Origin of the sequence: Stenotrophomonas oahuensis, assembly GCF_031834595.1 — a bacterium.
Lineage (GTDB): Bacteria > Pseudomonadota > Gammaproteobacteria > Xanthomonadales > Xanthomonadaceae > Stenotrophomonas > Stenotrophomonas oahuensis.
Window position 1 is genome coordinate 2,669,094 of record NZ_CP115541.1, and the last position, 55,734, is coordinate 2,724,827.

General features: G+C 65.6%; 50 protein-coding genes, 12 tRNA genes and 1 other RNA gene (1 of these 63 cut by a window edge). 41 read left to right on the forward strand and 22 right to left on the reverse strand.

All coding sequences use genetic code 11. From position 1 onward, the window contains the following. The first annotated feature begins 138 nt into the window (after positions 1-138). Positions 139-1,392: a zinc-dependent metalloprotease gene (locus PDM29_RS11775; protein ID WP_311190327.1), complete on the forward strand. Its 1,254-nt coding sequence runs from the start codon at positions 139-141 to the stop codon at positions 1,390-1,392. Positions 1,393-1,542: 150 nt separating this feature from the next. Here the strand turns inward: PDM29_RS11775 and lpxH are convergent, their stop codons facing one another. The 9 genes from lpxH to PDM29_RS20995 form a co-directional block, all read right to left on the reverse strand. Further along, positions 1,543-2,283, reverse strand: coding sequence for a UDP-2,3-diacylglucosamine diphosphatase (gene lpxH / locus PDM29_RS11780; RefSeq protein WP_311190328.1), 741 nt, complete (start codon positions 2,281-2,283; stop codon positions 1,543-1,545). 93 nt (positions 2,284-2,376) lie between these two features. Beyond that, positions 2,377-2,916 (reverse strand): phosphatase PAP2 family protein, encoded by a 540-nt coding sequence (locus PDM29_RS11785; RefSeq protein WP_311190329.1) that lies wholly within the window; start codon positions 2,914-2,916, stop codon positions 2,377-2,379. Next, the gene (locus tag PDM29_RS11790) at positions 2,897-4,033 is read right to left on the reverse strand and encodes a glycosyltransferase family 4 protein (RefSeq protein ID WP_311190330.1); all 1,137 of its coding nucleotides are present in this window, start codon (positions 4,031-4,033) and stop codon (positions 2,897-2,899) included. Before PDM29_RS11790 ends, PDM29_RS11785 begins: the two co-directional genes overlap by 20 nt. A gap of 369 nt (positions 4,034-4,402) precedes the next feature. Next, entirely contained in the window at positions 4,403-7,324 is a 2,922-nt protein-coding gene (locus PDM29_RS11795; RefSeq protein WP_311190331.1) for a TonB-dependent receptor domain-containing protein, read from the reverse strand. Positions 7,325-7,724: 400 nt separating this feature from the next. Further along, entirely contained in the window at positions 7,725-9,251 is a 1,527-nt protein-coding gene (gene ppx, locus PDM29_RS11800) for an exopolyphosphatase (RefSeq protein ID WP_311190332.1), read from the reverse strand. Positions 9,252-9,417: 166 nt separating this feature from the next. Then, positions 9,418-11,502 (reverse strand): polyphosphate kinase 1, encoded by a 2,085-nt coding sequence (ppk1, locus tag PDM29_RS11805; RefSeq protein ID WP_311190333.1) that lies wholly within the window; start codon positions 11,500-11,502, stop codon positions 9,418-9,420. Continuing rightward, complete coding sequence (gene phoR / locus PDM29_RS11810) at positions 11,499-12,836, reverse strand: phosphate regulon sensor histidine kinase PhoR (RefSeq protein ID WP_311190334.1); 1,338 nt, start codon at positions 12,834-12,836, stop codon at positions 11,499-11,501. Before phoR ends, ppk1 begins: the two co-directional genes overlap by 4 nt. A gap of 5 nt (positions 12,837-12,841) precedes the next feature. After that, entirely contained in the window at positions 12,842-13,531 is a 690-nt protein-coding gene (phoB, locus tag PDM29_RS11815) for a phosphate regulon transcriptional regulator PhoB (protein ID WP_311190335.1), read from the reverse strand. Between the two features lie 167 nt (positions 13,532-13,698). Further along, positions 13,699-15,339: a M48 family metalloprotease gene (locus tag PDM29_RS20995; protein ID WP_343237510.1), complete on the reverse strand. Its 1,641-nt coding sequence runs from the start codon at positions 15,337-15,339 to the stop codon at positions 13,699-13,701. Between the two features lie 155 nt (positions 15,340-15,494). Here PDM29_RS20995 and grxC point away from each other — a divergent pair, with 155 nt between their 5' ends. The 3 genes from grxC to PDM29_RS11840 all read left to right on the forward strand — a co-directional run bounded on the left by grxC (position 15,495) and on the right by PDM29_RS11840 (position 17,348). Further along, entirely contained in the window at positions 15,495-15,791 is a 297-nt protein-coding gene (gene grxC / locus PDM29_RS11830) for a glutaredoxin 3 (RefSeq protein ID WP_311190336.1), read from the forward strand. Then, complete coding sequence (locus PDM29_RS11835; RefSeq protein WP_311190337.1) at positions 15,788-16,180, forward strand: carboxymuconolactone decarboxylase family protein; 393 nt, start codon at positions 15,788-15,790, stop codon at positions 16,178-16,180. The genes grxC and PDM29_RS11835 overlap by 4 nt, the downstream gene beginning before the upstream one ends. Before the next feature lie 160 nt (positions 16,181-16,340). Continuing rightward, positions 16,341-17,348 (forward strand): isocitrate dehydrogenase, encoded by a 1,008-nt coding sequence (locus tag PDM29_RS11840; RefSeq protein WP_311190338.1) that lies wholly within the window; start codon positions 16,341-16,343, stop codon positions 17,346-17,348. Positions 17,349-17,470: 122 nt separating this feature from the next. Here the strand turns inward: PDM29_RS11840 and PDM29_RS11845 are convergent, their stop codons facing one another. Continuing rightward, positions 17,471-18,229, reverse strand: a complete 759-nt coding sequence (locus tag PDM29_RS11845; RefSeq protein WP_311190339.1) for a Bax inhibitor-1/YccA family protein — start codon at positions 18,227-18,229, stop codon at positions 17,471-17,473. A gap of 196 nt (positions 18,230-18,425) precedes the next feature. Here PDM29_RS11845 and PDM29_RS11850 point away from each other — a divergent pair. The 17 genes from PDM29_RS11850 to PDM29_RS11930 all read left to right on the forward strand — a co-directional run bounded on the left by PDM29_RS11850 (position 18,426) and on the right by PDM29_RS11930 (position 29,872). Beyond that, a tRNA-Pro gene (locus tag PDM29_RS11850) sits at positions 18,426-18,502 on the forward strand. Between the two features lie 41 nt (positions 18,503-18,543). Next, a tRNA-Arg gene (locus tag PDM29_RS11855) sits at positions 18,544-18,620 on the forward strand. A gap of 44 nt (positions 18,621-18,664) precedes the next feature. Next, a tRNA-His gene (locus PDM29_RS11860) sits at positions 18,665-18,741 on the forward strand. 83 nt (positions 18,742-18,824) lie between these two features. Beyond that, a tRNA-Lys gene (locus PDM29_RS11865) sits at positions 18,825-18,900 on the forward strand. Between the two features lie 271 nt (positions 18,901-19,171). Beyond that, positions 19,172-19,247, forward strand: a tRNA-Lys gene (locus PDM29_RS11870). A gap of 623 nt (positions 19,248-19,870) precedes the next feature. After that, a complete protein-coding gene (locus PDM29_RS11875; protein ID WP_311190340.1) occupies positions 19,871-20,242 on the forward strand; it encodes a hypothetical protein in 372 nt (123 codons plus the stop codon). 222 nt (positions 20,243-20,464) lie between these two features. Then, positions 20,465-20,549 (forward strand) — tRNA-Leu (locus PDM29_RS11880). Between the two features lie 231 nt (positions 20,550-20,780). Then, positions 20,781-22,076, forward strand: a complete 1,296-nt coding sequence (tig, locus tag PDM29_RS11885; protein ID WP_311190341.1) for a trigger factor — start codon at positions 20,781-20,783, stop codon at positions 22,074-22,076. 69 nt (positions 22,077-22,145) lie between these two features. Beyond that, positions 22,146-22,772: an ATP-dependent Clp endopeptidase proteolytic subunit ClpP gene (gene clpP / locus PDM29_RS11890; protein ID WP_282295106.1), complete on the forward strand. Its 627-nt coding sequence runs from the start codon at positions 22,146-22,148 to the stop codon at positions 22,770-22,772. A 126-nt stretch (positions 22,773-22,898) separates the two neighbouring features. After that, positions 22,899-24,188 (forward strand): ATP-dependent Clp protease ATP-binding subunit ClpX, encoded by a 1,290-nt coding sequence (clpX, locus tag PDM29_RS11895; RefSeq protein ID WP_259209997.1) that lies wholly within the window; start codon positions 22,899-22,901, stop codon positions 24,186-24,188. A 141-nt stretch (positions 24,189-24,329) separates the two neighbouring features. Next, positions 24,330-26,783, forward strand: coding sequence for an endopeptidase La (gene lon, locus PDM29_RS11900; protein ID WP_311190342.1), 2,454 nt, complete (start codon positions 24,330-24,332; stop codon positions 26,781-26,783). A gap of 204 nt (positions 26,784-26,987) precedes the next feature. Beyond that, positions 26,988-27,260: an HU family DNA-binding protein gene (locus PDM29_RS11905; protein WP_311190343.1), complete on the forward strand. Its 273-nt coding sequence runs from the start codon at positions 26,988-26,990 to the stop codon at positions 27,258-27,260. An 11-nt stretch (positions 27,261-27,271) separates the two neighbouring features. Further along, positions 27,272-27,346: transfer RNA gene (locus PDM29_RS11910), tRNA-Val, on the forward strand. A 31-nt stretch (positions 27,347-27,377) separates the two neighbouring features. Further along, a tRNA-Asp gene (locus PDM29_RS11915) sits at positions 27,378-27,454 on the forward strand. Positions 27,455-27,536: 82 nt separating this feature from the next. Continuing rightward, a tRNA-Asp gene (locus PDM29_RS11920) sits at positions 27,537-27,613 on the forward strand. 88 nt (positions 27,614-27,701) lie between these two features. Beyond that, positions 27,702-27,778, forward strand: a tRNA-Asp gene (locus PDM29_RS11925). Between the two features lie 120 nt (positions 27,779-27,898). After that, positions 27,899-29,872: a peptidyl-prolyl cis-trans isomerase gene (locus PDM29_RS11930; RefSeq protein WP_311190344.1), complete on the forward strand. Its 1,974-nt coding sequence runs from the start codon at positions 27,899-27,901 to the stop codon at positions 29,870-29,872. A 198-nt stretch (positions 29,873-30,070) separates the two neighbouring features. On the opposite strand, the gene PDM29_RS11935 is transcribed toward PDM29_RS11930, so the two are convergent. Both PDM29_RS11935 and gloB read right to left on the reverse strand, forming a co-directional pair. Then, a complete protein-coding gene (locus PDM29_RS11935) occupies positions 30,071-31,276 on the reverse strand; it encodes a lytic transglycosylase domain-containing protein (RefSeq protein WP_311190345.1) in 1,206 nt (401 codons plus the stop codon). Beyond that, positions 31,273-32,040, reverse strand: coding sequence for a hydroxyacylglutathione hydrolase (gene gloB / locus PDM29_RS11940; protein ID WP_311190346.1), 768 nt, complete (start codon positions 32,038-32,040; stop codon positions 31,273-31,275). The genes PDM29_RS11935 and gloB overlap by 4 nt, the downstream gene beginning before the upstream one ends. Before the next feature lie 11 nt (positions 32,041-32,051). Here gloB and PDM29_RS11945 point away from each other — a divergent pair, with 11 nt between their 5' ends. From PDM29_RS11945 to dnaQ, 3 genes are read left to right on the forward strand one after another with little or no spacing between them, the layout of a single operon-like run. Continuing rightward, positions 32,052-32,696: a methyltransferase domain-containing protein gene (locus PDM29_RS11945; protein ID WP_311190347.1), complete on the forward strand. Its 645-nt coding sequence runs from the start codon at positions 32,052-32,054 to the stop codon at positions 32,694-32,696. A gap of 11 nt (positions 32,697-32,707) precedes the next feature. Next, a complete protein-coding gene (gene rnhA, locus PDM29_RS11950; RefSeq protein WP_282295113.1) occupies positions 32,708-33,160 on the forward strand; it encodes a ribonuclease HI in 453 nt (150 codons plus the stop codon). A 4-nt stretch (positions 33,161-33,164) separates the two neighbouring features. Further along, the gene (dnaQ, locus tag PDM29_RS11955; protein WP_311190348.1) at positions 33,165-33,890 is read left to right on the forward strand and encodes a DNA polymerase III subunit epsilon; all 726 of its coding nucleotides are present in this window, start codon (positions 33,165-33,167) and stop codon (positions 33,888-33,890) included. Between the two features lie 72 nt (positions 33,891-33,962). Here the strand turns inward: dnaQ and PDM29_RS11960 are convergent, their stop codons facing one another. After that, positions 33,963-34,667 (reverse strand): PP2C family protein-serine/threonine phosphatase, encoded by a 705-nt coding sequence (locus tag PDM29_RS11960; RefSeq protein ID WP_311190349.1) that lies wholly within the window; start codon positions 34,665-34,667, stop codon positions 33,963-33,965. A gap of 170 nt (positions 34,668-34,837) precedes the next feature. On the opposite strand from PDM29_RS11960, the gene PDM29_RS11965 reads away from it, so the two are divergent. Next, positions 34,838-34,928: transfer RNA gene (locus PDM29_RS11965), tRNA-Ser, on the forward strand. A 206-nt stretch (positions 34,929-35,134) separates the two neighbouring features. Next, positions 35,135-35,527 (forward strand): DUF6165 family protein, encoded by a 393-nt coding sequence (locus tag PDM29_RS11970; protein WP_311190350.1) that lies wholly within the window; start codon positions 35,135-35,137, stop codon positions 35,525-35,527. Positions 35,528-35,685: 158 nt separating this feature from the next. Here PDM29_RS11970 and PDM29_RS11975 read toward each other — a convergent pair whose 3' ends face one another. After that, a complete protein-coding gene (locus PDM29_RS11975) occupies positions 35,686-36,732 on the reverse strand; it encodes a glycosyltransferase family 9 protein (RefSeq protein WP_311190351.1) in 1,047 nt (348 codons plus the stop codon). A 21-nt stretch (positions 36,733-36,753) separates the two neighbouring features. Here PDM29_RS11975 and PDM29_RS11980 point away from each other — a divergent pair, with 21 nt between their 5' ends. Both PDM29_RS11980 and PDM29_RS11985 read left to right on the forward strand, forming a co-directional pair. Continuing rightward, positions 36,754-37,503 carry a 3-deoxy-D-manno-octulosonic acid kinase gene (locus tag PDM29_RS11980; RefSeq protein ID WP_311190352.1) on the forward strand — a complete coding sequence of 250 codons (750 nt, stop codon included), beginning with the start codon at positions 36,754-36,756 and terminating at the stop codon, positions 37,501-37,503. Further along, positions 37,503-38,258, forward strand: coding sequence for an MBL fold metallo-hydrolase (locus PDM29_RS11985; protein WP_311190353.1), 756 nt, complete (start codon positions 37,503-37,505; stop codon positions 38,256-38,258). The genes PDM29_RS11980 and PDM29_RS11985 overlap by 1 nt, the downstream gene beginning before the upstream one ends. Before the next feature lie 26 nt (positions 38,259-38,284). On the opposite strand, the gene ffs is transcribed toward PDM29_RS11985, so the two are convergent. Next, an RNA gene (gene ffs, locus PDM29_RS11990) (signal recognition particle sRNA small type) lies at positions 38,285-38,381 on the reverse strand. Positions 38,382-38,613: 232 nt separating this feature from the next. Between ffs and PDM29_RS11995 the strand changes: the two genes are divergently transcribed. Further along, positions 38,614-38,931, forward strand: a complete 318-nt coding sequence (locus PDM29_RS11995) for a DMT family transporter (RefSeq protein WP_311190354.1) — start codon at positions 38,614-38,616, stop codon at positions 38,929-38,931. Between the two features lie 144 nt (positions 38,932-39,075). Next, positions 39,076-39,864 carry an isocitrate lyase/PEP mutase family protein gene (locus PDM29_RS12000; RefSeq protein WP_311190355.1) on the forward strand — a complete coding sequence of 263 codons (789 nt, stop codon included), beginning with the start codon at positions 39,076-39,078 and terminating at the stop codon, positions 39,862-39,864. A gap of 70 nt (positions 39,865-39,934) precedes the next feature. On the opposite strand, the gene PDM29_RS12005 is transcribed toward PDM29_RS12000, so the two are convergent. Both PDM29_RS12005 and PDM29_RS12010 read right to left on the reverse strand, forming a co-directional pair. Next, positions 39,935-40,390, reverse strand: a complete 456-nt coding sequence (locus PDM29_RS12005) for a GNAT family N-acetyltransferase (RefSeq protein WP_311190356.1) — start codon at positions 40,388-40,390, stop codon at positions 39,935-39,937. 302 nt (positions 40,391-40,692) lie between these two features. Then, a tRNA-Ser gene (locus tag PDM29_RS12010) sits at positions 40,693-40,785 on the reverse strand. 133 nt (positions 40,786-40,918) lie between these two features. Between PDM29_RS12010 and dnaX the strand changes: the two genes are divergently transcribed. Genes dnaX through PDM29_RS12030 form a run of 4 tightly spaced genes read left to right on the forward strand, consistent with a single transcriptional unit; the run spans position 40,919 to position 44,147 of the window. Further along, on the forward strand, positions 40,919-42,844 hold the full coding sequence (dnaX, locus tag PDM29_RS12015; RefSeq protein WP_311190357.1) for a DNA polymerase III subunit gamma/tau: 1,926 nt from the start codon (positions 40,919-40,921) through the stop codon (positions 42,842-42,844). A gap of 6 nt (positions 42,845-42,850) precedes the next feature. Continuing rightward, positions 42,851-43,171: a YbaB/EbfC family nucleoid-associated protein gene (locus PDM29_RS12020; RefSeq protein ID WP_282297310.1), complete on the forward strand. Its 321-nt coding sequence runs from the start codon at positions 42,851-42,853 to the stop codon at positions 43,169-43,171. 2 nt (positions 43,172-43,173) lie between these two features. Beyond that, positions 43,174-43,770, forward strand: coding sequence for a recombination mediator RecR (gene recR / locus PDM29_RS12025; protein WP_311190358.1), 597 nt, complete (start codon positions 43,174-43,176; stop codon positions 43,768-43,770). A gap of 17 nt (positions 43,771-43,787) precedes the next feature. Next, entirely contained in the window at positions 43,788-44,147 is a 360-nt protein-coding gene (locus tag PDM29_RS12030; RefSeq protein ID WP_311190359.1) for a histidine triad nucleotide-binding protein, read from the forward strand. Between the two features lie 93 nt (positions 44,148-44,240). Here PDM29_RS12030 and PDM29_RS12035 read toward each other — a convergent pair whose 3' ends face one another. From PDM29_RS12035 to PDM29_RS12050, 4 genes are read right to left on the reverse strand one after another with little or no spacing between them, the layout of a single operon-like run. After that, the gene (locus tag PDM29_RS12035; RefSeq protein WP_311190360.1) at positions 44,241-44,765 is read right to left on the reverse strand and encodes a Slp family lipoprotein; all 525 of its coding nucleotides are present in this window, start codon (positions 44,763-44,765) and stop codon (positions 44,241-44,243) included. Continuing rightward, complete coding sequence (locus PDM29_RS12040) at positions 44,762-46,711, reverse strand: transglutaminase TgpA family protein (protein ID WP_311190361.1); 1,950 nt, start codon at positions 46,709-46,711, stop codon at positions 44,762-44,764. Before PDM29_RS12040 ends, PDM29_RS12035 begins: the two co-directional genes overlap by 4 nt. Then, entirely contained in the window at positions 46,704-47,654 is a 951-nt protein-coding gene (locus PDM29_RS12045; RefSeq protein ID WP_311190362.1) for a DUF58 domain-containing protein, read from the reverse strand. Before PDM29_RS12045 ends, PDM29_RS12040 begins: the two co-directional genes overlap by 8 nt. A 1-nt stretch (position 47,655) precedes the next feature. Continuing rightward, the gene (locus PDM29_RS12050) at positions 47,656-48,609 is read right to left on the reverse strand and encodes an AAA family ATPase (protein ID WP_311190363.1); all 954 of its coding nucleotides are present in this window, start codon (positions 48,607-48,609) and stop codon (positions 47,656-47,658) included. Between the two features lie 40 nt (positions 48,610-48,649). Between PDM29_RS12050 and PDM29_RS12055 the strand changes: the two genes are divergently transcribed. After that, positions 48,650-50,485 (forward strand): glycosyltransferase family 39 protein, encoded by a 1,836-nt coding sequence (locus PDM29_RS12055; protein ID WP_311190364.1) that lies wholly within the window; start codon positions 48,650-48,652, stop codon positions 50,483-50,485. Between the two features lie 79 nt (positions 50,486-50,564). On the opposite strand, the gene PDM29_RS12060 is transcribed toward PDM29_RS12055, so the two are convergent. Beyond that, a complete protein-coding gene (locus tag PDM29_RS12060) occupies positions 50,565-51,137 on the reverse strand; it encodes a Maf family protein (protein ID WP_311190365.1) in 573 nt (190 codons plus the stop codon). Positions 51,138-51,216: 79 nt separating this feature from the next. Between PDM29_RS12060 and PDM29_RS12065 the strand changes: the two genes are divergently transcribed. The 6 genes from PDM29_RS12065 to fabG form a co-directional block, all read left to right on the forward strand. Next, positions 51,217-51,726 (forward strand): YceD family protein, encoded by a 510-nt coding sequence (locus tag PDM29_RS12065; RefSeq protein WP_311190366.1) that lies wholly within the window; start codon positions 51,217-51,219, stop codon positions 51,724-51,726. Positions 51,727-51,833: 107 nt separating this feature from the next. Next, positions 51,834-52,031 carry a 50S ribosomal protein L32 gene (gene rpmF / locus PDM29_RS12070; protein ID WP_311190367.1) on the forward strand — a complete coding sequence of 66 codons (198 nt, stop codon included), beginning with the start codon at positions 51,834-51,836 and terminating at the stop codon, positions 52,029-52,031. A gap of 84 nt (positions 52,032-52,115) precedes the next feature. Then, entirely contained in the window at positions 52,116-53,093 is a 978-nt protein-coding gene (locus PDM29_RS12075) for a beta-ketoacyl-ACP synthase III (protein WP_311190368.1), read from the forward strand. A 122-nt stretch (positions 53,094-53,215) separates the two neighbouring features. Continuing rightward, positions 53,216-53,998 (forward strand): BUD32 family EKC/KEOPS complex subunit, encoded by a 783-nt coding sequence (locus PDM29_RS12080; protein WP_311190369.1) that lies wholly within the window; start codon positions 53,216-53,218, stop codon positions 53,996-53,998. Between the two features lie 83 nt (positions 53,999-54,081). Beyond that, the gene (gene fabD / locus PDM29_RS12085) at positions 54,082-55,026 is read left to right on the forward strand and encodes an ACP S-malonyltransferase (protein WP_311190370.1); all 945 of its coding nucleotides are present in this window, start codon (positions 54,082-54,084) and stop codon (positions 55,024-55,026) included. Between the two features lie 28 nt (positions 55,027-55,054). Next, positions 55,055-55,734: the 5' portion of a 3-oxoacyl-ACP reductase FabG gene (gene fabG, locus PDM29_RS12090; protein ID WP_311190371.1), read on the forward strand. 64 nt of this gene lie beyond the right edge of the window; 680 of the gene's 744 nt are visible here — the first part of the coding sequence; the start codon lies at positions 55,055-55,057; the stop codon falls past the right edge of the window.

A 55,734-nucleotide genomic window follows, 5' to 3' on the forward strand; every position in this document is an offset into this window, starting at 1 on the left:
GCTGCCGATCACAGTTCCAGACATTGACCGGGCAGACCTCTTGTTTTCACACGAATGATTGAAGCCATATGACATGGCTGCTGACAGGGGCGGCAGTGCACCAACAACCATGACTGTTCACTCACGGAGAACGACACAATGTCCAGTTCGATGAGAAAGACCGCAGGTGTGTTAGCGCTGTGCCTGGTGGGCGTGGGAACTGCCGCCGCGGCCCCGTTGTTCGAGCCGGTGACGGTGCTCAGCCGCGCCAGCGCGGCCAGCCAGCCGGCGGTGCAGGCGCTGTTATCGGCCCCGTCCACTGCGGCGGTGGAAGAAGTCCGCGTGGATGCCGCCGCCGTGGCACCGGCGCAGCGGCAACTGGAGTTCGCGCTGCTGGGTACGCAGGTGAAGGCGCTTCAGCAGCGCGTTGAAAGCCTGCCCGACGGCGGCAGCATCTGGTACGGCCAGCTGCGTTCGGCCTCGGACAAGCTGACCCGTGCCAGCACCAATGACCCGGGCAATTCGGTGATCCTGGTCAGCGACGGCCAGACCGTGACCGGTTCGATCCGTAAGGACGGTCAGCTGTATCGCCTGCGCCCGGTCAGCGATGGCCGGCACATGCTGGTCCAGGTGGACGAGTCCCGCATGCCGGCCGATCATCCGGCCGCCGATTACAACGCCTTGCCGAAGATCGACATGGCGGTGGACGAGAAAGTGACCGCAGCGGCCGCGTCGTCCGGCACGCCAGCGACCATCCGCGTGCTGGTGGCGGCGACCAATGCGGCGGTCAGTGCTTACGGTGGCAACATGCAGTCGCTGGTGCAGCTGGCCGTGGCCGAGTCCAACCAGGGCTACGTCAACAGCAACGTGGGCATCACCCTGCAACTGGCCAACTATCAGGCGGTGTCCTACACCGAGTCGGGCAACTTCAGCACCGACCTCGCGCGCTTCCGCTCCACCAGTGACGGTTACATGGACGCCATCCACACCACCCGCAACAGCACCGCCGCCGACGTGGCCGTGCTGCTGATCAACAACAGCAGTTATTGCGGGCTGGCATCAGGCATTGGTTCCAGCGCGTCCACTGCATTTGCAGCGGTGTATTGGGACTGCGCCACAGGGTACTACTCGTTCGCGCATGAAATCGGCCATCTGCAGAGCGCGCGGCATGACATTGCCACCGATCCCAGCACCAGCCCGTATGCGTACGGTCATGGCTATCGTTACCAGCCGAGCACGGGTTCGCGCTGGCGCACGATCATGGCCTATGACTGCACCAGCGGCTGCCCGCGGTTGAACTTCTGGTCAAACCCGAACATCAGCTACAACGGCGTGCCGATGGGCATTGCCGCCAGTGCGGACAACCAGCGCGTACTGGTCAACACCAAGGCGGCCATCGCCGCATTCCGGTGACGTAACATGGTGCGCACGACCAACGGTGTGCCCGCCGCGAGGCGGGCACCCTTCGGGCCATCGACAATCGATGTCAGGAAGGGCTATGCCCTTCCTTGCGTGCGCTACCGTTGGATGCGCGGGTAGGTACCCACCGTTGGTGGGTACGCTTTACGCCAGCGAATCCAGCGTCCAGCCCTGCGGCGTGACCCGCAGCACCGAGCCCTGCTCGTACCAGTCGCCCAGCACGATACGCGTGCAGGCGCGGCCACCGGCTTCCACGGCATGGATGGCAGGACGGTGCGTGTGGCCGTGGATCATCGTCTCCACGCCATGGCGGATGAAGGTGGCAACCACTTCGTCCGGAGCCACATCGGTCACCGTCTCGAACGTGGCACGGTCACCCTGCTTCATATCCGACTGGCGTGCCTGGCTGGCATCGCGTGCCTTCTGCGCGAAGGCAATGCGTGCGGCCAGCGGCTGCGCCAGGAACTGCGCCTGGAACACCGGGTCGCGGGTCTGCGCGCGGAACTGCTGGTAGGCCACGTCGTCCGTGCACAGCAGGTCGCCGTGGCCCAGCAACACAGGCCGGCCGTAAAGGTCAATCACTGTGGGATCGGGCAGGATGCGGAAACCCGCGCGGCGAGCATAGTCCTCGCCGACGAGGAAATCGCGGTTGCCGCGGATGAAGTACACCGGCACGCCTGCATCGGCCACGGCCTTGAGCGCGTCGGCGACGGCATCGGCGGCGGGCGAGGGCGTGTCATCGCCGATCCAGGCCTCGAACAGATCGCCCAGGATGTACAGCGCCTCGGCCTGCATGGCTTCATCGCGCAGGAACGCCAGGAACAGGTCGGTAATGGCTGGACGGCTGGGGTCCAGATGCAGGTCGGAAATGAACAGCGTGGTCATCCGTGCATTGTACCGCTGGCCTTGCCCGCGTAGAGCCACGCCCTGCGTGGCTTCGACCCGGTTTGGTTGCACGCAGCCACGCAGGGCGTGGCTCTACAGCCCAATTGGCAGCCAACGCAGGCTGGCACCGGCCAGGGCCGTGGCGATCGCCGTGGCGGCAAGCACGTCGCTAGGGTAATGCAGCCCCAACACCACCCGCGACAGACCCACCGCCAGCGTGAACGGCACCAGCAGCGGTGCCAGCCAGGGGTAGTAAGCCAGCGCGACAATGGTGAACGACACCGCGTGCAGGGTATGCCCGGACGGGAAGCTGAACTCGTCCAGCGGGGCCACCCAGGCTCGAATGCGCAGATCGGCCGCGAACGGCCGCGGGCGCCGCGTCCAGCGCTTCAGCCCTTTGTAAAGCAGCAGGGCCATCACCCCGGTGGCGGCCATGTGGATCGACGCGCGCAGGCCATCGAAGCCGTCCACCACCACCAGCACCCCCATCAGCGCGTACCAGAACACCCCATCGCCGAGCCGGCTGACAGTGGCGAACAGGCGGCGCACGTGGCGGCGGCGACAATAGTGATTGGCGCGACGGCACCAACGGGTTTCGCGCCCGCGCAGTGTATCAAGCGGCATGATCGGCATGGGGCCTCCGGGCGTGGGCCAGTTCGGTCAGCAGGGCATCAAACTCCGCCACCACCTGCTGGGGATGCAACCGCTTCATCGCCAGCGCGGCATTGCGGCCCAACCGCTGGCGTTCGCTGTCCTGTTCGGCCAGGCGCACGGCAGCAGCCTGGAACTGTTCGTCATCGTTCACGGCCACGCCGCTCTCATCGGTGCGCAGATACTCGCGCGCTGCACCGTAGTCGAAGGCGACCGTGGCGACACCGCTGGCCATGGCCTCCAGGGTGACGTTGCCGAAGGTTTCACTGCGGCTGGCAAACAGGAACAGGTCGCCGCTGGCGAAGTGTCGGGCCAGGGCGTCGCCGCGCTGCACGCCGCGGAAAATGAAATCCGGGTTGTCATGCGCCAGCTTTTCCCGCGACGGACCGTCGCCGACGAACACGAAGCGTGCTTTGGGGCGGACCTGCTGCAGCTTGCGGAAGGCTTTCACCGCCAGGCCCAGGTTCTTCTCCGGCGCAATGCGACCGACGTAGATGGCGGCAAAGCCGTTGCCGTCGATGCCCCACTCCTCGCGCAGCGTCGGATCGCGCCGCTGCGGATCGAACTGGGTGCTGTCCACCGCGCGGGCAAGCAGTCGCACGCGATCAAAGCCCTGCCCGGTCAAAAACTGCTGCAGTTCCTGGGTGGGCACCAGGGTCGCATCGGCCTGGTTGTGGAAGCGGCGCATCCACCGCATGGCGGCGGCCTGCAGCCACGCCACGCCGTAGTCCGGCAGATACTCATCGAAGCGGGTATGGAAGCCGGTGGCGACCGGAATACCCAGCCGCCGCGCAGTGCGCAGCGCTGACCAGCCCAGCGGGCCCTCAGTGGCGATATAGATGGCATCGGGCCGATGCTGCTGCCACTGCCGGGCCAGCCGCTTGGGGGCAGGCAGGCCGAAGCGCAGGCCCGGATAGCGCGGCAGACCGGCTCCGGATACCAGCAGGGCATCGCCGCTATCGGCTTCATCGCCCTGGCGAGGGCGCACCAGGTCGACCTGATGACCGGCCTCGCGCAGGCCCATTTCCAGGCCCTGCACGGTCAACGCCACACCGTTGACCTCCGGCGGATAGGTTTCGGTGACGATGGCATAGCGCATGGCGGGCCTCCAGTTTCCGCGCATGCTCGCGGCTGGCGATGTAGCCGACATGACGCAGGTGTTACCGACGGATGACCGGGCGCTTGATTGCCGTCTGCCTGGTTGCTGTGGGATTTTGGCGAACCGCCCTCGGCTGCTGATCTACGTGTTTAGGGCCATCGGATGGGGGGTACGGGACACGCCGTTAACCCACCCCGGCACGCCCAAACACGGACACCGATGAACCAAAGGCTGTTCGCACAGAACCAACAGCAGCCGGGCAACGCCCGGCGACCCGTACGTCGTGCAATCGCAATCGCAAATCAAGCAGGCAGAAAAAAACCACGGCCCCGAAGGGCCGTGGTTGTCATGCAGCTACAGCGCGATGGATCAGAAGCGCTGCTGGTACTTCATGTACACGAAGCGACCGATGTCGTAGCCGCCGTAGTACGAGAAGGCCGAGTTCGGCTTGCTGTACATCACCGGACCGTACTTCTCGAACACGTTGTTGGCACCGACCGACACCGTGGCATCCCACGGCAGGCTGTAGCGGAACTGCACGTCGTGGAAGGTTACCGAACCACGCTCGTTGTAGTTGCGCATGCCGGTGTACCACGGCGCGTACTGGCCCGGATCCGAGCACTCATCCGGGTACTGCGTGGGGTTGGTGCACTGTTCCTTCACGCCCGAGTAGTAGCGCGCGGTCCAGCTCGCACCGAAGTTGCCCAGGTCGTAACCCAGCACCAGGTTCGAACGCACGCGGAAGGCGCTGCCAATACCGTTGGTCACGATCGGAACGCTCGAGCTGTCGTTCGTGGTGCGGTAGGTGGCGCTGGACACGTAGGTCGTTGCCGAGTTGACCGTGAACTTGCCAAAGCCCGTTTCCAGACGGTAGCTGACGTCCAGGTCGTAGCCTTCGGTTTCCATGAAGCCGGCATTGCGGTTGCCGAACTGCAGGTTGGTCACGATGCCGGTGACCGGGTCACGGTCAAAGCGGGTGCAACGCGAGGCAATGCCCTGCTCGTAGCAGTCGCGCAGGATCAGGGTCGGCGTATCGGCAATGATGGTGTTGTCGATGCGGATCTTCCACCAGTCCAGCGAGGCGTTGAAGCCCTGGATGAAGCTCGGGCTCCAGACCAGGCCCAGGGTCTTGCTGGTCGAGGTTTCCGGGGTCAGCAGCGGGTTGGAGCCCGAGGTGAACGGCACCGGCGTGGCGTCAGTGGCGTTGTTGACCGGCTGGTTACCCTGGCGCAGCTGACGGAAGGTGTCGGCGTTGGCAATGTCCTGCGCGCAACGTGCGCGGACGGCGGCGCTGGAACCGGACGAACCGAAGCGCACGTCGCACGGATCGCTGAACTGCGCGAAGGTTTCCGAGCCGCCACCGAACAGGTCGTTGATGGTCGGGGCGCGGAAGCCTTCAGCCCAGGTACCACGCACCATCAGCGATTCGATCGGCTTCCACTTGAAGCCAAACTTGCTGTTGAGCGTGTTGCCGAAGGTGTCGTAATCCGAGAAACGGGTCGCGCCGTTGAAGGACAGTTCCTTCGCACCCGGCAGGTCGGCCAGCACCGGCACGTTCACTTCCAGATAGGCTTCATTGACCGTGTAGTCGCCACCGGTCGGGCCAGCGGCCAGGTTGGTGGTGGCACCGGTCTGCGCCAGCGCGTCCGGCAGGTACTTGCCTTCTTCCTTGCGGTTTTCCACGCCGAAGGCGAAGCCCAGGTCGCCAGCCGGCAAGGTCATGATGCTGCCGGCGATGTTGGCGAAGAAGTTCTTCGAGGTGGTCTGGCCCTTGGTCACTTCTTCCGGGAACAGCCACGCCTGCAGTTCTTCATTGCCGTACAGGCCGTTTGCCGCGGTGGTGCCGTACGGGATCAGCGGGTTCCACGGCTTGCACACATCGGCCGAGATCGGCGCGGCAGCGGTACCGCACTGCACCTGGCCGGTGGCGGCGTTGTAGAACGACGGACCCACGCCTGCGGCGACGCGCGCCTTGTGCAGGTTGCCGGTCGCTACCGACTCCAGCTCGTTGCGGTTGTACTGGTAGCCCACTTCCCAGTCGAAGTAGCGCTCGCCAATGTCGAACGAGCCGTCGAACGACGCCACCGCACGGTAGGTCTTCAGCTCGCTCGTGGTGACGCGCGGGATTTCCCAGGTACGACGGTTCCAGGCCACAGCGGTCGGCGTGGCATAGCCGTGCTGGCGACCGAACGGGTTGAAGTAGCTGTCGATCGACATCGAGCCGACGCCGGCGGTGCTCGACTGCAGCGGATAGCCGGCAATCTGGCGAGTCGATTCGCGCTGGTTGTAGCCCAGTTCGGTGCGGAAGTTGACGTTCTCGGTGATGGCGAATCGACCGTCGAAGTACACCGAGTCGCGCTTGACCGGATACATCACGTGCATCTGGTCATTGGCGTTGCTGACGTCACCGGTGAACGGGGTGGTGTCGGTGCGGTGGTAGTTGCCCGGCAGTGTCGGGTCGGTGCCACGGTTGAGCGAATAGCCGCAGCCCGCGGTCGCGGTGCAGCCCGGGCCGCGCAGGCCGGTGATCTGGCCGTACTGGCTCAGCGTGGTCCAGTTGGTGGCATCGTTCGGGTGACGGTCGGTCATGCCGTACTGGCTGAACCCGCGGTCGCGCGCCCACACGCCCTTTTCTTCGGCGTGCTCGGCCGAGAAGGTCAGCGAGATGCGGTCATTGCTCCAGCCGGTGACCACGTCGAAGCGCGAGCGTTCGCCGTCGCCCTGGCTGTACTGGCCGTGGTAGGCGTTGACGGTGGTGCCGGTGACGTTGCTGCGGGTGATGATGTTGACCACGCCGGCCATCGCGTCCGAGCCGTAAATGGCCGACGCGCCGTCCTTCAGTACTTCAATCCGTTCCACTGCCGACACCGGCAGGGTGGACACGTCCTGGTAGCCCGAGGTGCTGATGCCCAGGCGCTTGCCGTTGACCAGCACCAGGGTGCGCTGGGTGCCCAGGTTGCGCATGTCGATGTAGGTACCGCCAGCGTTCTCACCGGCGGTCAGCGCATTTGCGCGGCTGATGGTCGGGCTGCCCATGGCGGTGACGTTCTGCAGGATGTCGGCGACCGAGCTGAAGCCCTGCTTTTCGATGTCGTTGCGGCTGATCGCGAAGACCGGCTGCGCAGTTTCAACGTCGACCTGGCGGATGCGCGAACCGGTGATCTCGATGCGGTCTAGGTTGGTGGTGTTGGCCGTGTCCTGTGCCATGGCCGGGGCGGCCATCAGGCCGGCAGTCCCTGCAACCAGGGCATAGCGGATCGCCTGTCCCAGTACGTTGGTGCGTGAATTCATGAAGGCTCTCTCTCTCGTTTGAATCTGGATCAAAAGAGGTGGCGGGGATCCCAAGTACCCCGCCTCCCCGAAAAACCAGCCGCCAAGTGAGGCTGGTGTTCCGATGTTTGTCCGTTTCTTAACGTCTTGTAAAGCGTTTGTTCACTTTTTTTCATTAAAAAGTAACAAACGGGAGAAATATTCTGTGGATTCAGCGCTTTGTGATGTTGGCGTGAATTTTTTCGTGTGTCCAGATGTGTCGGAATGTGTCGGATTGGTGCGCCGCACAAGAAAAACTGCGCACCGGATCACAGGTAGGGCCACGCCCTGCGTGGCTGCTTGTCAGCGGGACGCAACAAAAAACCCGGCTGGGGCCGGGTTTGGAGGTTCAGACAGAGGTGCAGCCGCGCACGGCGTGGCTCTACGTCACGAAGGGGCGGAACTGGACACCCAGCCCGGCCATGCCGTCGGCTTCGCCCAGCAGGTCGGCCCGCAGCAGGGGGCGGGCATCGATGAATGCCTGCGGCAGGATCAACGCCAGGCGGTTGTCGTCGGCGGTCAGTTCCAGCGCCGGCAACGGGGTGTCTTCATGTGCGCGGTTGAGCAGCACCGCCAGGCGCAGCAAGGCGGTCATGCGCCGGGCCGGCTGCAACAGGCGCTCGGGCAGGGCATCGAACGCGGTCTTGGACACGTTGCGGCGGTGGCTGCGCACCATCGCCGCCAGCAGCTGCTGCTCCTGCCGCGAGAAGCCGGCAATGTCCGAATTTTCCAGCACGTAGCTGCCGTGCACGTGGTAGCCACTGTGGGCGATCATCAGCCCCAGTTCGTGCAGGCGCGCGGCCCAGCCCAGCATGCGCGCGTCGTCCGCATCCAGCTTCCAGCGGTCCTCGACCTGCGCGAGCAGGTCCAGCGCGGTGCTTTCCACCCGTGCAGCCTGGGCGGTGTCGATGCCATAACGCAGGGTCAGCGCGTCGACCGATTCGTCGCGCAGGTCGTTCTCGCTGGCGCGGCCCAGGATGTCGTACAGAATGCCTTCGCGCATCGCGGCTTTGCTGACCAGCAGCTTCTGCAGGCCCAAGGCCTGGAACGCGGCTTCCAGCACCAGGATGCCGCCGGCGATGATCGGCCGGCGCTCGGCTGACAACCCCGGCAGGTTGATGTCTTCGATCTTCTTCGCTTTCAACAGTTCGTCGCGCAGCTGCGGCAGCGCCTCGGCGGTGATCGCGCCCTTGCTCAGCTTCATGCTGGCGCAGATCTCGCTGATCGCCTTGTGGGTGCCGGAAGAACCCAGCGCTTCCTGCCAACCCAGCGCACGGTACTTGGTGGCGAACTGCTGGAACTCGGCACCGATCTCGGTCAGGGCATCTTTCCAGCGCCGCTTGCTCAACTTGCCACCGGGGAAGAAGCGCCGCGTGCTGGCGATACAGCCGGCCTGCAGGCTTTCGCGTTCCAGGGTCTGCATGCCCTGGCCGATGATGAACTCGGTGGAGCCACCGCCAATGTCGATTACCAGCCGGCGTTGGTCGGGCTTGGGCGGCTGCGCATGGGCCACGCCCAGGTAGATCAGGCGTGCCTCTTCGCGACCGCTGACCACTTCAATGGCGTAGCCCAACGCGGTTTCGGCCGGCATCAGGAAGGCCTGCGGCGAGCGCAGCTGGCGCACGGTATTGGTGGCCAGGGCGCGCACCCGGGTGGCGGGAATGCCACGCAGGCGCTGCCCGAACCGGGCCAGGCACTCCAGCGCGCGCTGGCGGGCTTCGGCGGACAGCCCGCCTTTGCCATCCAGACCATCGGCCATGCGCACGGTCTCGCGCAGACGGTCCACCACGCGCAACTGCCCGAGCGTGTAGCGCGCGATGACCATGTGGAAACTGTTGGAGCCCAGGTCGATGGCGGCGAGCAGGTCGCCATCCTGCAGTGCGGGGGGAGTCGTGGAGGTATGCGGCATGGCGGAATGGTAGCCGAAGCGGGGTGCCGCTCGTCACCGCGCGGTCTTCACATGGGGGCGTTGCGACTATCGGTCGCGGCATTGCCCCGGTAGGTGCCCACCGTTGGTGGGCACATGAGGAATCCCGACCAACGGTCGGGATCTACCGATGGCGTTGTTGCAGGGCCTAGAGGCCCTGCATCAACGCCATCTGCGCCGAATGCGGCGGCTCGTCGTGGCCGGGCACGCACTTGCGGTACTCACCGTCGGCATGCAGCTCCCAGGCATTGAGGTTGTCGTCCAGGTAGTTCTGCAGCACCTCGCGGTAAACGCGACGGGCCAGCTCGGCGTCCAGAATCGGGAAGCAGGTCTCCACCCGGCGCAGCAGGTTGCGCTCCAGCCAGTCGGCGCTGGCGCAGTAGAGCTCCGATGCGCCGTCATTGCCGAACCAGTACACCCGGCTGTGTTCCAGGAAGCGGCCGACGATCGAACGCACCCGGATGTTCTCCGACACCCCGGGCACGCCCGGGCGCAGGGTGCAGGCGCCGCGTACGATCAGGTCGATCTGCACGCCGGCCTGCGAGGCGGCGTACAGCGCACGCACCACCTGTGGCTCGTTCAGGGCATTCATCTTGGCGATGATCCGACCCGGGCGGCCGCTGGAGGCCAGGCGCATCTCGCGTTCGATCTTCTGCAGCAGCCCGTTGTGAAGCGTGAACGGCGACTGCAGCAGGCGCTTCAGCCGGGTCTTCGGGGCCAGCCCGGACAGCTGCTGGAACAGCAGGTGCACGTCGTTGCCGATGTCGGGATCGGCGGTGATCAGGCTGAGGTCGGTGTAGGCCCGTGCCGTGCCGCTGTGGTAGTTGCCGGTGCCCAGATGCACATAGCGGCGCAGTTTGCGGCCTTCGCGGCGCACGATCAGCAGCATCTTGGCGTGGGTCTTGAAGCCCACCACGCCATACACCACCTGCACGCCGGCCTCCTGCAGGCGATCGGCCAGGCCCAGGTTGGCCTCTTCGTCGAAGCGCGCACGCAGCTCCACCACCACAGTGACGTCCTTGCCGTTGCGCGCGGCCTGGATCAGGGCGTCGACAATCTGGGAGTCCTTGCCGGTGCGGTACAAGGTCTGCTTGATCGCCAGTACGTTGGGGTCCACGGCGGCCTGCTTGATCAGGTCCAGCACCGCGGTGAACGCATCGAACGGATGGTGCAGCAGCACGTCCTTGTGAGCCACGGTCTCAAAAATGCCATCCGTGTCGCGCAGGGTGCGCGGACTCATCGGCGGATATTTCAGATCGGGGCGGGACAGCAGGTCATACAGCTGGATCACGCGGTTGAGGTTGACCGGGCCATCGATACGGTACACCGCGTTCTCGGTCAGGCCGAAGTTCTGCAGCAGAGTGCGCACGATCTCACGCGGGCAGTCGTGGGCGATCTCCAGCCGCACCGCCGGCCGATAGCCGCGGTCCACCAGTTCATCGCGCAGCGCCAGCGCCAGGTTCTCGACCTCTTCCTCGTCCACCACCAGCTCGGAATTGCGCGTCACGCGGAACTGGTAGGCCCCCTGGACCTCCATGCCCGGGAACAGCTCCTCCACGAAGGTGGACAGCACCGAGGACAGAAACACGTAGGTCTGCGCGCCGTTGCCCAGCGAATCGGGCAGCTGGATGATGCGCGGCAGCGAGCGCGGTGCACGCACGATAGCCAGGTGACCGGCACGGCCGAACGCGTCGGTCCCCTTGAGTACCACCACGATGTTCAGCGATTTGTTGAGGATCTTCGGGAACGGGTGTGACGGGTCCAGGCCCAGTGGCGACAGCACCGGCATGATCTCGTTGCGGAAGTACGCCCGCAGCCAGCGCTTCTGGCGGTGATTCCACGAGTGCCGGCCGAGCACGTCGATACCGGCGTCGTGCAGGGCAGGGCGCAGGGTTTCATTCCAGCAGCGATATTGCTGGTCCACCAGTTCGGCGGCGCGGTCATGGATCGCTCCCAGAATCGCCTGCGGGGTCATGCCATCCGGTGCCGGCGGCAGGCCGAACTCCTGCGCGTGACGCACGGCGGCAGCGCGGATCTCGAAGAATTCGTCCAGGTTGGTGCAGGAAATGCACATGAAGCGCAGCCGCTCCAGTACCGGCACCTGCGGGTCCATGGCCTGGGCCAGCACGCGGAAGTTGAAATCCAGCTGCGACAGCTCGCGGTTGATGTACAGCGACGGCTCGCGCAGTGCGTCGGTGTCCGTCGGCAGTGCGATGGGAACAAGGGTGCTCATGCGGAGAAGTCTTCGGCAGTAGGAAGAGCGGCTTCGGTGCGCGCGCGCACGTGGTCGGCGTCAAAGTGGCACGAGAACGTGCTGCCTTTGCCGACTTCGCTCTGGATGTCCAGGCGTGCATGGTGCAGGCCCAGAATGTGTTTGACGATGGACAGGCCCAGCCCGGTGCCGCCGCTTTCGCGCGAACGGCTGCTGGACACGCGGTAGAAGCGCTCGGTCAGGCGCGGCAGATGGTTTGCCGGAATGCCGTAGCCGGTGTCGCGCACCGACAGCACCACGCCCTGGCCTTCGCGCGCCAGCAGAACCTCGATGCGGCCGTCCGCCGGGGTGTAACGCACCGCATTGGTGACCAGGTTGGAGAACGCGCTGTGCAGTTCCTTGGTCGAGCCCAGCAGGTCCACGCCGGCAGCGTCGGTCACGCTGATCTGATGGCGCCCCTGGCTGTGTGCCTCTGCCTCGCGACGCAGGGTGGCCAGCATCGGGGCCATCGCCACGGTCTCTTCTTCGGTGTGTTCCTGCGACTCCAGCCGCGACAAGGTCAGCAGGTCTTCGACCAGCTGGGCCATGCGTTGGGATTGCTTGCGCATTTCCTCCAGCATCGGCCCCGTGCCGGGGAAATCCTCCGGGTCCATCATGTCCAGGTAGCCGTGCACCACGGTCAGCGGCGTGCGCAGCTCGTGCGAAACGTTGGCAACGAAGTCGCGGCGGACCTGTTCCAGTCGCAGCAGCTTGCTCACGTCGCGCGCGATCAGCAGCCAGTAATCCGCCGAGTAGGGGATCAGGCGCAGGTTCAGACGGATCGCCGGATCGACCGGCGAGGGCACGTCCAGAATCGGCTCGGCATTGCGGCCGCCCGCCAGCCAATGGGCCAGCGGCATCGGCTGCAGGCGTTCCACCAACGCCTCGCCCAGGTCACCCGGGTGATGCAGCCCGAGCAGGGAGGTGGCTGCTTCGTTGAACCACTGCACGCGTTGACTGTTGCGGTCCACCACCACCACCGCATCGGGCAGCGCGGCGGCTGCGGCGCGGTAGCTGCGCAGCATGTCGAGCAGGCGGCGCTTGCGCGTGCGCATTTCCACCTGATTGCGGTACAGCACCCGGTCCAGCTCGTTCCACACGCCGGTGCCGCTGGCGGTTTCCCAGCGCTGGCGCGCAGTCAGCCGGCCCAGCACGGCGCGCAGCCGCCAGTAGTGCCAGACCAGCGAACCGATGGACACCAGCGCGATGCACATCCAGACATGCCCGGTGGCCAATCCCACCAGCACGGCGGCCAGCAGCAGAACGGCCAGGGTGGCAAGCGTTTTCAACCAGGCGGAGCGGATGTGGCGTGGCATTGTGATCAGGTCGACGTCGAAAACCGATAACCCGCCCCACGCACGGTCTGCACCATGTTCTCGGCACCAAACGGTTCCAGCGTCTTGCGCAGACGGCGGATGTGCACGTCGATGGTGCGTTCTTCCACATACACGCTGCCGCCCCACACATGGTCGAGCAGCTGTGCGCGGGTATAGACGCGTTCCGGGTGGGTCATGAAGAAGTGCAGCAGCCGGTACTCGGTCGGGCCGATCGGAATCGGCTGGTCGCCGGCAAACACCCGATGTGCGGCACCGTCGATACGGATGCTGCCCACCGCCACGCTGCCGTCTTCGTCATCCTCGCGGGCGCGGCGCATCACCGCACGGATGCGGGCCAGCAGTTCGCGCGCCGAGAACGGCTTGACCACATAGTCGTCGACACCGGCTTCGAGCCCGCCAACACGGTCGTTCTCCTCACCGCGCGCGGTCAGCATGATGATCGGCACCTCACGGGTGAGGGCCTCCTTGCGCCACCGCCGGGCCAGGTCCAGGCCGCTGGTGCCCGGCAGCATCCAATCCAGCAGGATCAGGTCCGGCACGCGGTCGGCAATGGCCGTCTGCGCCTCGCGCGCATCGCCGGCGTGGATGGGATCGTAGTCGCCCTTGCGCAGGGCGAAGGCGACCATTTCGCGGATCGCGGGTTCGTCGTCGACGATCAGGATGCGTTTCTGCACGTGCCCACCGTAATGCTTATCAGACCGGGATGCTGCCCAGTAGACTACGGTTTCATGACAGGTTTGTGACCACCCTGGCGGCCTGATTCATCGATGTGTCGCTTTCATGTCACCTTCACGCATGACCGTAGAGCCGGGCTTGCCCGGCTGCCGTTGGCGCGGTCCCGTCACCGCCGCTCCAATTCCGGATCATTGATCCCCTGCCGGCGCATCTCCAGCACCGTCGGGGTAATGCTCTCGATCCGCGCATCCACCCGTGCCCGGCCGACGTAATCCAGCTCCGGCTGCTTCTTCAGCGCCTGCAGCTGCATCAGCGCCTGTTCCGGACGGCCGTTCAGGAACGCGGCCTCGGCATAGGCCTCGCTGGCGCGGATGCTGTCCCCGGCCAGCTCGCTGGCCCGCGCGTAGCGCTGCTGGAACACCGGGTCGCTGCCACTCTGTGACAGCAGTGGCCGCAGCATCGCCTGCGCGCGCTGGCCGGCTTCGCGGCCGCCCTGCTGGTTGAGAACGTCGGCATAGGTCAGCGCCACCGGCCGGCTACCCGGGTGCTGCCGCAGCAGGGCGTCGAAGCGGGCGTTGGCCTGGGCGGTCTGTCCCGCGCGTGATTCGGCCTCACCCAGCGCCAGGGCCACCCACAGGTTGTCCGGGTGGGTGCGCAGCAGTTCGGTCAGGTCCGTCCGCGCCTGTGCGGCACCGCCTGCGCGCAGCCGGGCCAGCGCCAGACCGTACTGCTGGGCGTCGGTCAGGCCGTTCTTCTGCGCCCGCTGCAGGTTCTGGTACTCGGTGGCCAGGCTGTCCGGCGTATCCGCACTGAGCACCCGCAGGCGCTCGCGGGCCCAGTCGAACTGGCCCGAGGCCCCGCGGCTGAGCGTGTTCACCGAGAACTGCATGCCTGACGGCAGCAGCGGATTGGTGCGCCGGACCAGCGGGTCGGACAGCGCCGGATCGGCCGGGTCCACGCGTTCCTTCAGCACGCCGGTCGGGGTCTGCGTGGTCAGCAGCACCGTGTCCTTCTTCATCTGCTCGGCGCGGGCCTTGGCCTCGCTGATGCGGGTGATGTTGACCGGGTGGGTCTGCAGGAAGTCCGGCACCGAGTAGCCGCCGGCGTTGCCGCGCATCGACGCGGACATGCGTTCGAAGAACCCGGCCATGGCGTCGACGTCGTAGCCGCTGCGGGCCAGGGTACGGATGCCCAGCCGGTCGGCTTCGGATTCGTTGCTGCGGGTGTAGTTGATCTGGCGCTGCTGCATCAGCCCCATGCCCGAGCTGATCGCCGCCATGGTCGCATCGCCCGACGAATTGCCGCCGGCCTGCTGCGCGGCTACCACCGCCGCCAGCATGCCGAGCAGGATCGGAATCTGGTCGCGCTGGGCCCGTTCGACGCCGCGCAGCACATGCTGCTGGGTGACGTGGGCGATTTCGTGTGACAGCACGGCGGCCACTTCGTCCTCGCGCTCGGCCGTGAGCACCAGGCCCGCGTTGACCCCGATGTAGCCGCCCAGGGTGGCGAACGCGTTGATCTGGCGGTCGCCCATCATGAAGAACGTGTAGGACTGACGCGGCTGGGCGCTGTTGGAGCCGAGCCGGGTACCCATGGTCTGCAGCCACTCGTCCACCAGCGGGTCTTCCAGCAGCATTCCGTAGTTGCGCAGCTCGCGCAGCATCATCCCGCCGTATTCGGCCTGGCGCGCCGGGGTCAGCAGTTCACCGGCCGACGAGCCGATGTCCGGCAGCTTGGTGTCCTGGGCCTGTGCCAGCGGCACGGCCAGGGCCAGGGTCAACGCGGCAGAGAGCAGCAGAAGGCGCAAGCGGGGCTCCGGAACAGGCAGGTAGGGCGGGGCGTGCAGGCAGGGTGACAGGCGCTGTCGAAATCTGCCGTTAATCCACAGTGTTGCGGCGGTGGCATCGAAATTCCAGCGGGGCGATACCATATACAGACACTCGATCCGCTGTGGAGTTTCCCGTGAGCCAAGATGTCGCTTCCAACCCGGGCGGGAAGCCGCCCATCACCATCTATTCCACCGCCGTCTGCCCGTACTGCGTGGCCGCCAAGAACTTCCTGAAGAGCAAGGGGCAGAGCTGGACCGAAGTGCGTATCGACCTGGATCCGGCCGAGCGCCAGAAGATGATGGAGACCACCAAGCGCACCAGCGTCCCGCAGATCTTCGTCGGCGACGTTCACGTCGGCGGCTTCGACGACATGATGGCGCTGCATCAGGCCGGCAAACTTGAGCCGTTGCTGAACGGGGAGCAGGCATGAGCGCGGCGGACCAGAACAGCAAGGACCGGATCGCCGAGTTCACCGAGTTCCGCAAGCGCATGAACGAGCGCATCGTCGGCGAGCCCAACCAGGTGGTGCGGCGCTTCTTCGCGCTGGACACCCAGACCTACCAGGCCGGCGCGCTGGATGTGAAGACCAAGGAGCTGCTGGGCCTGGTCGCCTCGATGGTGCTGCGCTGCGATGACTGCATCAGCTACCACGTGGCCCAGTGCAAAGAGGCGGGCGTGACCCGTGAAGAGTTCTTCGAGACCTTCTCGGTGGGTCTGGTGGTCGGCGGTTCCATCGTCATTCCCCACCTGCGCCGCGCCGTGGACTTCCTGGACCAGCTGGAAGGCGGTGCCGCCGCCCCGGACGCCCACGAACATTGATGAACAGACGCCCGGCCCACGGTCGGGCGTTACCGGTGTGGGACCTTTGTCTATTTGGGGTCATCCGCCCGGGTGGGGCATAATTGCGGGTGAAACTTCCCTTGCGCCTGTGCTCCGGTCCCCGGACCAAGGCGCTCCCCCTGGTTCGGAATAGATATCAATGACGCAGAAAATCACGGTCATCCGCGGTGACGGCATCGGCCCGGAAATCATGGACGCCACGCTCTTCGTGCTCGACAAGCTGAACGCCGGGCTGGAATACGAAGAAGCCGACGCAGGCCTGGTCGCCCTGGAAAAGCACGGCGACCTGATGCCGGCCTCCACCCTGGAATCGATCGCCCGCAACAAGATCGCCCTGAAGAGCCCGCTGACCACGCCGGTCGGTGGTGGCTTCACCTCGATCAACGTCAGCCTGCGTCGTCATTTCGACCTGTACGCCAACGTCCGTCCGGCAACCTCGTTCCCGAACACCAAGTCGCGTTTCGGCGACGGCGTGAACCTGATCACCGTGCGTGAGAACACCGAAGGTGCGTACCTGGCGGAAGGCCAGGAGGTGTCCGCCGACGGCGAAACCGCCTTCTCCGGCACCCGCATCACCCGCAAGGGTTCGGACCGCATCGTCCGTTACGCTTTCGAGCTGGCCCGCAGCACCGGCCGCAAGAAGGTCACCGCCGTGCACAAGGCCAACATCATCAAGTCGACCTCGGGCCTGTTCCTGAATGTCGCCCGTGAAGTGGCTGCCGAGTACCCGGACATCGAGTTCCAGGAAATGATCGTCGACAACTGCTGCATGCAGCTGGTGATGCGTCCGGAACAGTTCGACATCATCGTCACCACCAACCTGTTCGGCGACATCATCTCCGACCTGTGCGCCGGCCTCGTCGGCGGCCTGGGCCTGGCCCCGGGTGCCAACATCGGCAAGGACGCGGCGATCTTCGAAGCCGTGCACGGTACCGCGCCGGACATCGCCGGCCAGGGCAAGGCCAATCCCTGCGCGCTGCTGCTGGCTGCCGCGCAGCTGCTGGACCACGTGGGTCAGCCGGAAAACGCCGAGCGCCTGCGCAAGGCCATCGTCGCTACCCTGGAAGCCAAGGACTCGCTGACCGGCGACCTCGGTGGCACCGGCAACACCATGGGCTTCGCCCAGGCGATCGCCAGCCGCCTGTAAGCGACATCACGTAGAGCCGGGCTTGCCCGGCTTGCATGAAAAAGGCACCCGCAAGGGTGCCTTTTTCGTTCGCGTTGTGTCCCGGTAGCGCCGGCCGTTGGCCGGCACCCCGCGAATCAGAATCAACGTTGCTGGATCTTCGACAGCAGGCGCAGGAACTCCACGTACAGCCACACCAGCGTCACCATCAGGCCGAACGCGCCGTACCACTCCATGTACTTCGGCGCACCGGCTTCCACGCCGCTTTCGATGAAGTCGAAATCCAGCACCAGGTTCAGCGCGGCCACGACCACCACGAACAGGCTGAAGGCAATGCCCAGCCAGCTGGCTTCATGGATCACCGGCACGTTGATGTTGAAGAAGCCCAGCACGAAGGAGGCCAGGTAGAGCAGGGCGATGCCGCCGGTGGCCGCCACCACGCCCAGCTTGAAGTTCTCGGTGGCCTTGATGATGCCGCTGCGGTAGGCGAACAGCAGCGCGAACAGGGTGCCGAAGGTCAGCAGCACGGCCTGGAACACGATGCCCGGGAAGCGCATTTCAAAGATCGCCGAGATCGCGCCCAGGAAGAAGCCTTCCACCAGCGCGTAGGCCGGAGCCGTCACCGGCGACCACTCCTTCTTGAATACCGTTACGAGTGCCAGGATCAGGCCGCCCACGGCACCGCCGATGGCGTAGAGCTTCGCGGCGGGATTGATCTGCCCGTCCAGGCCGACGGTCTGGCTCCAGGCGAAGGCGGCGGTCAGCACGGTCAGCAGCAACAGGATGCCGGTCTTGTTGACCGTGCCGTTTAGGGTCATGGCCTGGTCCGGCCGGGCCACGACGGCACCGCTGGACAGGTCCAGGAACGTCGATTCGGAAAGGGCGGGGTTGCCGCTGCGCATTGCCAATCTCCTTGAAAGGTGTGGATGGAGGCCGTCCGGCCGCTGGGGCGAGCATAGTGGAGCGGGCCGTCTGTCGGCTACCGCGCCTGCCTCCCGAGCGATGTTTGTGAAAATTTGTGTGAAAACCGTTGACAGATGCCTCGCTGGTTCCCAAAATAGCCGACTCTTTCGGGGGCAACCTCGAGGGATTTACCGCCGGGGTATAGCGCAGTCTGGTAGCGCGCCTGCTTTGGGAGCAGGATGTCGGGGGTTCGAATCCCTCTACCCCGACCAATCTGCTCAAAACGGGATTGGAATGCGACAATCCGGCATGAGCGCCCGTAGCTCAACTGGATAGAGCACCGGCCTTCTAAGCCGGCGGTTACAGGTTCGATTCCTGTCGGGCGCGCCATCTGGCGCATGCGTCAGGAGGCAATGATTCAAAAGGTTTCAGTGGTGGCTGTAGCTCAGTTGGTTAGAGTACCGGATTGTGATTCCGGTGGTCGGGGGTTCGAATCCCCTCAGCCACCCCACTGTTTCAAGGCCAGGTGCGCCGAAGGCGCTTCCGGGTTGCAGAAAAAGGCGAAATCGTTACAATGATCGCCTGAGTTTTTCAGGGCTGTTAGCTCAGTTGGTAGAGCAGTTGACTCTTAATCAATAGGTCCAAGGTTCGAATCCTTGACAGCCCACCAAGACAGAAGCCGCCGGATACGTCCGGCGGCTTTTTTCTTGCCTGCAGTTCAGTGGCGGTGGCGCGAATGGATGGTCGGCGCGACGCGCATGGCGCGTCGCTACCGGATGTGGACGGGTAGGGTCGATCGACAGACGACCGCCGATATCGCCCCCGGGTTCTTTAATGCATGGACCCAGGATCCGAGAGTGCTTTTCGCGACACAACCCGGCATTCAAAAAAACGCTTGCAACCCCATGTCGCAATGCGCCATAATTCGCCTCCCGATTTTCGGGCTGTTAGCTCAGTTGGTAGAGCAGTTGACTCTTAATCAATAGGTCCAAGGTTCGAATCCTTGACAGCCCACCAAGACAGAAGCCGCCTGGTCCGCCAGGCGGCTTTTTTCTTGTCTTCGATCTGGCATCGTGCAGCCACGCAGGGCGTGGCTCTACGCGTGGATGTGGCCCACGAGGTTCCTCGCGGGATGCCATCTGGCGCAGTGCATGGGGCGGTGCGATGGGCACGCGCATGGCGCGTCGCTACGCGGTGCTGGTCGGGTAGAGTCGGTCGATAGACGACTGCCGATAGCCTGTCCCGATGCTTTAACGCATGGCTCCGGCCGAAGCGACGGCTTTTCCGGAAGGAGTGATAGTCTCTTGCCTCGTCCCTTCAGCGGGCCAGGAATGCGGTGGTCTATTCCCCTCCCAGCGTTTTGCGCCAGTGGTCTTCTGACGATCCCGCAGGGGAGCTCCACCAGCTCTCTGTGCTGGACGACCGCACGGTCTGCTGCGCCTACGGCCGATACGCGCACGCATCGGGTTCGACGGCATGCTCCTGGTTGGAGTTCATCGAAGGCCGGCTCGACGGAGTTGTCCTGCAGGAACTCGGTGCCGCCACGCTTTTCCAGGCACGGGAATTTGTCGTGAATGCAGCACGCGCTGCGTAAGCTCCTGATCAGTAGCGCGTCCGTCAACACAGAACGGTAACTTTCGATGCAATTCGTCCGCTCCAATGGTTACCTTACGGTTGTCCGGATCACCGGTCCCAAGCACAACCTTCTGGGTCTACGGATTGGCGAGCCTGAGACTTCCCGTCCCGCCTGCGAGAGTCTGCCGCCGGTGGGCTGCTGCGCGCATGGCGAGTTGGATGAGGAGTGCCTCGTCGATGCGGTGCTGGAGGGGGTGGATGCGGCGAATGCGGAACTTGGTGCCGCGTACCGCGTTTCGCATGTTCGATATGTTGAGAACGACTCCCCTCCCGTGCGCACCTATACATTGCTGGCGTATCAGGTCGTTCGGCACCTGCATGCGGGTGGAGTGTTTCTTGACGGCGTGCAGGCGGCAGACGTGCCTCAGGCCGGTTGACGTGCTTGCCACTTCGGGCGGTCAAGGCGCTCCGTTCCCATGCCATGCGTTAAAGAGTGTGGAGCCGATATCGGCCGTCGTCTGTCGACTGACGCTACCAACGGGGCAGCGGTAGCGAGCAGAGGGCGGCGAACAGCGGGCAGGGCGTGCCGGGCGGCCAGCAAGCCATCCCGCCCGCCGTCGAGCCAGTGACGGCCCGCTTCCCCTATAATGCCGCCCTGCGCGAAAGTGGCGGAATTGGTAGACGCCCTGGATTTAGGTTCCAGTGCCGCAAGGCGTGGGGGTTCGAGTCCCCCCTTTCGCACCACAGACCCGGCTGGGGCCGGGCTGTTCTGAGGGTACGTCCCGCACGACGGGAGACGGTCTGCCCACCCTGAACGGGGGGCCGGATTGACGCTTCTGGCCCTGTGCTGGCGGCGCTGCCCGATATCGGCCAAACTACAGGGCTGCGGCGGGATTGTGCGTCCACGGTCCCGTCTCCAAAACCCGTTTAATCCACATCAGTGCCGGGGCTGCGCCACCGGTGGCAGGAGTCAACATGCAAGCTTCGATCGAATCCACCGGCAATCTGGAACGCCGCCTGACCTTCTCGCTGCCGGAAGAGCGCCTGCAGACGCACATCAGCGGCCGCCTGGGCGAAATCGCCCGCACCGCGCGCATCAAGGGCTTCCGCCCGGGCAAGGTGCCGGCCAAGGTGATCGAGCAGCGCTTCGGCGCGCAGGTGCGCAATGAAGCGCTGGACGGCCTGCTGCGTGAAACCTTCGACGCCGCCGTTCGCGAGCACGACCTGCGTATCGCCGGTGCCCCGCGCATCGACAAGGGCGACGAAGGCGAGTTCTCCTTCGTGGCCACCGTGGAACTGATCCCGGACTTCGGCGACGTCGACGTCAGCAAGCTGACCGTCGTGCGCCACACCGCCGAGATCTCCGACGCCGACATCGACCAGATGATCACCAACCTGCGCGAACAGCGCCGCAGCTGGAGCCCGGTCACCCGCGGTGCCCAGGACGGCGACCTGGTCGCGCTGGAAACCTTCTCGCAGGCTGGCGATGAGCGCCTGCCGGCCGAAGGCACCGAAAAGGGCAGCGTGGTCATCGGCCAGGGCATGATGTTCGACCAGATCGAAAAGGGCCTGGTCGGCCTGGCCAAGGGTGAAGAAAAGACCCTGGACGTCGAATTCCCGGCCGACTGGCGCGTTCCGGCCCTGGCCGGCAAGCAGGTCCAGGTCACCGTGAAGGCGGTGGACGTGTCCGAGCCGGTGCTGCCGGAAGTGGATACCGACTTCATCAAGAGCTTCGGCGTGAAGGGCGGCGACCTGGAGCAGTTCCGCAAGGACATCCGTGCCAACCTGGAGCGCGAACTGAAGGGCGCGCTGATGAACCGCCTGCGCCGCGAAGTGGGCGAGCAGCTGATCGCCGCCTACGCCTCGGTGGAAATGCCGCCGCGTCTGGTCGAGAACGAAGCCCGCGCCATGCTGGCGCAGCAGGTCGAGCAGATCCGTCGCAGCGGCCGCAACCCGGGCGACGTCCCGGCAGACGCCCACGAAGGCTTCAAGGACGCTGCTGCCAAGCGCGTGCTGGTCGGCCTGCTGGTCGGCGAAGTGGCCCGCAAGAACGACCTGCGCCTGGACCCCAAGCGCCTGAACGAAACCATGCGCCTGATCGCTTCGACCTACGAAGAGCCGGAACAGGTCATTGAGATGTACCGCAACGACCCCCAGCTGATGAGTGGTCTGCAGAACCGCGTGATGGAAGAGCAGGTGATCGACTGGATCGCCGAGCGCGCCCAGCACACCGAGCAGGCCCTGTCGTTCCAGGACGCCATCCGCCAGTAAGCGGGCGGCGTCACAGGCCCCGCGCTTCGGCGCGGGGTGTTTTCCCCCTACTTAATAGGTGCCCCAGTAATGGACAACGTAACCAAAGCCCTGAACATGGTGCCGATGGTGGTCGAACAGACCAGCCGCGGCGAGCGCGCCTATGACATCTATTCGCGCCTGTTGAAGGAGCGTCTGATCTTCCTGGTCGGCCCCATCGACGACCACATGGCCAACGTGGTGGTGGCGCAGCTGCTGTTCCTGGAAGCGGACAATCCGGAAAAGGACATCAGCATCTACATCAACTCGCCGGGTGGCGTAGTCACCGCAGGTATGGCCATTTACGACACCATGCAGTACATCAAGCCGGACGTGAGCACCATCTGCGTCGGCCAGGCCGCCTCGATGGGCGCGCTGCTGCTGGCGTCGGGTGCGGCCGGCAAGCGCTATGCGCTGCCGAACTCGCGGGTGATGATCCACCAGCCGCTGGGCGGTTTCCAGGGTCAGGCCACGGACATCGACATCCACGCCCGTGAAATCCTGACCCTGCGTTCGCGCCTGAACGAAGTGCTGGCCAAGCACACCGGCCAGTCGCTGGAAACCATCGCCCGCGATACCGAGCGTGACAACTTCAAGAGCGCCGCCGACGCCGTGGCCTATGGCCTGGTGGACCAGGTGCTGGAGCGTCGCCCGGAAGAGTCGATCACCCCGGCGTAACGGTAGTGCCAGGCCGGGCAACCGGCCTGTTTCCGCGGGGTCGGGCTGGACTGGTGTCCACCCGGCCCTGTGCTATTCTCGAATCGAACCCCCGTTCAGCGGGTGGGGTAACTGGGTAAGCGAAGCATGAGCGAAGACCGCCAAGGTCGTTCCACGGACACCGGCAAGATCCTCTACTGCTCCTTCTGCGGGAAGAGCCAGCATGAGGTGCGCAAGCTGATTGCGGGCCCGAGCGTGTTCATCTGCGATGAGTGCGTGGAGCTGTGCAACGACATCATCCGCGAAGAACTTGAGGAAAAGGCGCAGTCGGCGCGCAGTTCGCTGCCCAAGCCGCGCGAGATCCTCGAGGTCCTCGACCAGTACGTCATCGGTCAGAACCGCGCCAAGCGGACGCTGGCGGTGGCGGTGTACAACCACTACAAGCGCATCGAGAGCCGCCAGAAGAACGACGAAGTCGAACTGGCGAAGTCGAACATCCTGCTGGTCGGTCCGACCGGTTCGGGCAAGACCCTGCTGGCTGAAACCCTGGCCCGCCTGCTCAACGTGCCGTTCACCATGGCCGACGCCACCACGCTGACCGAAGCCGGTTACGTGGGCGAGGACGTGGAAAACATCATCCAGAAGCTGCTGCAGAAGTGCGACTACGACGTCGAGAAGGCGCAGCAGGGCATCGTCTACATCGATGAAATCGACAAGATCTCGCGCAAGAGCGAGAACCCGTCGATCACCCGCGATGTGTCCGGCGAAGGCGTCCAGCAGGCCCTGCTGAAGCTGATCGAAGGCACCGTGGCCAGCGTGCCGCCGCAGGGCGGTCGCAAGCACCCGCAGCAGGAATTCCTGCAGGTCGACACCAAGAACATCCTGTTCATCTGCGGCGGCGCATTCGCCGGGCTGGACAAGGTGATCCAGGCCCGCTCCAACGACGCCGGCGGCATCGGCTTCGGTGCGAAGGTGAAGAGTTCCGAGCGCAAGCAGGAAGTGGGCAAGGTGCTGGCCGAAGTCGAGCCGGAAGACCTGATCAAGTTCGGCCTGATTCCGGAGTTCGTCGGCCGCCTGCCGGTCGTGGCCACCCTGGAAGAGCTGGACGAAGCCGCCCTGGTCAGGATCCTGACCGAGCCCAAGAACGCCATCACCAAGCAGTTCAAGAAGCTGTTCGAGATGGAGCACGTGGAGCTGGAATTCCGCCCGGACGCCCTGTCGGCCATTGCCCGCAAGGCGCTCAAGCGCAAGACCGGTGCTCGTGGCCTGCGCACGATCGTTGAATCGGTCCTGCTGGACACCATGTACGACCTGCCTTCGGCCGAAAACGTCAGCAAGGTCGTGGTGGATGAATCGGTGATTGAACACAAGTCCGAGCCCTACCTGATCTACCAGACCCCGCCCGCCCCTGAACAGAAGGCGGCCGGCGCTGAATAATCATTCAACCGTTTGAATTGAATGATTTTTTTCAGAGCAGCTTGCATCCTGATGCCGATGGCCCCATAACGGGGCCATCGGCTTTTTTGTATCCGGGTGAGGCTGCCCGGAGGCCATCCCCACTGTTCCATTGGAGCCCCTATGGCCCGTTCCCCAAGTGAGACTCTCGACCTGCCGGTTCTGCCGCTGCGTGACGTGGTGGTGTTCCCGCACATGGTCATTCCGCTGTTCGTCGGTCGCGACAAGTCCATGCATGCCCTGGAGCAGGCCATGGTCGCCGACAAGCGCATCCTGCTGCTGGCGCAGAAGTCGGCCGAAACCGACGACCCTGCCGCGGCTGACCTGTATCAGGTCGGTACGCTGGCCCAGGTACTGCAGCTGCTGAAGCTGCCCGACGGCACCATCAAGGTGCTGGTCGAAGGCCTGGCGCGCGTCAACGTCACCCAGGTCACCGAGCGCGACGGCGCGCTGCACGGCGTAGGCCAGGAGATCGAATCCGACGACGCCCGCGAACCACGCGAGGTCGAAGCCATCGCGCGCTCGCTGATGTCGCTGTTCGAGCAGTACGTCAAGACCAACCGCAAGCTGCCGCCGGAGCTGCTGCAGACCCTGTCCGGCATCGATGAACCGGCGCGTCTGGCCGACACCATCGCCGCGCACATCAGCGTGCGCCTGGCCGACAAGCAGCGCCTGCTGGAAACCCTGCAGACCAGCGAGCGGCTGGAAATGCTGGTCGGCCTGGTCGACGGCGAAATCGACGTGCAGCAGATGGAAAAGCGCATCCGCGGCCGTGTGAAGTCGCAGATGGAAAAGAGCCAGCGCGAGTACTACCTCAATGAGCAGATGAAGGCCATCCAGAAAGAACTGGGTGACCTGGACGACGCGCCCGGCGAGATGGACGAGCTGGCCCGCAAGATCGCCGAAGCCGGCATGCCCAAGCCGGTCGAAACCAAGGCCAAGGCCGAGCTGACCAAGCTCAAGCAGATGTCGCCGATGTCGGCCGAAGCCGCGGTCGTGCGCAACTACCTGGACTGGCTGCTGGGCGTGCCGTGGAAAAAGCGCACCAAGGTCCGCAAGGACCTCAAGGTTGCCCAGGACACCCTGGATGCCGACCACTTCGGTCTGGACAAGGTCAAGGACCGCATTCTGGAATACCTTGCAGTGCAGTCGCGGGTGAAGCAGATGAAGGGCCCGATCCTGTGCCTGGTCGGTCCGCCGGGCGTGGGCAAGACCTCGCTGGGTCAGTCCATCGCCAAGGCCACCAACCGCAAGTTCGTGCGCATGTCGCTCGGCGGCGTGCGCGACGAAGCGGAAATCCGTGGGCACCGTCGTACCTATGTCGGCTCGATGCCGGGTCGCATCGTGCAGAACCTCAACAAGGTGGGCAGCAAGAACGCGCTGTTCGTGCTCGATGAAATCGACAAGATGTCGATGGACTTCCGTGGCGACCCGTCCTCGGCGCTGCTGGAAGTGCTCGACCCCGAACAGAACAACGCGTTCAACGACCACTACCTGGAAGTGGACCTGGACCTGTCCGAAGTGATGTTCGTGGCGACCTCCAACTCGCTCAACATCCCCGGCCCGCTGCTGGACCGCATGGAAGTGATCCGCATCCCGGGTTACACCGAGGATGAAAAGCTCAACATCGCCATGCGCTACCTGGTGCCCAAGCAGCTCAAGGCCAATGGCCTGAAGCCGGAGGAACTGGAAATCGCCAGCGACGCCATCCAGGACGTGGTGCGTTACTACACGCGCGAATCGGGTGTGCGCAACCTTGAACGCGAAATCGCCAAGATCTGCCGCAAGGTGGTCAAGGAAATCGCGCTGGCCGGCCCGCAGCCGGCGGCCAAGGCGAAGAAGGGTGCACGCAAGGCCAAGGCGCTGGTCACGGTGAACGGCAAGAACCTCGACAAGTACCTGGGCGTGCGTCGCTTCGACTTCGGCCGTGCCGAAGAACAGAACGAAATCGGCCTGGTCACCGGCCTGGCGTGGACCGAAGTCGGTGGTGACCTGCTGCAGATCGAATCCACCCTGGTGCCGGGCAAGGGCGCGCTGATCCTCACCGGTCAGCTCGGCAACGTGATGAAGGAATCGGCGTCGGCGGCGCTGTCGGTGGTGCGTTCGCGCGCGGTCGGCTTTGGCATCGACCCCGAGTTCCTGCAGAAGCACGACGTGCACGTGCACGTGCCCGATGGTGCCACGCCCAAGGACGGTCCCAGTGCCGGCATCGCCATGGTCACCTCGCTGGTATCGATGCTGACCAAGGTGCCGATCCGGGCCGACGTCGCCATGACCGGTGAGATCACCCTGCGCGGTCGTGTCACCGCCATCGGCGGGCTCAAGGAGAAGCTGCTGGCCGCCCTGCGCGGTGGCATCCGCACCGTCATCATCCCCGAGGAGAACCGCAAGGACCTGGCCGACATTCCCGCCAACGTGACGCGCGACCTCGAGATCGTGCCGGTGAAGTGGATCGAAGAGGTGCTGGACATCGCCCTGGAGACGCCGCTGACCCCGAAGAAGGCCAAGAAGGCGAAGCCGCCGGTCGCGGTTCGCAACCGCGGCAAGACAGCTTCCAACGCGCGCGTCAAGCACTGACGCGCGTAGCTGAACCCTCTGAAACCCGCGTCGTTATTGGCTTTTCAGCTTGCGTGGGGTAGGGGGCACTGGTATAAAAGCACCACTCGCAAGTGAGCACATTGCTGACTGGGGCGAACGAATCACGGGCATCCGGGCAGTACAACGGGTTCGGATGCTTCACTGTCTAACACGCGGAAATCCCCGCTAAAGGAGCTGTACAGAATGAACAAGACCGAATTGATCGACGCCGTGGCTGAAAACGCCGACCTGACCAAGGCCGAAGCCAACCGCGCTGTCGATGCAGTCGTTGCTGCCATCACCAAGGCACTGAAGGGCGGCGACGCCGTGACCCTGGTGGGCTTCGGTACGTTCCAGGTGCGCGACCGCGCTGCCCGTACCGGCCGCAACCCGAAGACCGGCGACACCATCAAGATCGCTGCTTCGAAGAATCCGTCGTTCAAGGCTGGCAAAGCCCTGAAGGATGCCGTAAACTAAGCGGCTTGCTGGGGTGCTTAGCTCAGCGGTAGAGCGTCTCCTTTACACGGAGAGGGTCGGGGGTTCGAAACCCTCAGCACCCACCAGGCACTGCCAGTAGATGGTTTTTGAAAGTGTGGAGCGGTAGTTCAGCTGGTTAGAATGCTGGCCTGTCACGCCGGAGGTCGCGGGTTCGAGTCCCGTCCGCTCCGCCACTCATCAGGGCCCTCGAGCAATCGGGGGCCTTGTTTTCTCCAACGACATTGCGTTGTCGGGGAAAACAGAAAGGTAAAACGCGGAGCGGTAGTTCAGCTGGTTAGAATGCTGGCCTGTCACGCCGGAGGTCGCGGGTTCGAGTCCCGTCCGCTCCGCCAGTTTCAAAAAAATCCTCGAAAAGTGTTAATTCGGGGTAGGTTTTCTTCACATCTTCGGATATGATGAGCGCCTGCAAAGTTTCAGCGCGGAGCGGTAGTTCAGCTGGTTAGAATGCTGGCCTGTCACGCCGGAGGTCGCGGGTTCGAGTCCCGTCCGCTCCGCCAACTTTTGAAAGCCCCTGGTGAAAACCAGGGGCTTTTCTTTTGCCCGCGGGGCGGGCAGTTGGGGCGTGGCGCGAAGCGGGTTACACTGCCGGGCTCGCCAATCAGGCCTTGATTTCACTCATGCTGCAGAAACTCCGCGACAAGACCTCGGGCTGGATCGTCACCGTGATCCTGGGGCTGCTGATGATTCCCTTCCTGTTCGTGATCGACAACAGCTACCTTGGTGGCGTTGGCGCACAGAACGTGGCCAAGGTGTCCGCACCGCCGACCTGGTGGCGTTCGGCTCCGGGCTGGTGGCCGATGTCGCTGCTGTGGGAGCACCACGAGATCAGTTCCAACGATTTCCGCACCCGCTTCGAGCAGGCGCGCAGCCAGGCAAGCGCGCAGCAGGGTGAAAACTTCGACCCGCGCAAGTTTGAAAGCACCGAAAGCAAGCTGGAAGTGCTGGACCAGATGATCGACGAGCAGGTCATGCGCCTGTCCGGCGAACAGGCCGGGCTGGTCATCAGCGACGCTGCCGTGCGTGAAACCATCGCCTCCATTCCGGCCTTCCTCAATCAGGAAGGCAAGTTCGATGGCACCCAGTATCGTGCGACCCTGGCGGCCGGCAACCCGCCGCGCACGCCGGCGCAGTTCGAGGCGCAGGTCCGCGAAAGCCTGCAGACCTCCATCATTCCGGCTGCGCTGCAGGGCGCGGGCTTTGTCACCGCCGCCGATGCCGACCGCCTGATGAAGCTGCTGGGCGAAACCCGCGACGTGGAACTGGCCGCGCTGCCGGAACTGCCGGCCGACACCGCCGAGGTGACCGACGCGCAGATCAAGGCCTGGTACGACGGCCACACCAAGGACTTCCGCCAGCCGGAAACCGTCAGCCTGGAATACGTGGAAATCAACGCCGCCACGCTGCCGGCAGCCACCGCCGCTGACGAAGCCACGCTGCGCAAGCGCTACGAAGACGAGAAGGCGCGCTTCGGCACCCAGGAAACCCGTCTGGCCTCGCACATTCTGTTTGCCGCCGACGCCAGCGACGCCGCTGCGATGAAGGCTGCCGAACAAAAGGCCACCGCGATTGCCGCTCAGGCCAAGGCCCCGGGCGCGGACTTCGCCGCGCTGGCCAAGGCCAACTCCGACGACACCGGCTCCAAGCAGGGCGGTGGCGATCTCGGCTGGGTGGAGCGCGGCGTGATGGTGAAGCCGTTCGAAGACGCGCTGTTTGCGATGAAGGCCGGCGAGATCTCCGGTCCGGTCAAGACCGACTTCGGCTACCACGTGCTGCAGTTGCGCGAGATCAAGCCCGGTCAGGCACGTTCGTTCGAAGAAGTGCGCGACCAGCTTGCCGCCGAGCAGCTCAAGGCCGACAGCGAAGGCAAGTTCAGCCAGCTCAGCGGCCGTCTGGTCGATGAGGTCTACAAGAATCCGTCCTCGCTGACGGCCGCGGCTGAAACCCTGAAGCTGCCGGTGCAGACCGTTGGCCCGTTCACCCGCGAAACCGCCAGTGGCATCGTGGCCAACCCGGCCGTGCTGCGTGCGGCGTTCTCCGACGTGCTGACCCAGGACGGCACGGTCAGCGACCCGATCGAAATCGCGCCGAACCACAGCGTCATGATCCGCGTCACCGAGCACAGCCCGGAGCAGGCCCTGCCGCTGGACAAGGCCCGCGACCAGGTCATTGCCGCCATCCGTGCTGACCGCACCCGTCAGGCGTCTGAGAAGGCTGCTGACGCCGTGCTGGCCAAGCTCAAGGCCGGCCAGACCCTCCAGGCCGTCGCGGCCGAAGACAAGCTGCAGGTCAGCCCGCTGCCGGGCCTGCCGCGCACCCAGCCGGTGCCGACCCCGGAAATCAACCGCGCCATCTTCGCCGCCGCACAGCCGGCCGAAGGCAAGCCGACTTACGGCAAGGTCGATGTGCAGGGTCGCTACGTGGTCTTTGCGGTGAACAAGGTCACCCCGGCCAACCTGGACGAAGTGCCCGCCGAGCAGAAGCAGCAGTTCAAGCAGCAGCTCGAACAGCTGGACGGCATGTCGGCCGCGCAGGACTTTGTGAAGAACGCCCGCAAGCGCTTCAAAGTGCAAACCGAAGAGAGCAACCTTTAACCGACACCTTCGGTGCCGATCAAAGGTTCTTCGGTTTGCCCACGCATTTCACCTTAACCCCGCGCCTGTCGGCGCGCCCCCTTCAACAAGAAGGGGGCTTTCCACCAGATGCATGTCGTAGAGCCGGGCTTGCCCGGCTGGCGCGGAAAACAAAAAGGCCCGGCATTGCCGGGCCTTCTGCATTCTTGGCCTCTGCCATCAATCCTCGACGCGCAACACCGCACCCGGCTTCAACACACTGCTGCCGGTGAGATTGTTCAACGACAACAGCGCCTTCAGCGGCATCCCATAGCGCTTGGCAATGGTCCACGCCGACTCGCCATTGCGCACCGTGTGCCGGCGCGCGCGCGGACGATCGGCCGCACTTGCCACCGTGCGCTTGGCGGCTGGCGTGTTCGGCCGGGCACTGGCGATGTCGGTCGCCGGCGCGTCCACCTGCGCCACCGCCACCGTGGTATCAACCGGCGCATGCGTGGCCGGAGCCAGCACCGTCGCCGCGCCGCTCGGACGGCCCTTGCCATTGGCCAGCGCCGGGTTCAGGCGGGCGATGCGTGCCGGGTCCAGCTGCCGCTGTGCGGCCCACTGCTGCACGCTGGTGCCGGCTGGCAGGGTATGCCCCTTCAGCACGGGCACGGTACGGTCCAGTGAGGCCATCACCGCCGGCGTGGTCTCTGCGTTTTCCAGCACACAGGCCAGTGCGTGCAGCTTTTCCACATAGGCGTAAGTGATTGGCGACAGCCCCGGCAGTTCGGCCGGGCGTGCGTTCTGTGCGTTCATGCCGGCCTTGCGCAGCGACTGCAGCACCCGGTACTCGCCGGCGTTGTAGGCCATAGTGGCCAGACGCCAGTCGCCGGCAAACATGCCGTGCAGGGTTTTCAGGTAGCGCACCGCTGCCTGGGTCGAATCGACGGCCGACAAGCGGCCGTCATAGCTGTTGCTGACCTGCACGCGATGGTTCTTGGCGGTGGTGGCGATGAACTGCCACAGTCCGGCCGGGCCCGTGCCATTGCGCGCGTTCGGCCGATAGCCGCTCTCCACGAACGGAATGAGGGCAAATTCGGTGGGCAGATCAGCGGCACGCAGTTCTTCCACCACGTAGCCGAACAGCACCAGCGCATCATCATCCTGGTTGGCCAGGCGCGATGGCGCGTGCGCGAACTGCTTCTGCCAGCGCGGGCTGGTGGCTTCGGCATCGCAGGTTGGCTCAGCCAGGCCTGCACGGAAGCTGGCGAAGATGTCCTGCCCGTTGCGTACCGAGGGTTGGGGCAGGGCGGCCGCATCAAGCGGCAGCTGGGTGATCCCGGCCACGTTCTGGGCCAGACCGGTGTTCAACGACTGGGCGCCCGCGCTGCCGGCCATGGCCATGGCCAGTCCCAGCGCGAGCGGCAGCAATCGCCGGCTCATGTTCGGAATCCGTCTTTCCAGCCACGCAGGCCGGCCAGCACATCCACTTCAGCGGTCAGTTCACGGCCCAGATGGGCGCTGACCGCGGCCTGGATGGCCGGAGTATGGGTTCGCAGGAATGGATTGCATTCCAGCTCGCTGGCCAGGGCAACCGGCAGCGTGGGGCGTTCATCGCGGCGCATGGCCAGTGCCTCCTCATGGCGTCGCGCAAGCGCGGCGTTGGCGGGGTCGACATGCCGCGCGAAGACGGCATTTGACACGGTGTACTCGTGCCCGCAGCACACCAGCAGGTGCGCGGGCAGGGACGCCAGCCGCTGCAATGAAGCCAGCAGCTGGGGCGGCGTACCTTCGAACATCCGGCCACAGCCCAGGCTGAACAACGCATCGCCACTGAAAAGATGTTCAGCCGTGTGAAAACCGATATGCGTTCGGGTGTGTCCGGGCACGGATACTACGTCGATCCCGAGCCCCAATGCCTGAACGTGTTCACCATCGCCGACCCGGCGGGTGGCCTGCGGAATGCGCGGATCGTCAGGTGCCAGCACCGCCAGGCCGGGGTGCTGCGCCTGCAGTTCGGCCACGCCGCCGATGTGATCGTTGTGGTGGTGGGTCAGCAGCACGGTGTGCGGACGCCAGCCCTGCTGCGCTGCCGCAGCCAATACAGGCGCGGCCTGACCGGGGTCGACCACGATGGCATTACCGTCTTCGGCGACCAGCGCCCAGATGTAGTTGTCCGCGAATGCGGGTAGGGCAATCAGTCGCATAGAATTGGACCATGCCCGCCGTGTCGCGCTCCCGTCAAGCTTCAGTCGCATCCTGGTTTGATACTGAACCGGCGCTGTCGTTGCGCGAACTGGAGCGCCAGCGGTTGGCGCTGGTGCTGGCCACCCGGCCGGTTACGCCTTGGCTGTGGATCGCGCCGACCCCCGCCTGGACCCAGGACCCGCTGCTGCCCGGACGCGGCCTCACCCTGCACCGGCAGCCGCCGGGTTACAGCGGTGACGCGCGCTGCGCCCTGCCGCTGCCGCTGCCCAGCGAGAGCGTCAACGCCATCGTGCTGCAGCATGTGACTGCCCGCGATGCCGAGGCGCTGATCGCCGAGTGCGAGCGGGTGCTGATGCCCGGCGGCCGGCTGTGGCTGTCCACGCTCAATCCGTTCAGCCCGTTCCGCCGCCAGTGGCGACGCCATGGACTGGTGGTGCGCACCCCGCAGCGCCTGCGCCACAGCCTGGAGCAGGCCGGTCTCAGCTGTCAGGAACTGACCTGGCTGGGCCCGATGTGGCGTGACCGCTCGCCCGACCGCAGCAGCCTGGCTCCGTTGCGCGCGGCGTGTCTGTTCACTGCAGAAAAACGAACCCTGGCCCTGCCGGGCCCCACGCCACTGCCGGTGCGCCGTTGGCACGGCACGGTGGCGACCTGATCTGGAATTGAATGAAAACCATTGAAATACACACCGACGGTTCCTGCCTGGGCAACCCCGGCCCGGGTGGCTGGGCCGCGCTGCTGCGCTACAACGCGCACGAGCGCGAACTCACCGGCGGCGAAGCGCACACCACCAACAACCGGATGGAGCTGATGGCTGCCATCTCCGGCCTGGAAGCGCTGACCGAGCCCTGCAACATCGTGCTGTACACCGACTCCCAGTACGTCCGCCAGGGCCTGACCCAGTGGATGCCCGGCTGGATCCGCAAGAACTGGAAGACTGCCGGCGGCGACCCGGTCAAGAACCGCGAACTGTGGGAGCGCCTGCATGCCGCCACCCTGCGCCACACCATCGACTGGCGTTGGGTGAAGGGCCACAACGGTGATCCGGACAACGAACGCGTGGACCAGCTGGCGCGTGATGCCGCAATCCGGATCCGCAACGGCGCGGCGGTAAACTAAGCGCATGCGTCAGATCATCCTCGACACCGAAACCACCGGCCTGGAATGGCGCAAAGGCAACCGCATCGTCGAAATCGGCTGTGTGGAACTGCTCGAGCGTCGCCCCAGCGGCAACAACTACCACCAGTACATCAAGCCTGACGTCGAGTTCGAACAGGGCGCGCAGGAAGTCACCGGCCTGACCCTGGACTTCCTGGCCGACAAGCCGGACTTCGCGCAGATCGCCGACGAGTTCCTGGCCTACATCGACGGGGCCGAGCTGATCATCCACAACGCCGCGTTTGACCTCGGCTTCCTGGATTACGAGCTGTCCCGGCTGGGTGACCACTACGGCACCATCGCCGACCGTTGCACGGTCATCGATACGCTGAAGATGGCGCGCGAGCGCTATCCCGGCCAGCGCAACTCACTGGACGCGTTGTGCAAACGACTGGGCGTGGACAACGCGCATCGCCAGCTGCACGGCGGTCTGCTGGATGCCCAGATTCTGGGCGATGTGTATATCGCCCTGACCTCCGGTCAGGAAGAGATCGGCTTTGGCAGCGCGGATGATGCCGTCAGTGGCGGCGTCCAGGCGATGGCCATCGACACCTCGCGCCTGCTGCCGCGCCCGCGCGTGGTCGCCACTGCGTCCGAGCAGGAGGCACACGAGTCGCGCCTGGCCAAGCTGCGCAAGAAGGCCGGCCACGCGATCTGGGACGGCCCGAAGGCCGAAGAAACGGCGGCCTGACGCGATCACGACCAACGGTCGTGATCTACCCGATGGCGGTAGGTCACGACCGTTGGTCGTGACCCCCGCACATCAATGGCAACGCACCAGAATCACGGTGATGTTGTCCGACCCACCCCCATCCAGCGCCGCCGCCACCAACGTATCCACGCACTCCTGCGCGCTGGCATCGTCATAGGCCAGGGTGCGGGCGATGCCGTGGTCTTCCACTTCCTCGGTGAGCCCGTCGCTGCACAGCAGCAACTGCATGCCCGGGCGCAGTTCGCCGGTGGTGGTGGCCACATTCAGGTGCGCCGGATCGGTCACCCCCAGCGCCTGGGTCACCACGTTGCGACTGGGATGGGCGCGGGCCTGCTCGGCGGTCAGGTTGCCCTGGGCCACCATTTCCTGGACTACGCTGTGGTCTTGGCTCAGCTGCGCCAGTTGCCCGTCGCGCCACAGGTAGGCCCGGCTGTCACCCACCCAGGCCACCTCGTAGCGGTTGCCCAGCACTCGCGCGGCCACGACGGTGGTGCCCATGGGCAGGGTGTCGTTGCGACGGCGTGAGGTGCGGATGATTTCTTCGTCGGCAATGCGGATGGCCTGCGCCAGCGAGGCTCCCTGGCGGATCTCGCGCACGATGGTTTCCCGCGCCAGCGCGCTGGCAATCTCGCCACAGGCGTGGCCGCCCATGCCGTCGGCCACCAGCCACAGGGCCAGTTCGCCATCACCGTAATAGGTGTCCTCGTTGAGGTCACGGCGCAGGCCGGGGTGGGTCAGGTGTCCGAATTCGATCATGGTCGGTGGGCTTGCGGCGAGAGTATTGCGGGGAATAACGGCATGATCGCGGCCCTGCGGACATCCGGCAAGCGATCGGGTCAGACGAAATTCACCTGAAGACGCGGCAAGCGCTTGCCGTCAGCGTCCGCTCCCCGTATTATTCGCGTCCCGGTTCGCCGGGACCATCTGGAGAGGTGGCAGAGCGGTTGAATGTACCTGACTCGAAATCAGGCAGGCGTTTATAGCGCCTCGGGGGTTCGAATCCCCCCCTCTCCGCCAGACACGCAAAAAGGCCACCCAATGGGTGGCCTTTTTGCGTGTCTGGCGGAGAGGGGGGGATTGCAACGGCGCTGCGCACCGTTGCCCCCGCATGCTTCCTCTCCCCGCCCCTGTCGGGGCAGCCCCTCAACAGAGGGGCTTGTTGCTTCGCTATCGTTCCACGCGACGTCCGTTAAAATGGATGTCTCCTGTATTGGATGTCCCCCATGACCGCAGAAATCCAAGTCCCCGTTTCTTTCGGCGAACTGCTCGACAAGATTTCCATCCTGCAGATCAAGTCCGAGCGGATCAGCGACGAGGCCAAGCTGGCCAATATCCGCACCGAGCTGAGCGCGCTGGAAAAAACCTGGCTGGCGCACCCGGCCGGGGTGAAGGACATCGCCAAGCTGCGTGCCGACCTCAAGGCGGTCAACGAACGCCTGTGGGACATCGAGGACAACATCCGACTGCAGGACAAGGCCCAGGATTTCGGTCCGGCCTTCATCGAGCTGGCCCGCAGCGTCTACCTGCAGAACGATGAGCGCGCCCGGATCAAGAAGGACATCAACCTGGCGCTGGGCTCGGTGTACGTGGAAGAGAAGTCATACAAGCACGTGTGATGCGTCCGGAGGGGCTTCGGCCGGGTTTCAACGCCGGTGACGTCGTCCCGGCGGTGTGCTGGCAGGCTCCGGTAAATTGTGCCGCGCTGGCGCGCGGTTGCCGGCCGGCGTCCGGCACTACCGTCGAATGGTGACCTGTCCCGATTTTCCGGCGCTGCCTACCGCCCGGAATCGGCCACATACCGCTCAAACGCGGCAATACCGTCCTCGACGGTGATCAGCTCCATTACGTCGTCGAACTCGATCTTGGTGCCCCATTTCAGTTCGGCACCGGGCTTGCCCAGGTACTTGCGGGCCGCATCGTCATAGCGATCCGCGCAGTAGCGGCGGTCCGAGTACGGGCCGCTGCGGTGCGGGTTGCTGGCCGCATGCAGCCCCAGCACCTTGGCCCCCATCGCATTGGCAATGTGCATCGGGCCCGAATCCGGGGTCATCACCAGCGCCGCGCGGGCCAGCAGGGCCGGAAGCTGCTTCAGCGTGTCCTTGCCCACCAGGTCCAGTGCCGGGGTCTGCAGCTGGGCCTGGATGGCGTCGGCCATGTTGCGCTCCAGCTCGCTGCGGCCGCCGCACAGCACCACCCGCCAGCCGCGGCTGGCCGCGTGGTTGGCCACCGCCGCATAGCGGTCGGCGTACCAGTTGCGGCGCACATGGCTGGAGCAGGGCGAGATCATCAGCACCGGGCGGCCATCGTCGTCCCACTGCGCCTGGGCCCAGTCCACTGCCGCCTGTGGTACCGCCAGGTCCCAGCTCACCTCGGTCTGCTTCAGCCCCAGCGGCTCGCAGAAGCTGCCCATCGCATCCAGTACATGGATGCCCGGGCGGTCGGCAATGCGTTCGTTGATGAAAAGCCCGTGCAGGTCCTTGGAACGGGCTTTGTCGTAGCCGATCCGGCGTCTGGCCGGGACAAATGCGGACAACACGTTGGCCCGGAAGGCGACCTGCATCTGCAGCAGCGCCTCGAAACGACCCGGCTGCAGGCTCTGGCGCAGGGCGCGCATGCCTTGCAGGCCGGTCTTCTTGTCGTAGGTGTGGAAGACCACGCCGGGCAGGCCATCGAGCAGCTTCTGGCCCACCTTGTCGATGATCCAGTGCAGTTCGGTACCCGGCAGGCCGCGCTGCAGGGTGCGCACCAGGGGTACCACATGGGTCACATCGCCCAGCGCCGACAAACGCAAAAGACACAAGGAAGAGGACGTTGGTGCCATGGTGTTGTTAGACTCGAAGGAATGGTCGCATTCGACGCCACTGAAGCGCTGACGCCCTGCCGCGATGGACGCGGTATGGGTGCCATTCTGTTCGACCGCGAACGCCTGCGGCAAGCCGACATGAGCCTGTTCGCTCCGGCGCACTGGGGCGAGCGCGCGCGACCCGTGGGAGATGGTGGCCGCGGCGGGGCCTGGTTCGTGGACGCGCCCATCGGTCATTGCGTGCTGCGGCACTATCTGCGCGGCGGCCTGGCCGCCAAGCTCAGCCGTGATCAATACCTCTGGCGCGGGGCCAACCGCACCCGCAGCTTCGCCGAGTTCCGCCTGATGCGCGCGCTGCGCGCGCAGAAGCTGCCGGTGCCGCGACCGATTGCCGCGTTCTACATGCGCGAGGGGGTGCGTTACCGTGCCGCTATTCTGATGGAACGCCTGGAAGGCGTGCGCTCGCTGGCCGACCGCGCGCTGGTGGCCGGGCGCGGCGCTCCGTGGGAAGAAACCGGCCGGCTCATTGCCCGTTTCCACCGGGCCGGGCTGGACCACGCCGACCTCAATGCCCACAACATCCTGTTCGACGCCAATGGCCACGGCTGGCTGATCGACTTCGACCGTGGCGTGCAGCGCATTCCGGCCACCGCGTGGCGCGAGCGCAATCTCAAGCGCCTGCACCGTTCGCTGATCAAGCTGCGCGGTGAGCGCAGCCATGAGGAAGTGGAAAAAGACTTCGCGCGCCTGCGTCGCGCCTACGACCTGGCCTGGAACCGGGGCTACTGATGGACTGGGCCTTGCGCTTCATGGGGGTCGGCAGCGCGTCGGCCGTGCAGCTGGGTTCGCCGATGGCGGTGATCGAGCGCGGGGGCACGCCCTGGCTGACCATCGACTGCGGCGGGGAAGGGCTGACCGCCTATCTGGCCCAGTACGGGCAGATGCCACAGGCGCTGTTTGTCACCCATGTGCACCTGGATCACGTGGCCGGCTTCGAGCGCCTGTTCGTGGATGCTTATTTCTCGCCCCAAAGGCGCGGAAAGATCCGTCTGTATGTGCCCGCCACCGTGGTGCCGCTGCTGCACAAGCGGGTAGGGGACTACCCCAATGTGCTGGCCGAAGGCGGAGCCAATTTCTGGGATGCCTTCCAGCTGATCGTGGTCGGTGACGCCTTCTGGCACGACGGCGTGCGCCTGGAAGTGTTCCCGGTGCGCCACCATTGGCCGGAAACCGCGTACGGCCTGCGTCTGCAGGGCGCGCTGGTATGGAGCGGCGATACCCGGCCGATTCCGGAAATGCTCGCCCGTTACGCCAACGACAACGAGCTGATCGCCCACGACTGCGGCCTGCACGGCAATCCATCGCACACCGGCGTGGACGATCTTGAGCGCGAGTATTCGCCTGAGCTGCAGGCACGGATGATGCTGTACCACTACGCCAGCGAAGCCGACGGTGAGTCGCTGCGCGCCCGCGGCCATCGCGTGGCCGTGCCCGGCGAATGCGTGGCGCTGGCCGTGCCGACGGCACCCACCCCGACCGCCTGAAAAAGCAGGCCCTGAAACGGGTGACGGCCCCGCCGGCTGACCTCGGCGCCCGCGTCGATCGATACCGTTGCTGCCTTCCGGCCCTGGCGGGATTTTCGATCTAGCGTCGCGAGGGGCCGACGGGGCCGCCATAGAGACGTTGCACCGAAGTGCAGTCCGCCATTCTATCACAAACAAAACCCTGAACCCTCTGTAGCCTGCCAGCTACCGCAACTTCCGGCAGCTCTCCCCATTAGCTAGAATCCACCCCACGTAGAGCGGGGCTTGCCCCGCTGCACGTAAAAACGGAGGAACGACCTCCCCCATCACGGGTATCACTGACCAGGACGGCCTGGCCCCATCAAAGGAGGCCACCATGGCCTGGATCTATCTACTCGTTGCCGGCGTTCTGGAGATCGTCTGGGCGTTTTCCATGAAGCAGTCCGAGGGCTTCAGCAAGCTCACCCCCTCGCTCATCACGTTCACCGCGATGGCCGCCAGCTTCTGGCTGCTCGCCCTGGCCATGCGCAGCCTGCCGCTGGGCACCGCCTACACCATCTGGACCGGCATCGGCGCCGTCGGCGCGTTCATCGTCGGCATCGTGTTCCTCGGCGAGCAGGTCACCGCCATGCGCATCGGTGCCGCCGTGCTGATCATCAGCGGCCTGGTCCTGATGAAGCTCTCCAGCACCTGACGGCGTTGGGGCCAAACCCGTAGAGCCACGCCTTGCGTGGCTTCGCGGTGCCGGATCTCCTGCCGGACTATTCCCGTCCGAATCCGGCCAGCCACCGGGGTGGAAAGCGCGCACACTCACGCTTCCCACCCCGAGGCCCCGGACATGAGCAACCTGCACGCCCGCTTCGCCGAACTCCACACCGCCCACGCCCTGCTGGTCCTCCCCAACGCCTGGGACGCTGGCAGCGCCCGCCTCGCCCAGGAACAGGGCGCGCAGGCCGTCGGCACCACCAGCGCCGCGATGGCGTGGTCCTGCGGCTACGCCGACGGCAGCGCCTTGCCGCGTATCTCATTGCTGCAGCGTGTTGCGGAAATCGTGCATGCCACATCGATCCCGATCACCGTCGATATCGAAGACGGCTACAGCGACGACCCGCAGCAGGTGGCGGCGTTGGCAGTTTCGCTGGCCGAACTCGGCGTAGTCGGCATCAACCTCGAAGACGGCACCGGTGCGCCTGCGTTGCTGGCTGACAAGATCGCCGCGATCCGCGCCGCGCTCGCGGGCCGCCCGTTTTTCATCAACGCGCGCACCGATGTGTATCTGCGCGGCCTTGCCGAAGGGCAGGCCGCTGTGGCCATGACCGTGGAGCGGCTGCAGGCGTATGCCGCGGCGGGTGCTGATGGTGCGTTCGTACCCGGGTTGAAGGAGCCCGGCGATATCGCGGCCGTGGTGGCAGGCATCACATTGCCCCTCAATGTCATGTGGCTGCCAGGTATCGGCACGCATGCAGAACTGCTGGCCGCCGGTGTGCGGAGACTCAGTGCTGGTCCGGCGTTGTATGCGCATGCATGGAGTGCGGTGGAGACGGCGACGCGCGCGATGTTCGACGACACGCTGGCCATGCCAGCACCCCCGCCCAGCTATGCCGCATTGAATGCACTATTTGGGTAAGGTGCGCTTCGTTGGAATTCATGCCTTACCGTGCTGATCACCGTCATCGGCAGTCGTCTGGCGAGCGACTCTACCGGTGAGGTGGCAGGTTCAGCGACATTTCCACTGCGTCCAATCCCGGGCCATGGCCGTCGGCAACCACATTGACGACGGCAAACCCCAGGCCAGCATAGAACGCCTGTACATGCTGGCTGGTGTTCAACGTCACCCGCCGCTTGCCCATCGCCTGCGCCTGTTCAATGCGTGCCAACGCGAGCGCCTTGCCGACGCCCTGACGATGCAGGCCTTGATCCACCATGCCCCAGACGAAGCCGGCGGTTTCCTCATCCAGACTGGCGAGGCCGCCGCAGGCGATGATCTGGTCGTCGCGTTCCACTACAACGTAATCGTGCGCGCGCTGTGGTTCCTGCAGGAAGCCGACGAATCCATCGCGCTCATGCGGGCCGAAGTAGCGCGGCGTGTTGCTGTCGAAGACGCGCAGGCAGTGGTCGGCGTCGTTGTGGTGGTAAGGGCGGAATATGGTCATGCAGGCATTGTGTCGTAGAGCCAGGCCCTGCGTGGCTTCGTGGTGCCGGGATCGAGCAAAGAGCAGCCACGCAGGGCGTGGCTCTACGTGGTCGAATGTGGATGCATGGTGGCCGCTTCGTTTTCCGGGGATTGCGGGGCCCATCCATGGGCCCCGCCCCTGCGCGGAGCGCAGGGGCCAGCCATTCGGCTGTCCGGATTCGCTCCCGGCGAATCCGTCGAACCCCCGTTCGGGTGTCTCGTCCGCCAGCTCTCCGCCAGACCAATAAAAAAGCCGCCCAGTGGGCGGCTTCTTCATTGATCTGGCGGAGAGAGGGGGATTCGAACCCCCGAAGCGCGGTTTAGACGCTTACACACTTTCCAGGCGTGCTCCTTCAACCACTCGGACACCTCTCCGGACCTGCGGCAAACCCGCTGCAGGGGCGCAGATTCTAGCCGGGGAATGCGTCGGGCACAAGCGTCTTCACGCAGGGCGGGGAGGGCTGGACAGGCATGGCACAATGGACGTCCCGATGAAGACGGTGGCCTGATGTCCTATCTCGTCCTTGCCCGCAAGTGGCGTCCGAAGCGTTTTGCCGAGCTGGTGGGCCAGGAACACGTGGTCCGTGCGCTCAGCAATGCGCTGGACAGCGGCCGGGTGCACCATGCGTTCCTGTTTACCGGTACCCGCGGGGTCGGCAAGACCACCATCGCGCGTATTTTCGCCAAGTCGCTGAACTGCGAACAAGGCACCAGCGCTGACCCCTGCGGCCAGTGCCCGGCCTGCCTGGACATCGATTCCGGCCGCTACATCGACCTGCTGGAAATCGACGCCGCGTCCAATACCGGTGTGGACGATGTCCGTGAGGTCATCGAAAACGCCCAGTACATGCCCTCGCGCGGCAAGTTCAAGGTCTACCTGATCGACGAAGTGCACATGCTGTCCAAGGCGGCGTTCAACGCGCTGCTGAAGACGCTGGAAGAGCCGCCTGAACACGTGAAGTTCCTGCTGGCCACCACCGACCCGCAGAAGCTGCCGGTGACGGTGCTGTCGCGCTGCCTGCAGTTCAACCTGAAGCGCCTGGACGAAGAGCAGATCCAGGGCCAGATGACCCGCATCCTGGCGGCCGAGGAGATCGAAGCCGACCCCAGCGCCATCGTGCAGTTGGCCAAGGCCGCCGACGGCAGTCTGCGTGACGGCCTGTCGCTGCTGGACCAGGCCATTGCGTATGCCGGCGGCGCGCTGCGCGACGACGTGGTGCGCACCATGCTGGGCACGGTCGACCGCACCCAGGTCGCGGCCATGCTGGATGCGCTGGCCGAAGGTGACGGCGCGCGCCTGCTGCAGGTGGTGGCGGCGCTGGCCGAGTTCTCGCCGGACTGGAGCGGGGTGCTGGAAGCGCTGGCCGAAGGCCTGCACCGCATCCAGGTGCAGCAACTGGTGCCCGGTGCCGCCGCCGATGGCGAAGGCATCGATGCAGTGGGCTTTGCCCAGCGCCTGCGCCCCGAAGTGGTGCAGCTCTGGTACCAGATGGCCCTGAGCGGCCGCCGTGACCTGTTCCTGGCCCCGAGCCCGCGCGCGGGCTTTGAAATGGCCGTGCTGCGCATGCTGGCCTTCCGCCCGGCCGCTGCGGTGCCGCCCGTTCCTCGCGATGCCGGCAACGACACGGAGGTGGTTCCGGGCCCGGGAAACGTAGCTAGCGGCGGCATTGCCGCCGCGTCGGTCGCTGCCCCTGTGGCAGCGCCGCTTGCTGCGCCAGCGCCTGTAGTGGTCCCCGACGCACCGGCCGTCGCCGAGCCGAAGGCACCGGAACCGCCGGTGCAGACCGCGCCGAAACCGTCATTACCGCCTGAACCGGCTCCCACCAACGACCCACCGCCGTGGGCGCAGGGCGGGGTAGAGGACCGCGACGAGGTCCTGGCCGCCGAAATGGCAGGTCCCGATGCGGCGATGGTGCCGCCGTGGGAAGAACCCGTACGTCCGGCCGCAGCGCCCGCGCGCCCGCAAGGCATCGCCATTGCGCCGGCACCGGTGTCTGCTCCGCCAGTCGCTGTGGCTGAACAAGCACCTGGCGAAGGCGCGGCCTTGGATTCAGCCGATGCCTGGCTGCAGCTGGTGGCGCAGAGCGAGCTCAGCGGCCCCTCGCGGCAGCTGGCCGCGCACGCGGCCTTCATCAGTTTTCAACGCGGCGTCTTGAAACTGGCGGTATCGCCCGGATTTGAGTACCTGTGTTCAGACCGCTCGTTGGCGGCCCTGACCGACGCACTGTCCGGACCGCTGGGGCTTGCCCCGCGGATCGTGATCGAGCACGGCGAGGCCGAAGCCGAGACGCTGCACCAGCGTTCGGACCGCCAGCGCGGCGAACGTCAGCAGGCGGCCGAAACCGCCTTCTTGGCCGACCCCAACGTGCAGGTGCTCATCCAACAGCACGGCGCGCGGGTAGTGGCCGATTCCATCCGTCCCATTGAAGAGTAAAGAATCATGCGCGGCAACATCGCCCAACTGATGCAACAGGCCCAGAAGATGCAGGAAAACCTGCAGAAGGCCCAGGAAGATCTGGCCAAGCTGGAAGTGACCGGCAGCGCCGGCGGCGGCATGGTCAACGTCACCCTCACCGGTGCCAAGGAGTGCCGCAAGGTGCGCATCGACCCGTCCATCCTCAGCGACGCGGAAATGCTGGAGGATCTGGTCGCGGCCGCCTTCAACGATGCCTCCAACAAGATCGACGCCGAATCCAAGACCCGCATGGGCTCGGCCACGGCCGGCATGCAGCTGCCCCCGGGCATGAAGCTGCCGTTCTAATCGTGAGCCTGCCCCTGCTCGAACAGCTGATCGACGCATTCCGCATCCTGCCGGGCGTCGGCCAGAAGACCGCCCAGCGCATGGCCTACCACGTGCTGGAGCGCGAACGCGAAGGGGCGCAGAAGCTGGCCGAGGTGCTGGCCAAGGCGATTGAACGCATTGGCCATTGCACCCAGTGCCGCGATTTCAGTGAAACCGAGGTGTGCGCGGTGTGCGCCAACAGCAGTCGCGAGCGCGCTCAGCTGTGCGTGGTGGAATCGCCGGCCGATCGGCTGGCAATTGAAAGCGCCACCGGTTTCCGCGGCGTCTACTACGTGCTGCAGGGGCGGCTTTCGCCGCTGGATGGCATTGGCCCGCGCGAACTGGGGCTGGATGCGCTGGGCACCCGGTTGCAGCAGGGCGAAGTGCAGGAGCTGATCATCGCCACCAGCGCCACTGTGGAAGGCGAGGCCACCGCGCACTACCTGGCGCAATTGGCCCGCGCGAACAACGTGCGGCCCAGTCGTCTCGCCCAGGGCCTGCCGCTGGGCGGTGAGCTGGAGTACGTTGATCGCGGCACGCTCTCGCATGCATTCGGTACCCGCACCGAAGCAACCTGACTTCCCATTGGTGACCCATGACCCAGGAAACGCTGTTCTCCAAGATCATCCGCCGCGAAATCCCCGCCACCATCGTCTACGAGGACGATGAAGTGCTGGGCTTCAAGGACATCGCGCCGCAGGCTCCGGTGCATGTGCTGTTCATTCCCAAGAACCACATCATTCCGACCCTGGATGACCTGACCGCCGAGCAGGCGCATCTGATCGGCAAGCTGGCCCTGGCCGCCGCCGGATACGCGCGCCGGGAAGGCTTCGCCGAGGATGGCTACCGCATCGTCATGAACTGCCGCGAAGACGCCGGACAGACCGTGTTCCACATCCACATGCATCTGTTGGCCGGTGCGCCGTTGGGACATTTCGGCGCGCCCGGGAAATGACCCCAAAAAAACCGCCCCGAAGGGCGGTTTTTTGTGTTCCCGGCGACGGTAGGTACCCACCGTTGGTGGGTACATGACGCGCCGTGATGCCGGTTACCACCAACCCCAACCGCGGTAGCCCCAGCCCGGACCCCAACCCGGTCCCCACGGCCCGTAGGGGTACACCGGCACCACGTCCACCTGGCGCTGTTCCGGCCACAGGTAGATCACGTCGGCCTCCAGCTTCGGCAGCTTGTAGTCGTAGTCGCCGATGCGGGTGTTCTCATAGCCGGCGATCTTGCCGATGAAGGTCACATCACGGCCGGCTTCGAACACGGCCGGGTCGTAGAAGCCGGCGCGACAGGCGACGAAGCGGCCATCGCTCGCGTCGTTGCTGGTGGTATTCGGGCGGCCGGTGCCGTTGAGCGGGCGCGACAGCAGCTGGAAGCAGGTCTGGCCCTGCCCCGGCGTGGTTTCAATGATGCGACCGCCCCAGCGCACCGGCGTGCCGACCTGCTGGGTGGCCACCGAATCGCGCGGGCTGACCACGCTGAAGGTGCCCTGCAGGGGTTTCGGCGCGGTGGCGCAGGCGGACAGCGCCAGCGAGGCGGCAAGGGGAAGCAGAAGCTTGGTGTTCATGAGGATGCTCCGGTGGACGGACGATGCCGCTGCAGGTCACGCACAAGTGATGGGTCGAGCGTAGTGCCAGCGTAGCGCGCCTGAACGAAACGCTGGCTGAGTGAAAGCAGCGCCGGGTCGGGACGCTGGTGGTGGACGCGCTGCGCCCAGTCCGTGGCGGTTTCGGCCGGTTCCCGGGCCAGGCCATGCCGCGCGTAACGCCGGCCCATTCGATGCCAGGCCCGCAGCAGCGGATCGCGCTCGCGTTCGCCCCGGGCCAGCACCCACGCCATCCAGCCTAGCGCACCGCCTGCGAAGGCAATGAAAATGGCCGCCAGCTGCGCCGGTTCCAGCCGGTCGATGCCGAGCGGGCGCAGCAGCTGCTGCTGGCGGGTGGCGTCGAAGCTGAGTACCAGGTCGTTCCAGCCCCGGCGCAGGTAGTCGGTCATCTGCCCCAGCTGGGCCCAGCGTCCCTCCAGGGTCACGTCCGCACCGCCGGCGTTCAGGCGGTCTTCCAGGGTGTCGTAGATGCGTTCTGGAGCCACCGCTGCGGTGGGGTCCACGCGCACCCAGCCGCGCTGTGGCAGCCACACCTCGGCCCAGGCGTGGGCGTCCATGCGGCGCAGCACCCAGTAATCACCGTACAGGTTGCGCTGGCCGCCGGCGAAGCCGGTGACCACGCGGGCGGGAATGCCGGCGTTGCGCATCAACACCACGAACGAAGAGCTGAAGTGCTGGCAGTAGCCAGCCTGCTGGTCGAACAGGAACTCGTCCACCGAGTCGCGGCCGGGCGGCTCGGTATCCAGGGTGTAGGCAAAGCTTGATCGCACCCAATCCAACGCACGATTGACGATGGCGGCGTCGTTGCTGCCGGCCTCGCGCCGCCATTGCCCTGCCAGCGCGGCGGTGCGGGGGTTGAGGTCCGGCGGCAGCGCCAGCAGCTGCCGGCGTTGCGAATCGCTCAGTGGCTGCAGGTAACGTTCGGCGGGCGAGGACTGCAACCGCCAGCGGGTCAGCGCGGCCAGCGGGGCGTTGCTGCGCAGGCTGTAGTTCGCGTCCAGGTGGGTGCCGTCCGGAGCCTGCAACGGCAGGTCCAGCGCCACCAGCTGGCGGCGATCGGTGGGTTCGTAGTCGATCTGGTAGTCCCAGCGCGGCGCGCCACGGGTGACCTGCGGAGGCTCCGCATATTGGGCCTGGCGATCCAGTTCCCACACCCTGCCGTCGAACCGGGTCAGCACAGGCCCCCGCCAATAGCGTTGTTCGGGAGCCGGTATTGCGCCGTTGAAGGTCACCCGCATCGCTGGCGTGTCATCTGCCATCAGGTCCAGCCACCGGTCCGGCTCCATGCGGTCCGACAGCCCCGGCTTGCCTACCGCGCGGTCAGGCAGGCCCCACAGCGGCTCGCTCAGGCGCGGGAACAACCAGAACGCGATCAACGCCAATGGCAGTCCCAGTGCCACCAGCCGACCCACGCCGCGCAGCTGCCCGCCCAGTGCCGGGCTGGGCGCTTCGCCTTCGGCCTGGGCAAGGCGCTGCAGCGTGATCAGCGCGCTCAATGCCGCCAGCACCGCCAGCACCATCGTGGTCGGGCCCTGGTCCAGCAGGAAGGCCGAGAATGGCGCGAACAATGCAAACCCCAGCAAGCTGCGCGCGTCGCGCAGGGTGCGCAGCTCACTGGACTTCAGCGCCAGCATCGCCGCCAGCAGGGCACAACCGGTATCACGACCAGGACGTGCGCCCATCTGCCAGTAGATGCCGGCCAGCATGCCCAGCACCAGCAGCAGGCGCACCGGCCCGGGCAGGACGCGTTGTCCGGCCAGCAGCGCGGTGATCAGGGCCACCACGGCGAACACGCCCCCCAGCAGCGGCGGCAGCAACAGCAACAGCGGCAGCAGCGAAAGCGCTGCGCTGAGCAGGGTCCAGCGTCGTGCCTCGGCACTCAGAATGTGGGAGGCGTGCTCAGTCATGGGGCATCAGCGCCAGTGCGCGTTGGCAGAGGTGATGATGGCTGCTGCCCTGGCCTGGACCCAGCACCGGTTGGCCGGGAAGCTTCAAGGTGTAGCGGCGTCCCTCGCGCTCGGCCAGGTCCACCCAGCGCGCCAGCCGCGCAATGCGGGTTTCGGTGGGAAGTGACTTCAACTGCCACCAGTCCAGCAGCACATCCACGCCCATCGGTTTTTCATACTCGCGCACCAGCAGGGTGTCGCGGCGCGCCGAATGCTTCCAGGCAATGCTGCGCTGGGGATCGCCAGCACGGTAAGGGCGCAGCTGGTGCAGCTCCTCGCCACTGGGATGCACGCGGGTATGCAGTGGATCGCCCGCACCGTCGGGCAGGGCAGGGGCGTGCAATTCGGGAGTGGCATACACCAGCAACGGCGTATCCGGCCACACCCAGGCCCATGCGCGGACCAGCCCCAGCGGCTGCGTGGTGGAGATGCGGATGCGCTCCAGATCCAGCCAGCCACGCTGCTGGGTGGGCAGGTCCAGATCCACTTCCACCTGGTCGCTGTCCACCAGATGGCCATGCGCGCGTGCCTCGGCATGCTGCAGAAGCAGGCCACGGCGCGGCCGCGTGTCGTTGCGCGAAAGACTCACGCGCAGGCGCAGCTGCGTGCCCGCCACCACCGGCTCGGCCGAAATGGCATCCACGCGCAGGCCTGAAAGCTGCAGATGCGCGGCGAACATGCTGGCCACTGCCACCGTGGTCAGCAGCAGGGCCAGCAGCAGGGCCGGATTGTTGTTGTAGTTCAGCGCGCCCAGCAGCATGGCCAGCAGCAGCACCGTGACGAACAGCCCGAAGCGCGTGGGCAGCACATAGATGCGGCGGCGATGCAGCCGCTGCGGCAGGGTTTCCTGCCGTCGTGGCCGTGCCATCTTCTGGATGATGCGGTCTCCCCAGCCGCGCTGCATGTCAGTCCACCGGAACCGTCTGCAGGATCGCGCGGGCCAGCGCCGGACCGTTGCCGGCTTCGGCTTCCGGCACCAGCCGGTGTCCGGCCACTGCGACGAACAGGGTCTGCACGTCTTCGGGCACCACATGGGTGCGGCCCAGCAGCAGCGCATGCGCCTTGGCCGCGCGCAGCAGGGCCAGGCCCGCGCGCGGGGACAGCCCCACGCGCACGCCGGTGTGCTGGCGGCTGCGCGCCAGCAGCGCCTGCACATAGGTAATGAGCGCTTCGCTGGCGTGCACCTGGCCCACGGCCTCGCGCAGCGTGCGCACCTGCGCTTCAGTGAGCGCGGCGGAGGTCTGTGCGATCAGGTGGCGGCGGTCGGTGCCGCGCAGCAGTTCGCGTTCCGATTCTGGGTTCGGGTAGCCAAGCGCCAGGCGCAGCAGGAAACGGTCCAGCTGCGAATCGGGCAGCGGGAAGGTACCGGAAAGATCCACCGGGTTCTGCGTGGCGATCACGAAGAACGGGTCGGGCAGGGCATGGGTCACCCCGTCCAGGGTGACCTGCTGTTCGGCCATCGCCTCCAGCAGCGCGCTCTGCGTACGCGGCGGCGCGCGGTTGATTTCATCGGCCAACAGCACGTTGGTGAACACCGGGCCGGGGTGGAACTGGAACTGGCGGCTGGCCGCTTCGTACACCGAAACGCCGAGCACATCGGCCGGCAGCAGGTCGGAGGTGAACTGCACGCGCTGGAAGCCCAGCCCCAGGCTGGACGCCATGGCATGGGCCAGGGTGGTCTTGCCCAGGCCGGGCAGGTCCTCGATCAGCAGGTGGCCACCGGACAGCAGGGCCACGAAGGCCAGCCGCACCTCATGGGATTTGCCAAGCACCAGGCCGTTGACCTGGTCCTGCGCGTTGCGAAGAGCCTGTCGCACTACATCGGTTAGCATGGCGGGCACGTGGGGCGAAGATTCCATGTTCGTCTCGTGTCGTCGATCCTCTCGATTCTATAGGCCAATGCAGGGCGAACAACGCGCACGCACCATTTTTTTGACGTTGTGGACGTTGATCACCGCGGTAAAGCTGGTGATTGCAGCGCGTCTGCCCTTGTTCGTGGACGAAGCGTTCTACTGGCAGGAAGGTCAGCACCTGGCCATGGCCTACTCGGACCTGCCCGGGTTGACCGCCTGGCTCACCCGTCTGGGCGTGGAGTTGGGGGGCGCACATGTGCTGGCGGTGCGTCTGCCGTTCCTGGCCATCGGTGCCGTGCTGCCGTGGATGGTCTCGCGCATTGCCACGCGCTGGTTCGGTGCGGTGGCGGGCTGGCAGGCCGGCAGTCTCACTTTGTTGATGCCCCTTTCTGCCACGCTGGGCATGCTGGCCGTACCCGACGTGCCGATGGCGCTGGCCGCCGTGCTGTGTCTGGATGCCGGTGCGCGGCTGCTGCGGAGTGTGGATGCGGCCGCCGCGATGAAGCTTGCGCTCGGCCTGATGATCGGTGCACTCAGCCACTACCGTTTCATCGGCGTGATCGGGGTGGGCCTGATCGCGCTGCTGGTGTTGCCACAGGGCCGGCGCATGCTGCGCGATCCGCGCGTGTGGGTGGCGCTGGCGCTGGGCGTGCTTGCATGGCTGCCGCTGCTGGCGTGGAATGCCGATAACCATGACGCAGGACTCAAATTCCAGGTGGTGGAGCGTCACCCGTGGGATTTCCAGTGGAGCGGGCTGTGGTTCCTGGTGATCCAGCCGGTGCTGGTGACCCCCATTCTGTGCGTGGCGATGTGGAAGGTGGCGCTGGCCGGCACCCGTTCCGGTGGCGGCGCGCGTGCACAGTGGCGCTACTTCGGTCTGGTCGGCGCGGTGTCCACCGTGGCGATCTTCCTGCTGGGTTTCTTCACCGACGTGGAGCGCATCAGCTTCCATTGGCCCTTGCCGGGCTACCTGGCGCTGCTGGTGGCGGTGCCGGTGGTGCTCAATGGCTGGCCGCGCTGGCTGCGCCGCACTGGCTGGTGGCTGGCCGGGGTCGGGCTGACCCTGGCCTTCGGCTACTACCTGATGGCGTCAACGCCCGCGCTGCGTGAGCAGTTGGCTGGCGACAAGTACTACCCACGCAATTTTGCCGGCTGGAAGCCGCTGGCCGACGTAGTGCGCGAGGAGCTGCGGCAGATGCCGGAAGGCACCCGCGTGCTGGCCGGCAACTTCAAGGTTGGGGCCGAGCTGGGCTTCCAGCTGCGCGACCCGCGCATTGAGGTGCTGCCGCATCCGCTCAATGACAAGCATGGCCGCACCGCGCAGCTGGTCCAGTGGGGGCTGCTGCATCAGGGCGAGCGCGGCACGCCGCTGCTGCTGGTGCTGTCGCCCAGTGACCAGCGCTATCGCGACCTGCTGGAGCGTTACCACCAGGTGTGCGAGCAGGTGGGGCCGTTGCCGCCGCCGCGCGTGGTCAGCCAGGATCACGGCTATCAGCGCTTCCTGCTGTTCCGGCTACCGGCGCAGCGCGCTGAAGGTCCGTGTGTGAGTCCGGCGATGGCCTGGATGGACACGCCGCAGTTCGGCGCGCAGGTGCAGGGCACGGTGGAAGTGCGCGGCTGGGCGTTCAAGGATGGGGTGGGGCTTTCGAAGGTCGAGCTGCTGTTGGATGGAAAGCCTGCCGGCACGGTGACCTATGGTCGTCCGTATGACATCACCGGGTTCTGGAAGATATCCAACGACCCGCAGCATCCGAATGTTGGCTTTGATGCGCAGCTGGATACGACCGGGTTGGCACCTGGCAAACATTGGTTGGGGCTGCGTCTGCACGGCAATGACGGCAGCGTCGAAACCTGGCAGGAGCAGGCGGTCATCGTGCGTTGATGAGGGTCACGACCAACGGTCGTGACCTACCTGGCGTGTCGGACGGTAGGTCATGACCGTTGGTCATGACGCCGGAAAATCAGGGCAACAGGTAACCCGCTTCCCGCAGCAACCGCGCCACCGCGATCAACGGCAACCCGATCAGCGCGGTCGGGTCGGAATTCTCGATCGCCTCGAACAAAGTGATCCCCAGCCCCTCGCACTTGAAGCTGCCCGCACAGTCCAACGGCATTTCAGCGGCCACGTAGCGCGCAATCTCATCCGACTGCAAGACGCGGAATCGCACCGTGGTCAAATCACAGGCTTCCAGCACCCGTCCATCGCACTGCAGGCTCACCGCCGTATGGAAGGCCACCGACTGGCCGGACATCGCCGCCAGCTGGGCCTGGGCGGCCTCCACCGTGCCGGGCTTGCCCAGCGGGGCCCCGTTCAGCTCCGCCACCTGGTCGGACCCGATCACCCAGCGGCCCGGGTGGCGGACGGCGACCTCTGCCGCCTTGGCCCGGGCCAGGCGCACCGCAAGCGCGGCGGGCGCTTCGCCCGGGGCAGGGGTCTCGTCCACGTCCGGGCGGGCTGTTTCCAGGGGCAGGCCCAGGCGTTCCAGCAGTTCGCGGCGGTATCGGGAGGTAGAGGCAAGCAGCAGCGGGTTCATGCGATAATCCTATCCCACACGGGCCCGGCAGCCCGGGCATTTGACAACCGCTATCGCGGTCCTTAACATTCAGCGGCTTATGTCCGCGAACGTGCCCGAATTGCTGGATGCCTGGAAGATGGTCGCAGCGCGCAGGCGCTTCGAAGGCCAGGTCAACCTGGCTGACCTGACCCGCCTGCAAGGCCTTGTTGCCGATACCGAAGGAACGTGCACCTATGCACTGGAATTCGCTCGCGATGAGATCGTGCGGGTATCCTATGTGGAACTGACTCTCTCCACCGAGCTGCCGCTGACCTGTCAGCGCAGCATGCAGCGATTCCTGTTGCCGGTGAATGTGGTGCAGCGTCTTGGCCTGGTCCGCGACGAAGCTGAAGAAGCTTCGCTGCCGGAAGAGTACGAAGCGCTGCTGGTGCCCGAGGATGGCGAACTGCGTCCGCTGGACCTGGTCGAGGACGAACTGGTCCTGGCTGTCCCGGTGGTGCCGCTGTCGCCCGATGGTGAAGCGGTTGACCGTGACTGGGCACCGACCGAAGAAGAAACAAGCAAGGCCAATCCGTTCGCGGCGTTGGCGGCGCTGAAGAAACAATAGCAGCCGGTTGTCGTCGGCGGCTGCGGCGAAAGCGAAGACTGTGCTGGGCGCTGGCGTCCTGTGCGACGAAACGACGAAGCAAAACGAACCGAGTTTGGAGCAATCCCATGGCTGTGCAGAAATCCCGTGTTACCCCGTCCCGCCGCGGCCAGCGCCGTTCGCATGACGCCCTGAGCGCCAAGCAGCTGTCGACCGACCCGACCACCGGCGAAGTGCATCTGCGTCACCACATCACTGCTGACGGTTTCTACCGTGGCAAGAAGGTGATCACGACCAAGTCGAACTCGGTCGTCGAAGAAGATTGATCAGTGTGAAGGCCGCTGCCCGGTCGGGCGGCGGCCTTTGCCCTTTCTTCCAGGCCGCGTTGCGGCCGCGTTTCAGGAATTGCAATGAGCAAGCGGATCTACTCGAGGATCGCGGGCACCGGTAGTTATTTGCCCGAAAAAGTGCTGACCAACCAGGATCTGGAGAAATTGGTCGACACCAGCGATGAGTGGATTCAAACGCGCACCGGTATTCGCGAACGGCACATTGCCGCCGACAGCGAAACCACCAGCGACCTCGGCTACCACGCCGCGGTGCGTGCGTTGGAGGCCGCCGGTATCGAGGCCTCGCAGCTCGACATGATCGTGGTGGGTACGACCACCCCTGATCTGATTTTCCCGTCCACCGCGTGCCTGATCCAGGCCAAGCTCGGTGCGAGCGGTTGCCCTGCCTTTGATGTGAACGCTGCCTGCTCGGGCTTCGTGTTCGCGCTGAGCGTGGCTGACAAATTCATCCGTTCCGGTGACGCCCGCCATGTGCTGGTGATCGGTGCGGAAACCCTGACCCGTATTGTTGACTGGAACGACCGCACCACCTGCGTGCTGTTCGGCGACGGCGCGGGCGCAGTGGTGCTGAAGGCCGATGAAGACACCGGCATTCTCAGTACCCACCTGCATTCCGATGGCAGCAAGAAGGAACTGCTGTGGAACCCGGTTGGTGTTTCCAGCGGCTTCGGCGAGGGTGAAAACGCCCGCGGCGCGATCCTGATGAAGGGCAACGACGTCTTCAAGTACGCCGTCAAGGCGCTGGACTCGGTCGTGGACGAAACTCTGGATGCCAACGGCCTGGACAAGAGCGACCTGGACTGGCTGATTCCGCACCAGGCCAACCTGCGCATCATTGAAGCCACTGCCAAGCGCCTGGACATGTCCATGGACCAGGTGGTGGTCACCGTCGACAAGCACGGCAATACCTCGTCGGCCTCGGTGCCGCTGGCGCTGGACGCCGCGGTGCGCTCCGGCCGCGTGCAGCGCGGTCAGCTGCTGCTGCTGGAAGCCTTCGGTGGCGGCTTCACGTGGGGTTCGGCTCTGCTGCGTTATTAATGCGTTAAGACGGCGTGTCGACCAACGGTCGACACCTACCCGCGCCGGTGGCGCACGACCGTTGGTCGTGCGGCCTTCGATTCGGCCCCGTTTGGGGCCGTTCGCATTTCTGGAGACATCGCATGGTCGAGCCCATTGTCATTGAAGGGCAGCGCGCCTGGTTGAAGCAGTACGGCGAAGGCAGTCGCGCCGTCGCGCTGGGCCTGCTGCGCTTCATCGCCAACCGCTTCCAGCTGGACGCGCTGCGTCCGCCGCCGCACCGGGGAGGTGATGCTGCCCGCGAAACCGAAGCGCGTCGCCTCGCCGAACTGCTGGCCCAGGGCGTCAATGTGCCGCACGTGATCGGCAGCGGCCATGCCGCGCTGGTGCTGGGCGACAACGGCAGCTCGTTCAATACCTGCCTGCGACAGGCCGACGATGCCGGCCGCGACGTCCTGGTGGCTGCGGCCATGCAGGCCATTGCTGCCGCCCACCGCAGCGGGGCCTATTTCGGCCAGCCCCTGCCGCGCAACCTGACCTGGGACGGGCAGAACATCGGCTTCATCGACTTCGAGGAAGACCCGCTGGAAGTAATGGACCTGGCCCAGGCCCAGGCCCGCGACTGGCTGATGTTCGGCTACGGCGTGGCCAAGTATTACGAGCATCGGCCCGAGCGCCTGCAGGAACTGATGGCCCAGGCCATGGACGGGGTGGACAGCCCGGTGCTGGCACACGCTCACGCGGTTTCCGGCCGGCTGCAGCGGTTGGCCCGCTACAGCCTGAAAATGGGACGGTCGGCGCGCGCGCTGGCCCACGCCATTCTGATCGTGCACGGGGCCACCACGCTGGGCATGGTGATGCTGCTGGCCATCTGCGTGGACTTCTTCGCCGACGGCGAACTGGACGTCCTGCAGCTGTTCGTCTGACCGTCCACATACGCGCCAGTACAGACGAAGGCGGCTAAACCCCCTTATCATTCGCCGTTCGATTTTTGCAGGCGGACCCCCGCGTGACCGATTCCACTCTCGCTTTCGTGTTCCCCGGCCAGGGCTCCCAGTCGCTGGGCATGCTGGCCGAGCTCTCCGAACTGCACCCGCAGGTTCGTGAAGCCTTCACCGAAGCCTCTGACGGTGCCGGCGTGGACCTCTGGGCCCTGTCCCAGGGCGGTCCGGAAGAAATGCTCAACCGCACCGAGTACACCCAGCCTGCGCTGCTGGCCGCCAGCATTGGCGTGTGGCGTGCGTGGCAGGCGGTCGGTGGTGCCCAGCCGGCCGTGCTGGCCGGCCACAGCCTGGGCGAGTACACCGCGCTGGTGGCCGCCGGTGCGCTGACCCTGCGCGACGGTGCCCACCTGGTGCGCCTGCGCGGTCAGCTGATGCAGGACGCGGCCCCGGCCGGCGTCGGTGCCATGGCCGCCGTGCTGGGTGCTGAAGACGCGCTGGTGCTGGAAGTCTGTGAACAGGCTGCCGGCAGCCAGGTCGTGGTGCCCGCCAACTACAACTCGCCCGGCCAGATCGTGATCGGCGGCGACGCCGCGGCGGTTGACCGCGCGCTGGCGCTGCTGGCCGAGAAGGGCGTGCGCAAGGCGGTCAAGCTGGCCGTCAGCGTGCCCTCGCACACCCCGCTGATGCGCGAAGCCGCCAACCGCCTGGCCGAAACCATGGCCGGCCTGCAGTGGCAGGCTCCGGCGCTGCCGGTGGTGCAGAACGTGGACGCGCGCGTGCATGACGGCGTGGACGCCATCCGCCAGGCCCTGGTGCAGCAGCTGTACCAGCCGGTGCAGTGGACCGGCTGCGTGCAGGCGCTGGCCGCCCGTGGCGTCACCCGCGTGGCCGAGTGCGGCCCCGGCAAGGTGCTCACTGGATTGATCAAGCGCATCGACAAGGGCCTTGACGCACGTACCCTGTCCACCCCGGCCGACTTTGAAACCGCTCGCGAAACCTGGGCCGCCTGAGCCCCACGTCTTTCAAGGAAACAGATTCATGAGCAAGCCCCTGCAGGGTGAAATCGCACTGGTCACCGGCGCCAGCCGTGGCATCGGTGCGGCCATTGCCGACACGCTGGCCGCCCAGGGTGCCACGGTCATCGGCACCGCCACCACCGAATCCGGCGCGGCCGCGATTGGCGAGCGTCTGGCCGCACTGGGTGGCCACGGCCGTGCGCTGAACGTCACCGACGCCGCTGCGCTTGAAGCCGTGCTGGATGCCATCACCAAGGAATTCGGCCCGATCTCCATCCTCGTCAACAATGCCGGCATCACCCGCGACAACCTGCTGATGCGCATGAAGGAAGAGGACTGGCAGGCCATTCTCGACACCAACCTGACCAGCGTGTATCGCACCTCCAAGGCGGTGATGCGCGGCATGATGAAGGCGCGCAAGGGCCGCATCATCAACATCGCTTCGGTGATCGGTGTCACCGGCAACGCCGGGCAGGCCAATTACGCCGCCGCCAAGGCCGGCATCATTGCTTTCTCCAAGTCGCTGGCCAAGGAAATCGGTTCGCGCAACATCACCGTCAATGTGGTCGCCCCCGGCTTCATCGACACCGACATGACCAAGGCCCTGCCGGAAGAGCAGCGCACCGGTCTGGTCAAAAGCATCGCGCTGGAACGCCTCGGCGAGCCGGCTGATATCGCCAACGCGGTGGCGTTCCTGGCCGG

Excerpts from the sequence above, each read along its gene's own strand:
- PDM29_RS11775 (WP_311190327.1), top strand. The coding sequence starts at position 139 with ATGTCCAGTTCGATGAGAAAGACCGCAGGTGTGTTAGCGCTGTGCCTG.
- lpxH (WP_311190328.1), bottom strand. The coding sequence starts at position 2,283 with ATGACCACGCTGTTCATTTCCGACCTGCATCTGGACCCCAGCCGTCCA.
- PDM29_RS11785 (WP_311190329.1), bottom strand. The coding sequence starts at position 2,916 with ATGCCGATCATGCCGCTTGATACACTGCGCGGGCGCGAAACCCGTTGG.
- PDM29_RS11790 (WP_311190330.1), bottom strand. The coding sequence starts at position 4,033 with ATGCGCTATGCCATCGTCACCGAAACCTATCCGCCGGAGGTCAACGGT.
- PDM29_RS11795 (WP_311190331.1), bottom strand. The coding sequence starts at position 7,324 with ATGAATTCACGCACCAACGTACTGGGACAGGCGATCCGCTATGCCCTG.
- ppx (WP_311190332.1), bottom strand. The coding sequence starts at position 9,251 with ATGCCGCATACCTCCACGACTCCCCCCGCACTGCAGGATGGCGACCTG.
- ppk1 (WP_311190333.1), bottom strand. The coding sequence starts at position 11,502 with ATGAGCACCCTTGTTCCCATCGCACTGCCGACGGACACCGACGCACTG.
- phoR (WP_311190334.1), bottom strand. The coding sequence starts at position 12,836 with ATGCCACGCCACATCCGCTCCGCCTGGTTGAAAACGCTTGCCACCCTG.
- PDM29_RS11835 (WP_311190337.1), top strand. The coding sequence starts at position 15,788 with ATGAGCGCGGCGGACCAGAACAGCAAGGACCGGATCGCCGAGTTCACC.
- PDM29_RS11840 (WP_311190338.1), top strand. The coding sequence starts at position 16,341 with ATGACGCAGAAAATCACGGTCATCCGCGGTGACGGCATCGGCCCGGAA.
- PDM29_RS11845 (WP_311190339.1), bottom strand. The coding sequence starts at position 18,229 with ATGCGCAGCGGCAACCCCGCCCTTTCCGAATCGACGTTCCTGGACCTG.
- PDM29_RS11875 (WP_311190340.1), top strand. The coding sequence starts at position 19,871 with ATGCAATTCGTCCGCTCCAATGGTTACCTTACGGTTGTCCGGATCACC.
- tig (WP_311190341.1), top strand. The coding sequence starts at position 20,781 with ATGCAAGCTTCGATCGAATCCACCGGCAATCTGGAACGCCGCCTGACC.
- clpP (WP_282295106.1), top strand. The coding sequence starts at position 22,146 with ATGGACAACGTAACCAAAGCCCTGAACATGGTGCCGATGGTGGTCGAA.
- clpX (WP_259209997.1), top strand. The coding sequence starts at position 22,899 with ATGAGCGAAGACCGCCAAGGTCGTTCCACGGACACCGGCAAGATCCTC.
- lon (WP_311190342.1), top strand. The coding sequence starts at position 24,330 with ATGGCCCGTTCCCCAAGTGAGACTCTCGACCTGCCGGTTCTGCCGCTG.
- PDM29_RS11905 (WP_311190343.1), top strand. The coding sequence starts at position 26,988 with ATGAACAAGACCGAATTGATCGACGCCGTGGCTGAAAACGCCGACCTG.
- PDM29_RS11930 (WP_311190344.1), top strand. The coding sequence starts at position 27,899 with ATGCTGCAGAAACTCCGCGACAAGACCTCGGGCTGGATCGTCACCGTG.
- PDM29_RS11935 (WP_311190345.1), bottom strand. The coding sequence starts at position 31,276 with ATGAGCCGGCGATTGCTGCCGCTCGCGCTGGGACTGGCCATGGCCATG.
- gloB (WP_311190346.1), bottom strand. The coding sequence starts at position 32,040 with ATGCGACTGATTGCCCTACCCGCATTCGCGGACAACTACATCTGGGCG.
- PDM29_RS11945 (WP_311190347.1), top strand. The coding sequence starts at position 32,052 with ATGCCCGCCGTGTCGCGCTCCCGTCAAGCTTCAGTCGCATCCTGGTTT.
- rnhA (WP_282295113.1), top strand. The coding sequence starts at position 32,708 with ATGAAAACCATTGAAATACACACCGACGGTTCCTGCCTGGGCAACCCC.
- dnaQ (WP_311190348.1), top strand. The coding sequence starts at position 33,165 with ATGCGTCAGATCATCCTCGACACCGAAACCACCGGCCTGGAATGGCGC.
- PDM29_RS11960 (WP_311190349.1), bottom strand. The coding sequence starts at position 34,667 with ATGATCGAATTCGGACACCTGACCCACCCCGGCCTGCGCCGTGACCTC.
- PDM29_RS11970 (WP_311190350.1), top strand. The coding sequence starts at position 35,135 with ATGACCGCAGAAATCCAAGTCCCCGTTTCTTTCGGCGAACTGCTCGAC.
- PDM29_RS11975 (WP_311190351.1), bottom strand. The coding sequence starts at position 36,732 with ATGGCACCAACGTCCTCTTCCTTGTGTCTTTTGCGTTTGTCGGCGCTG.
- PDM29_RS11980 (WP_311190352.1), top strand. The coding sequence starts at position 36,754 with ATGGTCGCATTCGACGCCACTGAAGCGCTGACGCCCTGCCGCGATGGA.
- PDM29_RS11985 (WP_311190353.1), top strand. The coding sequence starts at position 37,503 with ATGGACTGGGCCTTGCGCTTCATGGGGGTCGGCAGCGCGTCGGCCGTG.
- PDM29_RS11995 (WP_311190354.1), top strand. The coding sequence starts at position 38,614 with ATGGCCTGGATCTATCTACTCGTTGCCGGCGTTCTGGAGATCGTCTGG.
- PDM29_RS12000 (WP_311190355.1), top strand. The coding sequence starts at position 39,076 with ATGAGCAACCTGCACGCCCGCTTCGCCGAACTCCACACCGCCCACGCC.
- PDM29_RS12005 (WP_311190356.1), bottom strand. The coding sequence starts at position 40,390 with ATGACCATATTCCGCCCTTACCACCACAACGACGCCGACCACTGCCTG.
- dnaX (WP_311190357.1), top strand. The coding sequence starts at position 40,919 with ATGTCCTATCTCGTCCTTGCCCGCAAGTGGCGTCCGAAGCGTTTTGCC.
- PDM29_RS12020 (WP_282297310.1), top strand. The coding sequence starts at position 42,851 with ATGCGCGGCAACATCGCCCAACTGATGCAACAGGCCCAGAAGATGCAG.
- PDM29_RS12030 (WP_311190359.1), top strand. The coding sequence starts at position 43,788 with ATGACCCAGGAAACGCTGTTCTCCAAGATCATCCGCCGCGAAATCCCC.
- PDM29_RS12035 (WP_311190360.1), bottom strand. The coding sequence starts at position 44,765 with ATGAACACCAAGCTTCTGCTTCCCCTTGCCGCCTCGCTGGCGCTGTCC.
- PDM29_RS12040 (WP_311190361.1), bottom strand. The coding sequence starts at position 46,711 with ATGACTGAGCACGCCTCCCACATTCTGAGTGCCGAGGCACGACGCTGG.
- PDM29_RS12045 (WP_311190362.1), bottom strand. The coding sequence starts at position 47,654 with ATGCAGCGCGGCTGGGGAGACCGCATCATCCAGAAGATGGCACGGCCA.
- PDM29_RS12050 (WP_311190363.1), bottom strand. The coding sequence starts at position 48,609 with ATGGAATCTTCGCCCCACGTGCCCGCCATGCTAACCGATGTAGTGCGA.
- PDM29_RS12055 (WP_311190364.1), top strand. The coding sequence starts at position 48,650 with ATGCAGGGCGAACAACGCGCACGCACCATTTTTTTGACGTTGTGGACG.
- PDM29_RS12060 (WP_311190365.1), bottom strand. The coding sequence starts at position 51,137 with ATGAACCCGCTGCTGCTTGCCTCTACCTCCCGATACCGCCGCGAACTG.
- PDM29_RS12065 (WP_311190366.1), top strand. The coding sequence starts at position 51,217 with ATGTCCGCGAACGTGCCCGAATTGCTGGATGCCTGGAAGATGGTCGCA.
- rpmF (WP_311190367.1), top strand. The coding sequence starts at position 51,834 with ATGGCTGTGCAGAAATCCCGTGTTACCCCGTCCCGCCGCGGCCAGCGC.
- PDM29_RS12075 (WP_311190368.1), top strand. The coding sequence starts at position 52,116 with ATGAGCAAGCGGATCTACTCGAGGATCGCGGGCACCGGTAGTTATTTG.
- PDM29_RS12080 (WP_311190369.1), top strand. The coding sequence starts at position 53,216 with ATGGTCGAGCCCATTGTCATTGAAGGGCAGCGCGCCTGGTTGAAGCAG.